General features: G+C 69.5%; 50 protein-coding genes, 4 pseudogenes and 1 riboswitch (1 of these 55 cut by a window edge). Of the genes and pseudogenes, 30 read left to right on the top strand and 24 right to left on the bottom strand.

Translation table 11 applies throughout. The annotated features are described in order from the left end of the window. The first annotated feature begins 22 nt into the window (after nt 1–22). From AC07CM_RS34840 to AC07CM_RS34810, 7 genes are read left to right on the top strand one after another with little or no spacing between them, the layout of a single operon-like run. The gene (locus AC07CM_RS34840) at nt 23–1,207 is read left to right on the top strand and encodes an acyl-CoA dehydrogenase family protein (RefSeq protein ID WP_478880475.1); all 1,185 of its coding nucleotides are present in this window, start codon (nt 23–25) and stop codon (nt 1,205–1,207) included. A 13-nt stretch (nt 1,208–1,220) separates the two neighbouring features. Further along, nucleotides 1,221–1,700: a MaoC family dehydratase gene (locus AC07CM_RS34835; RefSeq protein ID WP_478880474.1), complete on the top strand. Its 480-nt coding sequence runs from the start codon at nt 1,221–1,223 to the stop codon at nt 1,698–1,700. Then, nucleotides 1,693–2,541 (top strand): HpcH/HpaI aldolase/citrate lyase family protein, encoded by an 849-nt coding sequence (locus tag AC07CM_RS34830; protein ID WP_478880473.1) that lies wholly within the window; start codon nt 1,693–1,695, stop codon nt 2,539–2,541. Before AC07CM_RS34835 ends, AC07CM_RS34830 begins: the two co-directional genes overlap by 8 nt. After that, a complete protein-coding gene (locus AC07CM_RS34825; RefSeq protein ID WP_478880472.1) occupies nt 2,541–4,085 on the top strand; it encodes a carboxyl transferase domain-containing protein in 1,545 nt (514 codons plus the stop codon). The genes AC07CM_RS34830 and AC07CM_RS34825 overlap by 1 nt, the downstream gene beginning before the upstream one ends. Nucleotides 4,086–4,090: 5 nt before the next feature. Then, the gene (locus AC07CM_RS34820) at nt 4,091–6,013 is read left to right on the top strand and encodes an acetyl/propionyl/methylcrotonyl-CoA carboxylase subunit alpha (RefSeq protein WP_478880471.1); all 1,923 of its coding nucleotides are present in this window, start codon (nt 4,091–4,093) and stop codon (nt 6,011–6,013) included. A gap of 1 nt (nt 6,014) precedes the next feature. Next, complete coding sequence (locus AC07CM_RS34815) at nt 6,015–6,782, top strand: CoA transferase subunit A (RefSeq protein ID WP_478880470.1); 768 nt, start codon at nt 6,015–6,017, stop codon at nt 6,780–6,782. Further along, nucleotides 6,779–7,441, top strand: coding sequence for a 3-oxoacid CoA-transferase subunit B (locus AC07CM_RS34810; protein ID WP_478880469.1), 663 nt, complete (start codon nt 6,779–6,781; stop codon nt 7,439–7,441). The genes AC07CM_RS34815 and AC07CM_RS34810 overlap by 4 nt, the downstream gene beginning before the upstream one ends. Nucleotides 7,442–7,634: 193 nt before the next feature. On the opposite strand, the gene AC07CM_RS34805 is transcribed toward AC07CM_RS34810, so the two are convergent. After that, complete coding sequence (locus AC07CM_RS34805) at nt 7,635–8,645, bottom strand: NADP-dependent oxidoreductase (RefSeq protein WP_478880468.1); 1,011 nt, start codon at nt 8,643–8,645, stop codon at nt 7,635–7,637. A gap of 111 nt (nt 8,646–8,756) precedes the next feature. Here AC07CM_RS34805 and AC07CM_RS34800 point away from each other — a divergent pair, with 111 nt between their 5' ends. Together AC07CM_RS34800 and AC07CM_RS34795 are read left to right on the top strand one after the other, a co-directional pair. After that, nucleotides 8,757–9,374, top strand: a complete 618-nt coding sequence (locus AC07CM_RS34800) for a TetR/AcrR family transcriptional regulator (protein WP_478880467.1) — start codon at nt 8,757–8,759, stop codon at nt 9,372–9,374. A gap of 454 nt (nt 9,375–9,828) precedes the next feature. Continuing rightward, nucleotides 9,829–10,083 carry a hypothetical protein gene (locus AC07CM_RS34795; RefSeq protein WP_478880466.1) on the top strand — a complete coding sequence of 85 codons (255 nt, stop codon included), beginning with the start codon at nt 9,829–9,831 and terminating at the stop codon, nt 10,081–10,083. A gap of 122 nt (nt 10,084–10,205) precedes the next feature. On the opposite strand, the gene AC07CM_RS34790 is transcribed toward AC07CM_RS34795, so the two are convergent. The 7 genes from AC07CM_RS34790 to AC07CM_RS34760 form a co-directional block, all read right to left on the bottom strand. Continuing rightward, nucleotides 10,206–11,699, bottom strand: coding sequence for an ABC transporter substrate-binding protein (locus AC07CM_RS34790; protein WP_478880465.1), 1,494 nt, complete (start codon nt 11,697–11,699; stop codon nt 10,206–10,208). A 97-nt stretch (nt 11,700–11,796) separates the two neighbouring features. Then, nucleotides 11,797–12,624, bottom strand: coding sequence for an ATP-binding cassette domain-containing protein (locus AC07CM_RS34785; RefSeq protein ID WP_478880464.1), 828 nt, complete (start codon nt 12,622–12,624; stop codon nt 11,797–11,799). Next, nucleotides 12,608–14,554 carry a dipeptide/oligopeptide/nickel ABC transporter permease/ATP-binding protein gene (locus tag AC07CM_RS34780; RefSeq protein ID WP_478880463.1) on the bottom strand — a complete coding sequence of 649 codons (1,947 nt, stop codon included), beginning with the start codon at nt 14,552–14,554 and terminating at the stop codon, nt 12,608–12,610. The genes AC07CM_RS34785 and AC07CM_RS34780 overlap by 17 nt, the downstream gene beginning before the upstream one ends. Next, nucleotides 14,551–15,492: an ABC transporter permease gene (locus AC07CM_RS34775; protein ID WP_478880462.1), complete on the bottom strand. Its 942-nt coding sequence runs from the start codon at nt 15,490–15,492 to the stop codon at nt 14,551–14,553. The genes AC07CM_RS34780 and AC07CM_RS34775 overlap by 4 nt, the downstream gene beginning before the upstream one ends. A gap of 395 nt (nt 15,493–15,887) precedes the next feature. Further along, on the bottom strand, nt 15,888–18,044 hold the full coding sequence (locus tag AC07CM_RS34770; protein ID WP_478880483.1) for a DUF6351 family protein: 2,157 nt from the start codon (nt 18,042–18,044) through the stop codon (nt 15,888–15,890). Nucleotides 18,045–18,345: 301 nt separating this feature from the next. Further along, nucleotides 18,346–19,311, bottom strand: a complete 966-nt coding sequence (locus AC07CM_RS34765; RefSeq protein WP_478880461.1) for an alpha/beta fold hydrolase — start codon at nt 19,309–19,311, stop codon at nt 18,346–18,348. A 71-nt stretch (nt 19,312–19,382) separates the two neighbouring features. Then, nucleotides 19,383–19,562: a hypothetical protein gene (locus tag AC07CM_RS34760; RefSeq protein ID WP_478880460.1), complete on the bottom strand. Its 180-nt coding sequence runs from the start codon at nt 19,560–19,562 to the stop codon at nt 19,383–19,385. A gap of 631 nt (nt 19,563–20,193) precedes the next feature. Between AC07CM_RS34760 and AC07CM_RS34755 the strand changes: the two genes are divergently transcribed. Beyond that, entirely contained in the window at nt 20,194–22,575 is a 2,382-nt protein-coding gene (locus tag AC07CM_RS34755; RefSeq protein ID WP_478880459.1) for an ATP-binding SpoIIE family protein phosphatase, read from the top strand. Between the two features lie 312 nt (nt 22,576–22,887). Here AC07CM_RS34755 and AC07CM_RS34750 read toward each other — a convergent pair whose 3' ends face one another. Together AC07CM_RS34750 and AC07CM_RS34745 are read right to left on the bottom strand one after the other, a co-directional pair. After that, nucleotides 22,888–23,745, bottom strand: coding sequence for a class I SAM-dependent methyltransferase (locus AC07CM_RS34750; protein WP_478880458.1), 858 nt, complete (start codon nt 23,743–23,745; stop codon nt 22,888–22,890). A gap of 113 nt (nt 23,746–23,858) precedes the next feature. Beyond that, a complete protein-coding gene (locus tag AC07CM_RS34745) occupies nt 23,859–24,479 on the bottom strand; it encodes a helix-turn-helix domain-containing protein (protein WP_478880457.1) in 621 nt (206 codons plus the stop codon). Between the two features lie 87 nt (nt 24,480–24,566). Here AC07CM_RS34745 and AC07CM_RS34740 point away from each other — a divergent pair, with 87 nt between their 5' ends. The 3 genes from AC07CM_RS34740 (at nt 24,567) to AC07CM_RS34730 (ending at nt 27,302) form a co-directional block, all read left to right on the top strand. Further along, on the top strand, nt 24,567–25,580 hold the full coding sequence (locus AC07CM_RS34740; protein ID WP_478880456.1) for an NAD(P)/FAD-dependent oxidoreductase: 1,014 nt from the start codon (nt 24,567–24,569) through the stop codon (nt 25,578–25,580). 177 nt (nt 25,581–25,757) lie between these two features. Then, complete coding sequence (locus tag AC07CM_RS34735; RefSeq protein ID WP_478880455.1) at nt 25,758–26,231, top strand: carboxymuconolactone decarboxylase family protein; 474 nt, start codon at nt 25,758–25,760, stop codon at nt 26,229–26,231. A 147-nt stretch (nt 26,232–26,378) separates the two neighbouring features. After that, complete coding sequence (locus AC07CM_RS34730; RefSeq protein ID WP_478880454.1) at nt 26,379–27,302, top strand: RNA polymerase sigma-70 factor; 924 nt, start codon at nt 26,379–26,381, stop codon at nt 27,300–27,302. Between the two features lie 73 nt (nt 27,303–27,375). Here the strand turns inward: AC07CM_RS34730 and AC07CM_RS34725 are convergent, their stop codons facing one another. Both AC07CM_RS34725 and AC07CM_RS34720 read right to left on the bottom strand, forming a co-directional pair. After that, nucleotides 27,376–28,248, bottom strand: coding sequence for a hypothetical protein (locus AC07CM_RS34725; RefSeq protein ID WP_478880453.1), 873 nt, complete (start codon nt 28,246–28,248; stop codon nt 27,376–27,378). Further along, complete coding sequence (locus AC07CM_RS34720) at nt 28,245–29,888, bottom strand: serine/threonine-protein kinase (protein WP_478880452.1); 1,644 nt, start codon at nt 29,886–29,888, stop codon at nt 28,245–28,247. The genes AC07CM_RS34725 and AC07CM_RS34720 overlap by 4 nt, the downstream gene beginning before the upstream one ends. Before the next feature lie 414 nt (nt 29,889–30,302). Between AC07CM_RS34720 and AC07CM_RS34715 the strand changes: the two are divergent. The 4 genes and pseudogenes from AC07CM_RS34715 to AC07CM_RS34700 all read left to right on the top strand — a co-directional run. After that, nucleotides 30,303–30,857 (top strand): annotated as a pseudogene (locus AC07CM_RS34715) (response regulator transcription factor); the annotation flags it as partial. 57 nt (nt 30,858–30,914) lie between these two features. Continuing rightward, a complete protein-coding gene (locus AC07CM_RS34710) occupies nt 30,915–31,721 on the top strand; it encodes a sensor histidine kinase (RefSeq protein ID WP_478880482.1) in 807 nt (268 codons plus the stop codon). Then, nucleotides 31,685–31,942 carry a hypothetical protein gene (locus AC07CM_RS34705; RefSeq protein ID WP_478880451.1) on the top strand — a complete coding sequence of 86 codons (258 nt, stop codon included), beginning with the start codon at nt 31,685–31,687 and terminating at the stop codon, nt 31,940–31,942. Before AC07CM_RS34710 ends, AC07CM_RS34705 begins: the two co-directional genes overlap by 37 nt. Continuing rightward, nucleotides 31,942–32,139: a hypothetical protein gene (locus tag AC07CM_RS34700; RefSeq protein WP_478880450.1), complete on the top strand. Its 198-nt coding sequence runs from the start codon at nt 31,942–31,944 to the stop codon at nt 32,137–32,139. Before AC07CM_RS34705 ends, AC07CM_RS34700 begins: the two co-directional genes overlap by 1 nt. A gap of 109 nt (nt 32,140–32,248) precedes the next feature. Here AC07CM_RS34700 and AC07CM_RS34695 read toward each other — a convergent pair whose 3' ends face one another. Further along, complete coding sequence (locus tag AC07CM_RS34695; protein ID WP_478880449.1) at nt 32,249–33,082, bottom strand: PIG-L family deacetylase; 834 nt, start codon at nt 33,080–33,082, stop codon at nt 32,249–32,251. 328 nt (nt 33,083–33,410) lie between these two features. On the opposite strand from AC07CM_RS34695, the gene AC07CM_RS34690 reads away from it, so the two are divergent. Both AC07CM_RS34690 and AC07CM_RS34685 read left to right on the top strand, forming a co-directional pair. After that, nucleotides 33,411–34,007 carry a DinB family protein gene (locus tag AC07CM_RS34690; protein ID WP_478880448.1) on the top strand — a complete coding sequence of 199 codons (597 nt, stop codon included), beginning with the start codon at nt 33,411–33,413 and terminating at the stop codon, nt 34,005–34,007. Between the two features lie 327 nt (nt 34,008–34,334). Continuing rightward, on the top strand, nt 34,335–35,324 hold the full coding sequence (locus AC07CM_RS34685) for a hypothetical protein (RefSeq protein ID WP_478880447.1): 990 nt from the start codon (nt 34,335–34,337) through the stop codon (nt 35,322–35,324). Nucleotides 35,325–35,717: 393 nt separating this feature from the next. On the opposite strand, the gene AC07CM_RS34680 is transcribed toward AC07CM_RS34685, so the two are convergent. Both AC07CM_RS34680 and AC07CM_RS34675 read right to left on the bottom strand, forming a co-directional pair. After that, nucleotides 35,718–36,659 (bottom strand): aminoglycoside phosphotransferase family protein, encoded by a 942-nt coding sequence (locus tag AC07CM_RS34680; RefSeq protein WP_478880446.1) that lies wholly within the window; start codon nt 36,657–36,659, stop codon nt 35,718–35,720. Nucleotides 36,660–36,977: 318 nt separating this feature from the next. After that, nucleotides 36,978–38,396, bottom strand: coding sequence for a purine-cytosine permease family protein (locus AC07CM_RS34675; protein ID WP_478880445.1), 1,419 nt, complete (start codon nt 38,394–38,396; stop codon nt 36,978–36,980). Continuing rightward, a riboswitch (TPP riboswitch) is annotated at nt 38,386–38,481 on the bottom strand. It overlaps the preceding gene by 11 nt. A 165-nt stretch (nt 38,482–38,646) precedes the next feature. On the opposite strand from AC07CM_RS34675, the pseudogene AC07CM_RS34670 reads away from it, so the two are divergent. Beyond that, a pseudogene (locus AC07CM_RS34670) lies at nt 38,647–38,886 on the top strand (IS701 family transposase); the annotation flags it as partial. A 66-nt stretch (nt 38,887–38,952) separates the two neighbouring features. On the opposite strand, the gene AC07CM_RS34665 reads toward AC07CM_RS34670, so the two are convergent. After that, nucleotides 38,953–39,795: a hypothetical protein gene (locus tag AC07CM_RS34665; RefSeq protein ID WP_478880444.1), complete on the bottom strand. Its 843-nt coding sequence runs from the start codon at nt 39,793–39,795 to the stop codon at nt 38,953–38,955. A 368-nt stretch (nt 39,796–40,163) separates the two neighbouring features. Between AC07CM_RS34665 and AC07CM_RS34660 the strand changes: the two genes are divergently transcribed. Next, nucleotides 40,164–40,898, top strand: coding sequence for a dienelactone hydrolase family protein (locus AC07CM_RS34660; protein WP_478880443.1), 735 nt, complete (start codon nt 40,164–40,166; stop codon nt 40,896–40,898). A gap of 70 nt (nt 40,899–40,968) precedes the next feature. On the opposite strand, the pseudogene AC07CM_RS34655 reads toward AC07CM_RS34660, so the two are convergent. After that, a pseudogene (locus AC07CM_RS34655) lies at nt 40,969–41,584 on the bottom strand (transposase). A 130-nt stretch (nt 41,585–41,714) separates the two neighbouring features. Here AC07CM_RS34655 and AC07CM_RS34650 point away from each other — a divergent pair. The 4 genes from AC07CM_RS34650 (at nt 41,715) to phoU (ending at nt 45,656) form a co-directional block, all read left to right on the top strand. After that, a complete protein-coding gene (locus AC07CM_RS34650; RefSeq protein WP_478880442.1) occupies nt 41,715–42,419 on the top strand; it encodes a Clp protease N-terminal domain-containing protein in 705 nt (234 codons plus the stop codon). 301 nt (nt 42,420–42,720) lie between these two features. Then, a complete protein-coding gene (locus AC07CM_RS34645; RefSeq protein ID WP_478880441.1) occupies nt 42,721–43,074 on the top strand; it encodes a hypothetical protein in 354 nt (117 codons plus the stop codon). A 465-nt stretch (nt 43,075–43,539) separates the two neighbouring features. After that, entirely contained in the window at nt 43,540–44,757 is a 1,218-nt protein-coding gene (locus AC07CM_RS34640) for a PP2C family protein-serine/threonine phosphatase (protein ID WP_478880481.1), read from the top strand. A 224-nt stretch (nt 44,758–44,981) separates the two neighbouring features. Further along, nucleotides 44,982–45,656: a phosphate signaling complex protein PhoU gene (gene phoU / locus AC07CM_RS34635; protein ID WP_478880440.1), complete on the top strand. Its 675-nt coding sequence runs from the start codon at nt 44,982–44,984 to the stop codon at nt 45,654–45,656. A gap of 131 nt (nt 45,657–45,787) precedes the next feature. Here the strand turns inward: phoU and AC07CM_RS34630 are convergent, their stop codons facing one another. Next, a complete protein-coding gene (locus tag AC07CM_RS34630; protein ID WP_478880439.1) occupies nt 45,788–46,327 on the bottom strand; it encodes a DUF3995 domain-containing protein in 540 nt (179 codons plus the stop codon). A gap of 785 nt (nt 46,328–47,112) precedes the next feature. Between AC07CM_RS34630 and AC07CM_RS34625 the strand changes: the two genes are divergently transcribed. Further along, a complete protein-coding gene (locus AC07CM_RS34625; protein ID WP_478880438.1) occupies nt 47,113–47,628 on the top strand; it encodes an N-acetyltransferase family protein in 516 nt (171 codons plus the stop codon). Between the two features lie 358 nt (nt 47,629–47,986). Here AC07CM_RS34625 and AC07CM_RS34620 read toward each other — a convergent pair whose 3' ends face one another. Both AC07CM_RS34620 and AC07CM_RS34615 read right to left on the bottom strand, forming a co-directional pair. Further along, nucleotides 47,987–48,280, bottom strand: coding sequence for a hypothetical protein (locus AC07CM_RS34620; RefSeq protein WP_478880437.1), 294 nt, complete (start codon nt 48,278–48,280; stop codon nt 47,987–47,989). A 172-nt stretch (nt 48,281–48,452) separates the two neighbouring features. Next, a pseudogene (locus AC07CM_RS34615) lies at nt 48,453–48,701 on the bottom strand (LysR family transcriptional regulator); the annotation flags it as partial. Between the two features lie 138 nt (nt 48,702–48,839). Between AC07CM_RS34615 and AC07CM_RS34610 the strand changes: the two are divergent. After that, complete coding sequence (locus tag AC07CM_RS34610) at nt 48,840–50,105, top strand: PP2C family protein-serine/threonine phosphatase (RefSeq protein ID WP_478880436.1); 1,266 nt, start codon at nt 48,840–48,842, stop codon at nt 50,103–50,105. Nucleotides 50,106–50,466: 361 nt separating this feature from the next. Here the strand turns inward: AC07CM_RS34610 and AC07CM_RS34605 are convergent, their stop codons facing one another. After that, nucleotides 50,467–51,015 (bottom strand): TetR/AcrR family transcriptional regulator, encoded by a 549-nt coding sequence (locus AC07CM_RS34605; protein WP_478880435.1) that lies wholly within the window; start codon nt 51,013–51,015, stop codon nt 50,467–50,469. A 103-nt stretch (nt 51,016–51,118) separates the two neighbouring features. On the opposite strand from AC07CM_RS34605, the gene AC07CM_RS34600 reads away from it, so the two are divergent. From AC07CM_RS34600 to AC07CM_RS34590, 3 genes are all read left to right on the top strand, one after another. Continuing rightward, a complete protein-coding gene (locus tag AC07CM_RS34600) occupies nt 51,119–51,631 on the top strand; it encodes a carboxymuconolactone decarboxylase family protein (RefSeq protein WP_478880434.1) in 513 nt (170 codons plus the stop codon). Next, entirely contained in the window at nt 51,628–51,861 is a 234-nt protein-coding gene (locus tag AC07CM_RS34595; RefSeq protein ID WP_478880433.1) for a hypothetical protein, read from the top strand. Before AC07CM_RS34600 ends, AC07CM_RS34595 begins: the two co-directional genes overlap by 4 nt. Before the next feature lie 459 nt (nt 51,862–52,320). Continuing rightward, nucleotides 52,321–53,520 carry an RNA-guided endonuclease InsQ/TnpB family protein gene (locus AC07CM_RS34590; protein WP_478880432.1) on the top strand — a complete coding sequence of 400 codons (1,200 nt, stop codon included), beginning with the start codon at nt 52,321–52,323 and terminating at the stop codon, nt 53,518–53,520. Nucleotides 53,521–53,794: 274 nt separating this feature from the next. Here the strand turns inward: AC07CM_RS34590 and AC07CM_RS34585 are convergent, their stop codons facing one another. The 3 genes from AC07CM_RS34585 to AC07CM_RS34575 form a co-directional block, all read right to left on the bottom strand. Then, complete coding sequence (locus AC07CM_RS34585; RefSeq protein ID WP_478880431.1) at nt 53,795–54,190, bottom strand: gas vesicle structural protein GvpA; 396 nt, start codon at nt 54,188–54,190, stop codon at nt 53,795–53,797. Nucleotides 54,191–54,600: 410 nt separating this feature from the next. Beyond that, nucleotides 54,601–55,365: a hypothetical protein gene (locus AC07CM_RS34580; protein WP_478880430.1), complete on the bottom strand. Its 765-nt coding sequence runs from the start codon at nt 55,363–55,365 to the stop codon at nt 54,601–54,603. A 1-nt stretch (nt 55,366) separates the two neighbouring features. After that, nucleotides 55,367–55,983, bottom strand: partial view of a selenium-binding protein SBP56-related protein gene (locus tag AC07CM_RS34575; RefSeq protein WP_478880429.1) — the 3' end only. 811 nt of this gene lie beyond the right edge of the window; the window shows 617 of its 1,428 coding nt (coding positions 812–1,428); the start codon falls outside the window, past its right edge; it ends in the stop codon at nt 55,367–55,369.

The following is a 55,983-nucleotide window of genomic DNA, read 5'->3' as shown; positions in this document are numbered from 1 at the left end:
ATTCAGCCAGGAGTAGTCAACTATGAGCGCTTTCGCGCTGAGCGTCGAACACGAGGACTTCCGCAAGGTCGTACGTGACTTCGCGGAGAAGGAGATCGCACCGCACGTCGCCCACTGGGACAAGGACCACCACTTCCCCGTCGACGTGGTGCAGCAGATGGGCGAACTCGGGTTGATGGGCCTCACCGCCCCCGAGGAGTACGGCGGAAGCGGCGGCGACTTCACCTCGCTGTGCGTGGCGATCGAGGAAATCGGCCGCGTCGACCAGGCCATGGGGATCACGCTGGAGGCCGCGGTCGGGCTGGGAATCAACCCGATCCTCACCTACGGCAACGAGGAGCAGAAGCAGACCTGGCTGCCCGACCTGGTCGCCGGCCGCCGCCTGGCCGGCTTCGGCCTCACCGAGCCGGGTGCCGGATCGGACGCGGGCGCGACCCGTACCCGCGCCGAGTTCGACGGCGAGGAGTGGGTGGTCGACGGCGCGAAGCAGTTCATCACCAATTCCGGCTCGTCCATCACTTCGGTGGTGACGGTGACGGCCCGAACCGGCAAGCGCCCCGACGGCAAGGCCGAGATCTCGGCGATCATCGTGCCGTCCGGCACACCCGGATTCATCGTCGAGCCGGCATACGACAAACTCGGCTGGCACATCTCCGACACCCACCCGCTCACCTTCACCGACTGCCGGGTACCCGCGTCCCACCTGCTCGGCGAGCGGGGACGGGGCTACGCGCAGTTCCTCGCCACCCTCGACGACGGCCGGGTCGCGATCGCGGCCCTCGCCGTGGGCCTGACCCAGGCGTGCCTGGACGAGTGCCTGCGCTACGCCCAGGAGCGTCAGACGATGGGCGGAGCGATCGGGCGCAAGCAGGGCGTGGCCTTCCAGATCGCCGACCTGGAAACGATGGTGCAGGCCGCCCGCCTGCTCACCTACAAGGCCGCAGCCATGAAGGACGCCATGGACCGGCCGGGCGGCCCGAGCGTGGCCGAGTTCAAGCGCGCCGCGTCGGTGGCGAAGCTCTACGCCAGCGAGTCGGCGGTCACCGCGACGCGTATCGCCACGCAGATCTTCGGCGGTTACGGGTTCATGGAGGAGTACCCGGTGGCGCGGTTCTACCGCGACGCGAAGATCCTCGAAATCGGCGAGGGCACCTCCGAGGTGCAGCGCATGCTGATCGCCCGCGGCCTCGGCCTGCCGGTGGAATGAACGAGACCAAGTGATGAGTGAGAAGCGAATCCGCCAGCGGGGTCTGTGGTTCGAGGAGTTCGAGGTCGGTGTCGTATACGAGCACCGCCCCGGGCGCACCGCCACAGAGACCGACAACGTGGTGTTCACCACCCTGACGATGAACACCCAGCCCCTCCACCTCGATGCGTACGAGAGCGGTGACCAGCCGCCCTTCCACGCGCGGCTCGTCAACTCGATGTGGACGCTCTCCACCCTGGTAGGGCTCTCAGTGGCCCAGCTGACCCAGGGCACCATCGTGGCGAACCTGGGCTTTACCGAGGTGAAGTTCCCCGCCCCGGTGCGGCACGGCGACACCATCTACGCCGAGACGCTGATCGTGGACAAGCGGCCCTCCTCCAGCAGGCCGGGCGAGGGCGTGGTGACGATGGGCCACACCGCCCGGAACCAGCACGGCGAAGTCGTCGCGGTGGCCACCCGCAACACGCTGGTGAGGATGGCGCCGGATGCCTGAGAACCGCTGGGAGCCAGGACCGGCCTGGCTCTTCTGCCCCGCCGACCGACCCGAGCGGTACGCGAAGGCCGTGGCCGCCGCCGACGTAGTGATCCTCGATCTGGAGGACGCGATCGCCCCCGACCGCAAGGCGGCCGCGCGGGACGCGCTGCGCGGCCTGGTCGTCGACGGCTCCTTCGATCGCGACCGGACCGTCGTACGCGTCAACGCCGCCGATTCCCCCGAGCATCCGGCCGACCTGGCCCTCGCCGCCGAGCTGGCGCTTCCCCGGCTCATGCTGGCCAAGGCCGAACGCCCGGACACCGTCGCGGCACTGGACCACGAAGTCATCGTGCTGCTGGAGACGCCGCGCGGAGTGGCGTACGCCGTCGACCTGGCGACGCAGGCCAACGTGATCGGCGTGATGTGGGGCGCCGACGACCTGATCGCCGGGCTCGGGGGCTTCGCCAGCCGACGCGACGACGGCAGCTATCGCGACGTGGCCGTGCATGCCCGCTCACAGTCGTTGGTCGCCGCGAAGACGGCCGGCCGGCTCGCCCTCGACTCGGTGTACATGGACTTCCCCGACCTCGACGGGCTGCGCGCCGAAGCCGACGACGCGGTCGCCTGCGGCTTCGACGCCAAGGTGGCGATCCACCCCACCCAGACGGCAGCGATCCGCTCCGCGTACCGCCCCAGCCCGGAGCGGCTCGAGTGGGCGCAGCGTCTCCTGGCCCAGGTGGGCGGGGAACGCGGGGTCACCACCTTCGAGGGCCGGATGGTCGATGGCCCGATCTACGCACAGGCGGAGCGGATCGTCCGACTTGCCGCCCTGACCGACGACAAGAAAGGAGGCCGCTGATGGAGGACCTGCGCGACCTCACCGCCGAGTTGCGCGCACGACTGGCGCGTGTGCGGGTGGGCGGCAGCGAGGCGGCCCGTGCCAAGCACACGGCCCGCGGCAAGCTCCTGGTGCGCGACCGGATAGACCGGCTGCTCGACCCCGGCAGCCCGTTCCTCGAGCTCAGTCCCCTGGCGGCGTACGGGATGTACGGCACCGGCGATGACCCGTGGACGGTGCCCTCGGCCGGCATCGTGGCCGGCATCGGCCGGGTGCAGAACCGCGAGTGCCTGGTGATCGCCAACGACGCCACGGTAAAGGGCGGCTCCTACTACCCGATGACGGTGAAGAAGCACCTGCGCGCTCAGCAGGTCGCCGCGGACAACCTGCTGCCCTGCATCGCGCTGGTGGACAGCGGCGGAGCCAACCTGCCGCTGCAGGACGAAGTCTTCCCCGATCGTGAGCACTTCGGCCGGATCTTCTTCAACCAGGCCAACCTCTCGGCCCGCGGGGTGCCACAGGTCGCGGCGGTCATGGGCTCGTGCACCGCCGGCGGCGCCTACGTGCCGGCGATGTCGGACGAGACCGTGATCGTGCGCGACCAGGGAACGATCTTCCTCGGCGGTCCGCCCCTGGTGAAGGCGGCGACCGGCGAGGTCGTCACCGCCGAGGAGCTCGGTGGCGGCCTGGTGCACGCCACGAAGTCCGGTGTCGTCGACCACCTGGCCGACGACGACGAGCACGCCCTTGAGACCGTTCGCTCCATCGTCGCGACGTTCGAGCGGCCCGACGCCGGCTCGCTGCGCGCCGCGCCGGTGGAGGAACCGCTCGAGGATCCTCAGACGCTCTACGACGTCGTGCCCACCGATCCGCGCACGCCGTACGACGTGCGCGAGGTGATCCGGCGCATCGTCGACGGCTCGCGGCTGCAGGAGTTCAAGGCCCTTTACGGCGACACCCTGGTGTGCGGCTTCGCCCGCATCCATGGCTACCCGGTCGGCATCGTGGCCAACAACGGCATCCTGTTCAACGAGTCGGCACTCAAGGGCGCCCACTTCGTGGAGCTGTGCAACCAGCGCGGCATCCCGTTGCTCTTCCTGCAGAACATCACGGGCTTCATGGTCGGCAAGGACTACGAGAACCGTGGCATCGCCAAGGACGGCGCGAAGCTCGTCACCGCGGTGGCCTGCTCGGTGGTGCCGAAGTTCACGGTCGTCATCGGCGGCTCCTACGGCGCGGGCAACTACGGCATGTGCGGGCGCGCCTACGACCCGCGCTTCCTGTGGATGTGGCCCAACGCCCGCATCTCGGTGATGGGCGGGGAGCAGGCCGCGTCGGTGCTGGCCACCGTGCGCGGCTTCGACTCCCCGGAGAAGGAAGAGGCGTTCAAGGCCCCGATCCGGGCCGAGTACGAGCGCAAGAGCTCGGCCTACTACTCCACCGCCCGGCTGTGGGACGACGGCATCATCGATCCCGCCGACACCCGCCGTGTCCTCGGCATGGCACTCGCCACCGCCGCTCACGCCCCGATCCCCGCGCCGTCCTACGGCGTCTTCAGGATGTGATCACCATGTCGTCCACCCTGACATCGGTCCTGGTCGCCAACCGCGGTGAGATCGCGCTGCGGATCTTCCGCACCGCCCGCCGGCTCGGCCTGCGCACCATCGCGCTCTACACGGACACCGACGCCACGGCCCCGCATGTGCGGGCCGCCGACGAGGCGGTGCGGGTACCCAGCTACCTCGACATCGACGCCGTCGTGGCGGCCGCGGGCGCCACCGCTGCCGACGTGGTCCACCCCGGCTACGGCTTCCTGTCGGAGCGGGCCGCCTTCGCAACCGCGCTCGAGACCGCCGGGGTGCGGCTGGCCGGGCCCAGCGCCGCGGTCATGGAACGCATGGGTCGCAAGGACGCCGCCCGCGAAGTCGCGATGGCCGCCGGGGTACCCGTGGTGCCGTCGTACTCCCTCGACGACGACCCGACCGGCTTCGCCTTCCCGATACTGGTGAAGGCCGCCGCCGGCGGTGGCGGCAAGGGTATGCGAGTGGTCCGCTCCGCCGACGGGTTCGCCGAGGCCGTCGCGGCCGCCCGGCGCGAGGCCGCCGGCGCCTTCGGCGACGACACACTCCTGATCGAGAAGTACGTAGAGTCGGGCCGCCACCTCGAGGTGCAGGTGATGGGCGACACCCACGGCACCGTACTGCACCTGTGGGAGCGAGACTGCTCCACACAGCGGCGCCACCAGAAGGTGATCGAGGAGGCGCCGGCACCCACCATCCCCGCCGACACCCGGGCGCGCCTGACCGCGGCGGCGGTCGACCTGGCCCGCGAGGTCGGTTACGTGGGAGCCGGCACGGTCGAGTTCCTGCTCGACATCGCGACGGGGGAGTTCTACTTCCTGGAGATGAACACCCGCCTCCAGGTGGAGCACCCGGTCACCGAGGCGATCACCGGCCTCGACCTGGTCGAGCTGCAGCTGCTCGCCGCCGCCGGGGAGCCGTTGCCGCTGGCCCAGGGCGACGTCGTGAGCATCGGCCACGCGATCGAGGCGCGCATCTACGCCGAGGACGCCTTCGCCGGCTTCCTGCCCCAAGCCGGCCGGGCTTCCTTCGTCCAGTGGCCCGAGGAAATCGCCCGGGTCGACCAGGCGCTGGACTCGGGCCAGGTGGTGAGCACCGCCTACGACCCGATGCTGGCCAAGATCATCGCGCACGGCCCCGATCGTGAGACGGCGCGGCGCAAACTGGTCGCCGCACTCGACCGCACCGCCATCCTCGGACTGACCACCAACACCGGCTTCCTGCGGGCGCTGCTGGTCACCGACGAGTTCCGTGACGCGGTCATCGACACGGCCTGGCTCGACCACCACGAGGTGAAGGCCCCGCCGCAGGAGACGGCGCGTGTACTCGGGGCGTGGGTCGCAGCGCGCCGCCTGGCCGAAACCACCGGACCTTGGGCGAGCGACGGCTTCCGCAACGCCGCGGACGCCGCTGTGGCCCGCATACGGCTCGACGTGCCGGTGCCGGTCGACGTCGGGGCCGGCACCGTCGACGGCCGGCCGGTGCGCGAACTCGCCCGCACCGCCGATGACGGCATGGTGCGGATCGTGGCCGACCTGGGCGAGGGCGGAGTGACGGCGTACGTCGCTCGGCACGGCGCCGGTCTCGAGGTCGTCTGCCACGGCCAGCGGCACGTCCTCGTCCCACCCGACCGGGTGGCCGGTGGTGCCGTGGCCGCCGGTGACGGCACCGTGGCGGCACCGATGCCGGGCACCGTCATCGACGTGCGCGTCTCGGTGGCCGACCGGGTCGCCCAGGGCGACGTGTTGGGTGTCATGGAGGCGATGAAGATGGAGGTCAAACTGACGGCTCCGTGCGACGGCACGGTCAGCGTCGTCGGCGCGCGGACGGGGGATCAGGTGGCGCTGGGCGCACGGCTCTTCGAGATCGCCGGCACTTCGAGCGGCACCGCGACCCCTGAGACGGAGGGCTGAGATGGACAAGGTCAGGGCGTCAGCGGCCGAGGCGGTCGCCGACATCGCGCCGGGAAGCACGATCGCCTTCGGCGGCTTCGGGCTCTGCGGCATCCCGGCGGTGCTGATCCAGGCGCTCCTGGAGACCGGGGTCGGTGACATCGAGGCGGTCTCCAACAACGCCGGCGTCGACGGGTGGGGCCTCGGCCTGCTGCTCGGCGCCGGGCGACTGCGCAGAATCGTCGCCTCGTACGTAGGGGAGAACAAGGAGTTCGCCCGGCACTACCTCGCCGGTGAGCTGGAGGTCGAGCTCACCCCGCAGGGCACGCTTGCCGAGCGGCTCCGCGCAGGCGGCTCCGGCATCCCCGCCTTCTACACCGCCTCGGGCGTCGGGACCCAGGTCGCCGAAGGCGGCCTGCCATGGAAGTACGACCTCGACGGCAACGTGGAGATCGCGAGTCCCCCCAAGCCGACGGCTCTGTTCGACGGTGCCGACTACGTCCTCGAGCGGGCGATAACAGCCGACTACGCCCTGGTGAGGGCCTGGAAGGGCGACCGGCACGGCAATCTCGCCTACAAGGACTCCGCCCGCAACTTCAATCCGCTGGCGGCCATGTCCGGCGGCATCACCATCGCCGAGGTGGAGGAGCTGGTGGAGCCGGGCGAGATCGCCCCGCACCAGGTACATACCCCCGGCGTGTACGTCCACCGCGTAGTCGCTCTGAGCCCCGAACAGGCCGTGGAGAAGCGGATCGAGAAGCGGACGGTGCGAACGGAGGCTTTGGCATGAGCTGGAACCGGGAACAGATGGCCGCACGGGCCGCAGCCGAGCTGGCTGACGGCATGTACGTCAACCTCGGCATCGGACTGCCGACGCTGGTGCCCAACTACGTGCCGGCCGAGGTCGAACTGGTGCTGCAGAGCGAGAACGGCATCCTCGGCACGGGCCCGTACCCGAGCGAGGACGAGGTCGACCCGGACGTCATCAACGCGGGCAAGGAAACCGTGACTGTGCTGCGGGGGGCCTCCTTCTTCGACTCCGCGACCAGCTTCGGGATGATCCGCGGCGGGAAGATCGACGCGGCGATCCTGGGCGCGATGCAGGTCTCGGCCACGGGGGACATCGCGAACTGGATGATCCCCGGCAAGATGGTCAAGGGCATGGGCGGAGCCATGGACCTGGTCCACGGTGCCAAAAAGGTCATCGTGTTGATGGAACACGTGGCCAAGGACGGCTCTTACAAGATCGTCAACGACTGCTCGCTGCCCCTCACCGGCAAGGGAGTGGTCCAGCGGATCATCACGGACCTGGGCGTGTTCGACCTCGTCGACGGCAAAGTCCTCGTGGCCGAACTCGCCCCGGACGTAACCCTCGCCGAAGCACAGCGCGCGACAGAACCACCGCTGACGCCGGCACCGGAGAGGAACGCCGCGCCTACGGTGGCATGATCGCTCCGCAGTCCAGGACATGGCCCGCCCCCGTGCCGCCGGTTGCCGTTGGCACGGGCCTGTGCCGGCCTGATGCGTCCGCCGCCGCGTCTGGAGCGGCACGACATGGTGAACCTCGGTCACCGGCCGTCCGACCGCGATCGGCCGGCCGTTACCGGCGGCGCCCGCGTATGCGTAGGGGAGCGGCTCGTTCCTAGGCGACCGTGAGTACGATCTTGCCCTGTATGTGCCCGCGGGCGGCGCGTTCGTGCGCTGCTCGGGCATCCGCGAGCGCGAACGCGCTGTCGATCGCGACCCGCACCGTGCCCGCGTCGAGCAGGCGCCCCAGCTCGGCAAGCTGCGCGCCGTTCGAGCGGACCTGGGCGCTCGAGACCGTGACGCCCAGCTTCGCGTTCTCCTCTTCGTCGAAGTCCCCGGGCAGCACGGGGAACTGGGAGCCGCCGCGCTTGAGCGTGCGCAGGAACCGCTTGCTGTCGGGGCCGCCGACGGTGTCGAGAACGAGGTCGACGTCGTGCACGAGTTCCTCAGGGCGACTCTTGGTGTAGTCGATGAACTGGTCGGCGCCGAGGTCACGCAGGAACGATTCATGCGCGCCCGATGCCACCGCGATGACGTGTGCGCCCTTCCACTTCGCCAGCTGTAGCGCGAAGTGCCCCACGCCGCCCGCGGCACCGTTGACGAGCACCGTCGTGTCGGCGTCGAGTGCCGTCGGACGATGCCGTGCCTCCTGGAAGGGCGAGGGGTGATCGTGCCCGAGCTCGATCAGGAACTGCCAGGCGGTGAGGCCGGCCATGGGCGCCCCAGCGGCGTGCACGTGGTCGATGCCCGCCGGCTTGCGTGCGAGGTCCGACGCGGGCGCGGCGACGTACTCGGCGTATGTGCGCCCATGGAAGCTGGGAAAGCGCAGAAGACCGAAGACTTCGTCACCGGCGGAGAAGCCGTCCACGTCCGCGGCGACGGCCTCGACGACGCCCGACACGTCCGTTCCCGGAATCACGGGCAGACTGACCGTCGATTCCGGCTCGCCCGGCATGGTGGTCAGCCCGCCGCGCAGGTACCAGTCCGGAGGGTTGACGCCTGCCGCGTGGACGCGAACCAGCACCTCGCCAGGACCCGGCTCGGGAATCGGCACCTCGTCGTACCGGAGAACCTCAGGGCCGCCGTGCTCATGGAGCCGGACTGCCTTCATCGTGTGTGTCGGCATCGTTTTCTCCTGCCCGCGCCGCGGGATACGCTCATTCGGATCAGCGATCCACATAAATGGACCACTGATCCGAATATATGGACCACTGATCCGGATAGTCAAGAGGGACCGATGCGGGCCGACGCCAGGAAGAACCGTGACCACCTGCTCGCAGTAGCGGGCACCGCCATCACCGAGCAGGGCGTCGACGTGTCGATGCGCGACATCGCGCGCAGGGCCGATGTCGGGCTCGCGACCCTGCTGCGGCACTTCCCGACGCGCGAGGCGCTGCTCGACGCCCTGCTCCGCACGAGCTTCGACGAACTGACGGCAAAGGCGGGCGAGCTCGAGACGTCGAGCTCGCCCGAGGAGGCTCTCGTCACATGGCTACGCGACTGCGTCGCGTGGACGACCGAGTTCCGGGGCGTGACCGTGCTGATGGCAGCCGCCATCGAGGACACCGAATCCGCCCTCCACGCCTCGTGCGTCACCCTGCGCGCAGCCGGTGCGCGGCTCCTCACTCGCGCCCAGGCCGCAGACGTGGCACGCGGCGACATCGACGGCGCCGATCTTTTCGCGCTGATCGCCATGCTCGCCTGGCTCGGCGATCAACCCTCGCTCGCGCCCCGCGCCGACCGCCTCTTCGAGGTCGTCGCGAACGCGATCCTGACGAGCGGCGAGAGCGGCCATGCCCAGGGGGAACGCCGCCCTCGGACCCGTAGCCGACCGACCAACCCACGACGGCGGTGAACAGTGACTCTCGCCCGTCCAGTTGAAGCGGGCCGGGTCGGCGGCGGGGATCCCGGCGCCGATGCACGCGGTGACCTGCACGTCCTGAGGTGCCCAGGCGATCACGCCGCGTACCGCTCACCCATGAGACCGCTTCGGCAGCGAGAGGCCTCGGGTCAGCGCGCCGGCCGCCACATGGTGGTGACGATGTGGCCGGTGACGACGGTGATCGTGTCGCGGGCTGTGAAGCCGACGCTCTGGTAGCCGGCGATGTTCGCCGCCGGCGTTGACGACCTCGTGTTCGCCGCCGGCCGGACGGGCGTAGGACTCGCCCGCCCGCAGCTGCGAGGGGGTAACCGTGCGGGTCATTCGCGCCTTCGCGCCGCACCTCGCCTCGAACGGGGGGGCGATCGTGAACGTCCTGTCCGTGTTAGGGATCGGGGTCCTACTCCGTCGCCAAGGCCGCGGGTGGAACATGACCAACGGCGTGCGCGTGGAGCTCGCCGGTCAGAAGACTCTCGTCCAGGGCGTGCATCTCGGTCCCGCGGACACCGACGCGATGGCCGGGAGGGACGTCCTCAAGATCGATCCGGTCGATGTCGCACGAGCCGGCCTCGACGGCGTGCAGGCCGGGGCCATCGAAGTGCTGGTCGACGACACCAGTCGCTTCGTCAAGGCCGCGCTCGCGGACGACCCTGCGAAGCTCCACGGCCCGCTGCCCGGGAACTGACCCGCCCCGGCGCCGCCGGGTTGCGGCGCCGCGCGGAGAAGACCGACAGCAAGCCGACCGCCCCAAGGACAGCTGTAGCCGTCCTTGGGGCGGTTGCCTGTTCGGGAGACCTCAGAGAGCGCTCAGGACGCCGGTCGCCACTTCAGGACATCGATGGCGCCCGCGGAGCCGATGGTCCCCACATGGTCGATGCCCTTGGTGAAGATGTATGTGGGCGTTGCGGCGACCGGGACGAACCAGGCGTCGTCGACGACAGCCTTGTTGAGCCCGACCGCGGCGCTCCGCTGCCGGCTCCCCTGTGCCCGGGCCAGCGTCGTGAACGCGTTGGTCACCTCCTTGCCGCGGCTGGCGAACGGGTTCAGAGGAGACACCGGGGACGCGAAGTTCTGCAGCGCGTTGGTGAACATGTCCGTGCCGGTGTTGAACATCACGACAGGGAACTTCTTGCTCAGCATGTCCGCGATCAGCTTGTTGAGGTCGTTTCCGTCACTCTTGATATTGACCTTGACGCCGATGTGGGCGAACTGCTGGGCGAGGGCCTGGGCCACTGTGTCCATGTCGAGGAGGCTGGTCGACAGCACATTCATGGAGAAGCCGTGGGGATAGCCGGCCTCGGCGAGAAGCCGCTTGGCCTTGGCCGGGTCGTAGGGGTAGCGATCGTCCAGAGCCTTGTCGTATCCGTCGGTGCCGCGTGGGGCGATCTGCGAGGTCGCCTCGTAGGCCCCGCCGAGCGCCTTCGCTGTCGCCTTCCGGTCCACCGCGTAGTTGAGTGCCTGCCGCACCTTGAGGTTGCCCAGTGGCTTGTTGATCTGGCCGGCACGGTCGACCAGGAAGAGCGTCTGGTCGAACCCCGGCCCCTGGACGGCCTGGGCCCCAGCCGACCGGGCCTGCTGCGCGAGGGTTCCCGTGGCGTTCATGTCGACCTGGATCTGACTGCCGCGGAGCGTCTGGAGAGCCGTGTTCGGGTCGGGGAGAACCTTGACGACCACCTTGTCGTAGTGGACCGCGGCCTTGTTCCAGTAGTTCTTGTTCTTGACGAAGGTGTAGTGGTCGCCGTCGACCGTCTGAGCCGGGTCCATCGTGTAGGCGCCGGCACCGAACATCTGTGAGGAGAGCTTGCCGGGGGAGGCGAGGCCGGCCGGGCTGATGATGTCACCCCAGTTGGCCACCTGACTGAAGACGGTCGGCAGGATGGGATTGGGCTGGCTGAGGGAGACGGAGACGGTGCTGTCGCCCTTGGCTCGTACGGAAGTGATCCCCGCCATGTAGTGACTCAGCGGGCCGGGGTTCTTGAGGTAGTACGTCAGGGTGTCGGCGACCGACTTGGCCGTCACGGCCGTTCCGTCGGCGAACTCGGCGTTGCTCCTGATGGTCATCTCGAAGGCGGTGTTGCCGCTTCCCCTGTACCCCCACCTGGTTGCCAGGCCAGGGCTGTAGGAGCCGTCGGAGTTCATTCTGATCAAGGGCTCGTAGGCCAGCCACTGCACGATGTTCTGGCCGCCGTTGCCGTTCTTCCCGGGGTTGAGGCTCTGCGGCTTGGCGCCGATGCCGACGGTAAGGGTCCCGGTGGAAGCGGCGGCAACGTCTCCACCCTTACCGCAGCCCGCCAGAGCCATCGTCAGAACAGCGACGGCTGCTGCGGCAGAACGGAGTCCTCGTGCGCGGGCCTGGGCCGGCGCAGGGGTGTTATGGGGCATTTCTTCTCTCCTCTTATCAGGCCATGGTCCGCTGTGCCAGGCTGTGGCGCCGGGCCCGTGCCGCTGCCTGCGCGTCCGGGTCGGCCACCGGTGCCGAAGCGAGCAGGGTGCGTGTGTAGTCGTGGCGGGGCTGCGCGCACACGGCTTCGGTCTGTCCCGTCTCGACGATCCGGCCGCTCTTGAGTACGGCCATGCGGTGACAGAAGTGGCGTACGACCGCGAGGTCGTGCGTGATGAACAGGTAGGCCAGCCCGAGTCGGTCCTGCAGGTCGGCCAGCAGGTTGAGGACCTGGGCCTGCACGGACAGGTCCAGGGCGCTGACCGCTTCGTCGCAGATCACCAGGTCGGGCATGGGGAGCAGGGCCCGGGCGATCGCGATGCGCTGTCGCTGGCCACCCGAGAACGCGGCGGGGAACTTGTCCGCCGCGTCCAGGGAGAGCCCGACTTGCTCGAGCATCTCCAGGACTCGTCGTCGTACGTCCTGGCGGGTGAGCCCCGTGTGCGTGGCCAGGGTCTCTCCGACGGACTGGGCGATCGTGCGCTGGGGGTTGAGGGACGAGTACGGGTTCTGGAAGACCACCTGGATGCGCCGGCTCAGTCCTCGCCGGTCCCGGGCACTGAGCCGAGTGATGTCGGCACCGTCGAAAAGGACGCGACCGGAGGCCACCGGAACCTGTCCCAGCAGGGTCTTGCCCAGGGTGGTCTTGCCACTGCCGGACTCGCCGATCAGGCCGAGCGCCTCACCTGGTCGCACGTCCAAGCTCACGTCGTCGAGAGCTCGCTTGTGCCTCCTGCGCCGGCCGTACTCAACACTGAGCCGTTCGACTTCAACGAGCGCTGACATCAAGTGCCTCCACGGTCGGTTCAGGACGAAGGCAGCGATAAGCGCGTTCCTTCGATGTACGGGTCAAGCTGATGGGCTGGATCGTGCACTCGTCCTGGCGTCGCGGGCACCGAGCGGCGAAGTGACAGCTCGAAGGCCGGTCACCGGGAGTCGGCACGGTGCCGGGAATCGCGGGGAGCGTCTCGCGGAAGCGGGAAACGGACGGGGACGCGTCGAGCAGAGCACGCGAATACGGATGGCGCGGGCGCTGGAAGAACTCCCGCACCGGTCCTTCCTCGACCGTCTGACCGGCATACATGACGACGGCGCGGTCGCAGATGTCGGCGACCACACCCCAGTCGTGGGTGACGATGAGGATGGCCATGCCCCGCTGGTTCCGCAGGCTGAGGATGAGATCGAGGATTTCGGCCTGCACGCTGACGTCGAGAGCTGTCGTCGGCTCGTCGGCGACGAGCACCTGGGGGTTGCCGATGAGCGCCCGGGCGATCGCCACGCGCTGCGCCATGCCTCCGGACAGCTCATGCGGGTATGCCTTCATCACCCTGTCGACCTCGGGCAGTTGGACGAGTGTCAGCAGCTCCCGGATGTGCGCCACGGCTTGGCGTCGACCGCCGCTGGTGTGATGCCGCGAGAGTTCGACCAGCTGCGAGCCCACGGTGAACGCGGGATCGAGTCCGGCCACAGGCTCTTGTGGGATGTAGCCGATGGAACGCCCACGGAGCCGTGCCATGCCGCGTTCGGTGAGGTGGAGGGCGTCGCTGCCGGTCAGGGTGTACGCGTCGGCCGTCATCTCGACCCCGGGCGGCAGAAGCCGCATCAGAGAGAGAATGACCGTTGACTTGCCGCAGCCGGACTCGCCCACCAGACCGACGATCTCCCCGGGTTCGATGTCCAGGTCGAAACCTTCTACGAGCTCGCCGCCCGCGGCGTGGACGGTCAGGCCCTCGACACGCAGGACCGATGCCCTGCGGTCGTCCTTGGGAGCCGGCTCCGGCGCACCGCTGTGGACTTTGGTGGTCATCTGCCGCCATGAGCCGGCGGCCATGCGACTGCGGTCGGAGGCGGCATCGCGGGCGCTGTCACCGATGATGCCGAACGCAAGGGCTGTCAGCACGATGGTCAGGCCGCTGGGTACCAGCAACCAGGGCTGCTGGTAGATCGCCACCGAGGCGTCGGTGACCAGGCCGCCCCAGCTGGGGTTCGGCGGCTGCACACCCAGCCCCAGGTAGTTCAGGCCGCTCTCGACCAGCAGGGCCGACGCCGCCAGCAGCGCCGCCTGGATGAGAACGGGCCCGGTGACTCGCGGCAGGATGTGACGGCGGACCACCTGCGTCGGTGTGAGCCCTCCGATCAGCGCTGCCCGAACGTAGTCGTCCGACCGAACTGCCCTGGTGCAGGCGCGCACCACGCGAGCGAGTCCCGCGGATGCCAGTACGCCGAACGTGAGCATCGCGGCAGTTTCGTTGCGGCTGAAGATGGCCAGTACCACCAGCAGGGTGACGACCAGGGGGATGGCCATCACGATGTCGCAGCAACGCATGATGCAGCGGTCGACAAGGCCTCCCTTGTAGCCGGCGACGAGGCCGAACGCGACCCCCAGGGCTACGAAGACGCAGACGACCTCCGCGACGGCGAGCAGACTGGTGCGTCCCCCGTAGAGGATGCGGCTGAGGATGTCCCGGCCGAGTTGATCGGTGCCCAGCGGATGCCGGCCGGTGGGGCCCGAGTAACTGGCGGACAGATCCTGGGCGAGAGGGTCGTACGGAGCCACCCAGGTTGCTGCGGCAGAGCCGGCCGTGATGAGCGTCAGCCAGAGGGCGGCCAGGGCTGCTGCGGGCCGACTCACGATGCGGTGCCAGACACGGGGCGTGGGCGCGGTGTCCGACACGGGTGCCCCGACTGCGTCGGCGCGGGCAGCGGCATCTGTCATGAGTCTTCAGTCCTCGGGCTCAGCCACGCGGTGGCGATGTCGGTCAAGAGGTTCGATGCGATGACGATGAGCGTGTAGTAGATGACGGCTCCGACAAGGAGCGGCAGGTCGTGCTGGGTTGTCGCGGTGACAGTCAGCTGGCCCATCCCGGGCATGGCGAAGACCTGCTCGACGAGAATCGTGCCGCCGAGGAGGCCTATCATCACGATGCCCACGACCGTGACGACAGACGCTGCGGCGTTCTTCAAGCAGTGGCGCAGGATGACGCGGTGCCCGGGCAGTCCGTTGGCGCGCAGCGCCCGCACGTATTCCTGCCCCATGACGTCGACCACGGCGCCGCGGGTCTGCTTGGCGATCGTCGCTATGCCGCCCAGGCTGAGGGCACAGGTCGGCAATATCAGGGACCTCAGCCATGCGCCCGGGTCCCGGTCGAACGGTACGTAGCCGGTGGCGGGAAGCCAGGACAGCTTCACCGAGAAGACCAGCACCAGCAGAAGGCTGAGCCAGAACGTCGGGGTGCTCATTGCCACCAAGGCGACGCTGTCGGCCGCGCGAGCCGACCTGCCGCCTCTGAGCGCGGCCAGCAGACCGAGCAGTACACCGACGGTCGCGGCGATGGCTGTGGCGCCCAGGACCAGTGTGAGACTGACGGTGAGTCGAGAACCGAGAATCTCCCTCACATCACCGCCAGTGAACAGAGAGTTGCCCAGGTCACCGTGGACCGCGTTGCTCAGCCAGTGGCTGTACTGAGACCACAGCGGGCGGTCCAGGCCGAGCTGGGAACGCAGCTGGTTGTACGCGTCGGGATTCGTGTTCGTGCCGAGAATCACGCGGGCGGCATCCCCGGGCGCCAGCCAGGCCAATACGAAAGTCAGTGCCGAAACGATTCCCAATGACGGGATGGACCACAAAAAGCGTCGAAAAACTAGTCGAATCATATGGACGCTCCTATCGATCCAAGCCGCGTTTGCGTGGAGAGATGACAACACGCCGATAGGCCGTATTGAACGGAGAGGAATCACGTTTCCACGCCGGCACCATGGAGCCTTTGTCCATGGATCCGCTTCCCTGCCCGCGACAGAGGAGGGGGCGACTCGGTGCTACCGAGGGCCGCACGGGAACGGGCCGACCCCCAACTGCCCTGGCGGCAGGGGTGGTTGTGGTCTCGGTGGCCGGAAGGCGCTGCCGGACCGTGAGCGGGCCCGTAACCAGTCGACTGGTTACGGGCCCGCTCACAGCATCACTTGATCACCGATGGGCACGGCACACCGCTCGCTGAACACGGCTGATCGCCAAGTACGGGCAACTGCCGAACGAGTTCAGCCGGCCGTTGTCAGTGAAGCGTGGAGTGCGGCGGCATACCGAGGGGCCGGCCCCCAGGTGTGTCGGAGTACGTCAGCCACGGTCGCGTAGGCTGCTGCCCCTGGCCCGGCTCGGACATGTTGCACACACCTGTAGGGAATGCCGCTTGCAGGCGGGACCACTGCTGACTGGTGAAGGTCACGGGGTAGAGACGCCGGCCGAGCGGCCTCAGTTGGCATTTGAGGATGTCATCCGTGAGCGGGGCGCCCGCCTCGATTCGTGGGTCCGAGTGGTACGGGAAGAGGTTGCGGCACAGACTCATGTCGGTCGTCTTCTTGCCGGCGAGCCAACAGGCGTCCACGGCTGCCGACGGTTTGTGCAGGAAGGCCTTCCGGGCTTGCGGAAGGCCATGACGGTCGGCTTCGATTCCTGCGAGCCAGCGGTCCATCAGGATGAACGCTTTCCTGTTGGCCACTGGGTCGTTGAAGACAGGCGGCTGGCCGGTCCAGATGATGACGTTGCCGTGGCCACCGGCGTCGCGGTCGAGCCGCGCGCGGATGCTGTAACTGTGAACGTCGGTGTGGTTCGTGAGGGTGTCGCTGCCGCGCAGGTCGATTATGGGGACATCGGCGAGCTTGTGCGCGGACACGGCCCACCCGGAACGGTAGGCGTTGGCCAGGGTGCGGGAGGCGGCAACTGATCGCTGTGGTTGCCAGTTCCAGTCGAGGTCGTAGCTCCCGATGCGTGCGTTCAGGTCGACGAACTGTGCAGCGCTGATCCTCCCCGACCGGAGGTCCTTGAGACCGTACTGAACCCCCACGTTGTCGTAAGGGCTGCCGGCGAACCCATCTTTCGCGCGCCGGCCGAGGACGGACGCGTTGTAGTCCTGAAGAGTGCATCGTGTGCCGTGGGGACGCTCCACTCGGTCGTACACGAGATCCTGGGGCAGTCCACAGCCCGGGGCGTAGTCGGGATCAAAGGCGATCCTGTCGAAGCCGGGCTGTCCCAGTGTCTCGACGTTGCCGTCGTAGAAGGCGCTGCATGGTGTGGGCGAGACGTAGCCTTGCACAGCGTTGCGTTGTGAAATGTCAGCCCACAGGCCGGGCGCGGTGTTGAAGGCGCGATTCATCAGTGTGCAGTCCTGTGCCTCCTGCGTGACTTGCGCCAGGTCGGTGAAGCTGCACATCGGCAACAGTCCGTCCAGAAGACCGGGTCGGCCCGCTGCCAGCGTGAACAGTTGTATGGAGCCACCGGAGCACCCCTGTCCGATGGTGTATCGGATCGGACGGCCTGCTTCTTCGATGATGTGTTCTTTGAGCATCATCACCGTCTCTGCCGACACGGTGGGGTTGCACTGTTCGTTCAGGTAGTTGTTGCTGGAGGTGATGACGGCGAAGCCTTTCGACAGCGCGTAGTCCGCGTTACTGGTCCCCGTGACCACCCCCTGAACGGCGCCGTCACCGAGAACATTCGCTGGACTGCCTTGTACGTGCCGCGGTGCGCAGCCGCCGACGAACGGATACAAGACCTTGCCGTTGAAGGCGCGCAGGGCACGTGCCCCGTGCCGGGCAGGGTCGTAGAGTGCGGCGGTCTTGTAGATGCCGCGGTCCAGGGTGCCGGTCTCGACGCGGACGACGAAGGGGACGGACAAGCCCTGGTCCGTCGTTGTGTGCGCCAGATCGAGGGGAGGATGAAGAGGGTCGTACGGCTCGAACTGGCCGGTCACGGATGAGCGGTAGAAGAGGTCGGTACGGCCCGCCGCGTGGCAGTGCGCCGCGTCCGTGGGACGGCCGAGCCCGTTGGCCTCGGTCGCGCACTGCCATGGCAGAGTTTGCGGGCCTGCGATGATCGGTCCGGTGCTGGGGTAGTTGGTGACGGTGAGGACTGCGGTACGACTACCGGGCAGCGAGGCGGTCAGGGTGTTGGGGCCAGGTTTCAGTCCTCGCACAAGGCTGCGCACCACGCCGCCGGTCACTTCGTTGAATTGGCTGCTGATGTCTGTGCCGTTGCGTTCCACGCGCAAGCGCCCGCCGTGAGCCGGTGGAACAAGCACCTCCACAAGGGCGTCACCTCCATGGATGAGGTCGGCGCGATTTGAGACGGTCCTGATCTGGGGGCCCCAGTCCGATGCCGCGGCGGTTGCGTGAGCGATTCCGCCCACTGGCGCGGACCAACACACCAACGCCATCACGGTGGCGTGGACGAGGCTTCTGCGTGGGGACTGGAAGGAGTATGAGTGCGCGATCGCGCGCATGGGGAGTTCTCCTGTTCGCGGTGCCCGGGCGTCTTCGCGCCGGTGACTGCTCAGGGGGAGTCGGCTGCATGTACGGAGAGGCTGCGTTCACCTGCGCCGCTCCAAGTCCCACATCATCCGCACTCTGCAGGGGCATGCAGAGGTGAAGGATGTCCACCAAGCTGTTCGCTTCATAGAGGGAAGCTCCAAGATGCCTGGCCGGGGTGAGCCATGCGCCGAGGCCGAGAAAGACCTCTCACCGGGAAGCCGTGAGCAAGTCCCCGAAGTCGAGGAGAGCCTCGTTGAAGGCTTTCGGCTGCTCGATGTTGGCGCCGTGGCCGGCGGCCGCGATGACGATCGACGAGCCCCGCGGCGCCAGAGATGCCGCAGCGGCAGCGTGCGACGACGGCCAGACCTCGCTTTCGGCTCCCGCCGCGAAGAGCACCGGCACATCGGTAGCCGCGATCACGGGCCGCCAATCGGCTTTCGCGTGATCATTGAGAAGGGCGATCTCGCCCGGAGTGAGCGTGCGCTCGCCGTCCTTCATCGCCCTGAGAAGGCGCACCAGTCGCATGCCACGACGCCACAGTGGGGTGCCGTGGCCGGTCTCGGGGATGCGCTCCGCGAAGTACGTCTCGACGTTCGACTCGTCGTAGCCGTAGAAGCCGTGGGCCCAGTCGGCGGTGTTCAGCATTTTCGGGGTCTGGTCGACGACGACGATCCCCGCGATGCGGTCGGCGCCGTACTGGGAGACGTACGACCAGATCGTGTTGCCGCCCATCGAGCCGCCGACGGCCAAGACGTCGCGCAGATCGAAGGCGTCCAGGAAGTTCCGCACATCCTGTCCGCGGCGCGCCATGTCGACCCCCGACTCGGGCCGGTCAGCCTTCCCGTGGCCGCGGAGGTCGACCGAGAGTACCCGGTACCCCGCTGCCGCGAGCGGACCGACTTGGTAGAGCCAGCTCGTCGCGGACGCCTTGAAGCCGGCGAGCAGGAGGACAGGCCGCCCAGAGGGATCGCCCGCCTCCGTGTAGTGGAGACGGATGCCGTCGTCTGCGGCGATGGAGGCCATGAGTTTCATTCTCCGTTCGGGAAGGTCTTGCCAGGGTTGAAAGTCTTTGCGGATCCAGCGTGCGCCGACCGCACGGTGAAGGTTGATCACGACAGGGCCCGGCTCTTGGGCTGTGCCCCGGAATTTGAAATGTGAAAGGGAGGGTGGCACGGGCACAAGGCATGCAGCCGGTGCCCCAGCACGACCGGGGCCGCGCATTCCTGGCCGGGGATCGAGAGCTGTCAGGAAAGGACCTTGCCGGGATTGAGCACGCTGTACGGGTCCAGGGCCTTCTTCACCGGGTGGTGCATCGCCATCACCTCCGCCTGATCGTGGCTCAGGCTCTCGACGCTCTCCGGAGCGGTGAGCACCCGATCCACCGGGATGTGCTGGAGGATCGCGCGTACGACCGGGGCGCTCATGGTCGGTCCTCTCGACGGTTGGACGGGCTCGTCCCGGGGCCCGGCGGGTGCGCGTGGTTCCGCGTGCCTGCGTCCGTCGCTGTACCTGTGCGGCGGTCGGCGAGCGGGGGGAGCACAGCTCGCCACGATGGAAACACGGTGCGCCGAGGAACCGAACGGAGAGATCATCCATGTTCGGCGACCCCTGTCGGAGAGATGCTCCTTTCTCCTGGTGGCGGCGGTGTGCTGAGGGTCGAGGGCGATGCTGGAACCGATCCGGACCAGCGCGTGGATGTCGTCAGCTCGTCCGGTGTGGGCTTGGCTCTCCCGCAGGGCTTGGGCGAGCACCTCCGTAGAGTGCGTGGCACCGGACCTGGGTACCCCGTCTTCCATGGCCCGTAGCGCTCCGGCCGGCCCGAGGAGGGACCCTGGCCACCACGCCGAGGTCGTCCCGACGAGGTGCGACGGCCACCGCGCAGCGGGCCTCGACATCGCATGTGGGGAGAAGGTGGGCGGCGTGCTGTCCATCGCCGGTATTCCCGGTCCTCACAGGTGAGGACCACCCCTACCGAAGTGGGTCGATGCCATGGGCAGCTCGGCCGCGCCGGTCCCCCCGGAAAGGGTCACGCGGCCTTTTCCCGGGGATGGGACCGTGATCGCTCTTGTGGACGCGGAAGGCATGATTGTCGGCTGCGCGGGGGAGACGGGCGCCGTCCTTGGTTGTCCGGTCAGGGAAGTGCTGGGCCAGCCGGTGGCACGCTTTCTCGCCGAGGGCGAGGATGTCGACCGGCTGGGAACGGCGGCGGAGCCGGCCGGGGTCCGGCAGGGCTGGATGGGGATCGCCGCGGGACGCCGCGGGGACGACCGCCCCTGCCGCCTGGGTGTCTTTGCCTGGCCGCTGTCCGGTGACGGCAAGGCTGCGCGCCTGATCGCGCTGGTCGAGGTCGGTCAGCGATCGTGGTGGGAGGCGAGTCTTCCCGCGCTGCAGCGTTTTTTCAACGATGCCCCGATAGGTATATCGGTGACCGATCCTCAGCTGCGGAACGTGTGGATCAATAGTGCTCTGGAGCGGATCATCGGCATCCCGGCGGCGCGCCGGGCCGGGAAACGGCTCTCAGAGCTCAGTGAGTTCCCCAAGAGCCTCTCGCTGTCGGTAGAGGACAGTATGCGTTCCGTGATCGAGTCGGGGAACCCGGTACTGGACTACGAGTACCTCCTGAGGTCACCTGCTCACCCTTATCGCGACCGCGCCTACTCGGCGTCGTTCTTCCGTCTGGAGGACGCTTTCGAACAAACGCTGGGGCTCTGCATGGTGATCGTGGACGTCAACGACAGGTGGCGGGCCCGCGAACATCTTGCCCTGCTCAACGAGGCGGGGGAGCACACGGGCACGTTGGATGTCGCGGACGCGGCGCAGGCGCTGGCCGAGATCGGGGTGCCGCGGCTCGCCGACCGTGCCGTGGTCGATCTGCTGGAGGTGGTGCCGGAGGCGGGGCGGCCGTTCCTGCCCCCATCCGGCGATCCTCTCGTCCTGCGGAGGGTCGGCCTGCGGTCCGCCTCCGACTGCGGTCTCGGCCCAGTTGCTCCCACGGGCACGCTGCAGGGTCACGGCCCGGCATCCCCGTACAGAAGGTGCCTGGTCGACAACGCCACGTACACAGGCCCGGGCGTGGGTGCGGAGTCCGGAGCCTGGAGAGCGGTGAGTGCTTCCCGCCCCGCGCACGACGATGCGCTCGCACCGTCGGTGATCGTGGTACCGATCAGCGTGCCGCATCGCCCACTGGGCGTCGCCACCTTCGTGAGGCGGCCCGAGGAGCCCTTCGATCACGATGACCTGGTGACGTGCGAAGCGGTGGTGCGCCGCGCCGCGGTCAATATCGACAATGCGCTGCGTTTCGCGCACGAGCGCACCACAGCGCTCGCATTGCAGCGTGAGCTCCTTCCTCGACGTCTCACCGTGGACCCGACCGTCGAGGTCGCCTCTTGTTACGTCCCCGCCGAATCCAGCAACGGCGTAGGCGGCGACTGGTTCGACGTCATCCCGCTTTCGGGGGCTCGGTCGGCGCTCGTCGTGGGAGACGTCGTGGGCCACGGAGTCCATGCCGCGGCTTCCATGGGGCGCTACCGCACGGCGGTACGAACCCTGGCCAATCTGGACTTGCCGCCCGACGAAGTGCTCGCCCACCTGGATGACCTGATCATCGGCTTGGAGCCCGGGTCCGCGACCGAGGAAACTCAGGAATCGGCCGGAATCGGGGCAACCTGCCTCGTCGCGATCTATGATCCCGTCGGCCGCTCCTGCTCGATAGCCAGGGCCGGGCATCCGCCACTGGCGATCGCGGCGCCGGACGGCTCGGTCCGCTTCCCCGATCTGCCGGCGGGGCCTCCGCTCGGTCTCGGCGGTCTGCCGTTCACCTCGGCAGAGGTCGGGGTCGAGGACGGCAGTGTGCTGGCGCTGTTCACCGACGGTCTCATCGAGACACGTGAACGGGACGCCACGGCTGGTCTGCACAAGCTGGCATTGGTACTGAGCCGGCACCGGCAGTCGCTGGACGCGCTGGGGGAGAGGGCCCTGACGACACTCGTCGACGGTTCCCCAGAGGATGATGTCGCACTGCTCCTTGCCCGGGTCCACGGGCTCGGACCGGACAGCGTCTTCACTTGGTGTCTGCCCTCCGATCCCGAGGCGGTGGCTCTCGCCCGGTCGGCCGTCGTCGATTGCCTGCGGGCACGACGGCTGGAGTCGCTGGAGTTCGAGGTGAAACTCACCGTGAGCGAACTGGTCACCAACGCAATCCGGTACGGCTCGGGACCCGACCTGAGCCTGCGCCTCATCTGGAAGGACGCCGGGGTGATCTGTGAGGTCTCCGACGCTGCCAACACGTCCCCACGTCTGCGTCACGCTCGCACGACCGATGAGGGTGGGCGCGGGTTGCTCCTTGTCGCTCAGCTCGCCCACCGTTGGGGCACTCGGTTCAAGCAGGACGGGAAGACTGTGTGGGCGGAGCTGGGGGTTCCCGCCGCGTCCGGGTGAGGGCAACACGGCGCCTTTGCCGGCGGCGGGGGCGCTGCACCGGCCATCTGGCTCACACCGCACCGTGCGCTCCGCCGCCCGCGACAACCGGGCCCGCATCCTGAGCGCCGCCTTGGCTTTGCCGTTCGCTCCGGCGATCTCCTTGCGGCGGGCCTGGCGCCAGGCTTCGTACTGGGCGGGAACGCCGATCGCGGCGGAGCTGTCGACCGGCGCCTTGGAGGTGTGGGGTGCAGCCACGAGGCGGTCGCTGCCCGGCGGGCAACCGACGCGCTGATCTCGAGAGCGTCGGCTGCCCGCCCGACGGCGGTTCGGTCAGGCGGCGCGGCGCGCGGCCCACACGGTGCGTTCGGTGCGTACCGCGAGGTCGGCGCGGCGCAGGATGCTGTGCGGGCCGGTGGTGTCGAGCAGTTGGTCGAGTGCGGCTAGGTCCTCCGGTGTGAGCGTGTGGGCGATGTTGTGGCGCAGGCGCTGCAGGCTGCCCAGTGCGTACGTGCCGACCGCCGTGTCGCGGGAGGCTTCCACGTTGACGGTGATGGTGCGTTCGCCTTCGACGGTGAACCCGGCCTTGGTCAGCATCGGCCCCCAGTCGGCTCCGCGGTGGGACACGTGCCCGGCGTGCAGGCGGTCGCCGGCCTGTTGGCAGCGGTCCTCCAGGCCGGGCCGGTCCTCCGGGGCGTTCGGGGGCAGGAAGCGGGGGAAGCCGGCCAGTTCGACGACCGCGAACAGCCCTGCGGGGGCGAGGAGTTCGTGGACGCGGCGCAGAGCTCGGTCGGGGTGGGCCATGTGGTGCATCGAGGCCGAGGCCCACGCCAGGTCCGGGGTGCCGAGGTCGGGCCAGTCGGCCTCGTCGAGATCGGCCTGCACCGTGCGCACGCGCGCCTGAACGCCCCGGTCGCATGCCTTCTCGCGCAGCCGCTGAAGGTGCCCGGCCGAGGCGTCGACGGCAGTGACGTGCGCCTCGGGGAAGCGGTCGAGAAGGGTGAAGGTGCCGGCTCCCGTGCCACAGCCCAGATCCACGATCTGGGCGGGGGGCGCCTGGAGGGGCAGCCAGTCGGTGACGGCGGCGTGGTGCTGGGCCAGGACCTCCGCGTCCAGGTCGAGGATTTCGGCCTGGCCGTCGTCGTGCAGGTGGTGGCCGTCGTGGGCGGCGTGCGGGTGTGCGTGGGTCATACCGTCACGCTAGGACGACCTTGCTCGTTCGGCACGACTTCTTCCCATATACGCAAGACGATGGCGTCTTTGGCTGCCGTAGACGCAAAGCGACTCAGACTGCCGACAGGCGGTCACGCGCCAGGAGTGCCCGGTGCGGAGCCGTCGTCGGTGCGCTTGTCGGCCCCGTCGCGCTGATGGCCGCGGCGGGCGTCGCGGTCGAAGATCCCCAGGATCTCGCAGGGCCCGCCCTCGGCGCCGATGGCGTGCGGCAGCATCGTGGGGAACTCGGCGGCCTGGTTGGTCTCGATCCGAAAGCGCCGGTGGCCCAGCATGAGGATCGCGGTGCCGGACAGAACGACGAGCCATTCCCGGCCCGGATGCGCGCGCATCCGGGCCGGATTGGCCGGTGGCGGCTCGGTCATCCGCTGACGCACGACGCTCATGCCGGGATCGCCCTTCACGGGCCAGCGCATCAGCCCGTGCGCGCCGTCGATCACCGGGCTGGTCACGACGTCGTCCGCGGCCGTCTCCACCAGCTGGTCCAGCGATGTGCCCAGGGCGCGGGCGAGCGTGACGAGCTGGTCCAACGCGAGGCGCCGCTGGCCGTTCTCGATGCGGGAAAGCGTGGACTGGCTGACGTTGGCCCGGCCGGCCAGTTCCTCCAGAGACCAGCCCTGCGCCACCCGCAGGGCACGGATGCGCTTGCGTACGAGGCTGTCCAGCTCCCCATTGTCTTGCGTCATAGGCAACATCCTATGCCCTCAGTGCAAAGCGGGGTTAGCTTGCCGAGCAGAGGCCCGGAACAGCCGGGGCCCACGCCCCCAGGGAAGGCGGATGCCATGACTGTCACGACGGCCGCGTACGTGAGCGACACACTGCCGAGCGGCACGGTCGACGCCGTGGTGATCGGCGGCGGCGCCGCAGGTCTCAACGGCGCACTGATGCTCGCCCGCTCCCGCCGCATGGTCGTCGTCATCGACAGCGGCACCCCGCGCAACGCCCCCGCCGAGGTGATGCACGGCTTCATCGGCCTGGACGGCACCCCGCCCGCCGAGCTCCTCGCCAAGGGCCGGGAGCAGGTACGCCACTACGGCGGCCTGGTCGTCTTCGGTGAAGTCGCCACCGCCGCCCCCGCCTCCAAGTCCGCAGACGGCGATCTGCGCTTCACCCTCACCCTGACCGACGGCCGCACCCTGACGGCCCGTCGCGTGCTGGTGGCCACGGGCCTGCACGACGAGCTGCCCGCCGTGCCCGGCCTGACCGAACACTGGGGGCACAGCGTGGTGCACTGCCCGTACTGCCACGGCTGGGAAGTGCGCGACGAGCCCATCGGCATTCTCGCCACCGGCCCGGCCTCCGTCCACCACGCGTGGCTGTTCCGCCAACTCACCGACGACCTCGTCTACTTCACCCGCGGCACCGTCCTGGACGAGGAGACCCGAGCGCGGTTCGCCGCCCGTGGCATCCGAGTCATCGACACTCCGGTCGCCGAGGTCGTCGACGCCGACGGCGGCGGCATCGCGGGCGTACGGCTGGCCGACGGCCGGGTCGTCGCCCGGCGCGTCCTGGCAGTGGCCACCCGGATGCTGGCCCGCACCGAGGGGCTCGCGGGGCTGGGCCTGCCCATGGAGGACCTGCCCGACAATATGGGCCGCCGCTTCGTCTCGGGCATGGCCGGCACCACCGACGTCCCGGGCGTCTGGGTGGCCGGCAACGCCACCGACCTGACCGCCCAGGTCGGCGCCTCCGCCGCAGCCGGCGCCCTGGCCGGGGCCCACATCAACGCCCACCTGGCAACCGCCGACACCGACGCCGCCCTCGCCACGGCCGAGAACGCAACCACCACCGCCTGACACCCGCGGCCGCATCCGGGCACTGCGCGACCGCGTGACGCGGCGCGCACGCCGAGAGAGTGACATCTCCGAACATCCGAGTTCGGGGAGACGTGGATCACGCGCGTCCGTGTCACAGGGTGTGGGGCTGTCTCGTCTCGGGGGGTGTAGCCACCGACGAGCACGGAGGAGAACGCAATGGACGCGCGACTCAACTACTTCGCCAGCCCGACCGCCGCCCAGGCCCTCAAGTACCTCATGTCGGCGGGCAGGACGCTCAAGGAGGGGCCGCTGTCGGCTGCGACACAGGAGCTCGTGGCGCTGCGCGTGAGCCAGATCAACGGCTGCGCAGTCTGCATCGACATGCATACCAAGGAGGCTGCCGCAGCCGGTGAGACTTCGGTGCGGCTGAACCTGGTGGCGGCGTGGCGGGAGGCCACGGTCTTCACCGGGGCCGAGCGTGCCGCGCTGGAGCTTGCGGAGCAGGGGACCCGGGTCGCGGACGTGCCCGGCGGGGTCAGCGACGAGGTCTGGGCACGTGCCGCGAAGCATTACGACGAGGAGCAGCTCACCGCCCTGGTGGTCCTGGTCTCCTTCATGAACACGGCGAACCGGCTGAACATCATCGCCCGGCAGCCGGCCGGCGATTACGAGGTCGGCCAGTTCCACTGAACGGCCATTGAGGGCACGCCGGAGGCCCGCTGTCGCAGGCCCCCGGCGAGGGTGCGTTGCACAGCCCAGCCGACGGACCGCAAGATCACCAGAACGTGCCCGTGCCGGGAAATACGGCTGGGTGAGAAGACCTCAGGAGGATGCGGCGTGAACAAGGTCGAGGAGTTCCAGGAGCTGCGGCCTCTGCTGTTCTCGATCGCCTACCGGATTCTGGGCAGCGTGAGCGAGGCCGAGGACGCGGTGCAGGAGACCTGGCTGCGCTTCGACGGCTCGACGACCCTTCCCACGTCCGTCAAGGCGTTTCTGTCCGCCACGGTGACGCGGATCTCGATCGACGTGCTGCGGTCCGCGCGGGTGCGGCGGGAGGAGTACATGGGCACGTGGTTGCCCGAGCCACTGCTGAGCGATCCGTATCAGGATCCGGCGCGCTCGGCGGAGCTTGCCGACTCGGTGTCGATGGCGGCGCTGCTGCTTCTGGAGCGGCTCAGCCCGCTGGAGCGGTCGGTGTTCGTGCTGCGGGAGGTGTTCGGCTTCGGGTTCGACGACGTCGCCTCGGCGGTGGGGCGTTCGGAGGCGGCCTGCCGGCAGCTGCTGGTACGGGCACGGCGGCACATGGAGGCCGGGCGGCCGCGGTTCGAAGCGGATCGTCAGGAGCAGCAGGAGCTGGCGACACGGTTCTTCGACGCCCTGCGCGAAGGCGATGTCGCCGGCCTGCGGGATCTACTGGCCGCCGACGTTCAGATGGTCGGGGACGGCGGCGGCAAGGCCCCGCAGCTGGCCAGGGCCGTCGTCGGCTCCGAGAACGTGGCCCGGCTGCTGGCCTCCGTCTACCCGCTGCTGGCCCGGATCGACGTGACGTTCGAGCCGCACGAGGTCAACGGCCAGCCCGGCGCGATCTTCCGCGACCGGGACGGCAAGGTCCTCCATGCTCTGGCCCTCGACGTGTTCGACGGGCAGATCCAGCACATCCGCTCGGTGATCAACCCTGACAAGCTCGGCCACCTCGGACCGGTTGCCGACGCCTGGGCCGTCGACAGCGAGGTGAAACAGACCCGCCGGCAGATGAGGTGAGCCCAGGACCGGCGTGGCCGGCTCGTTCGCCTGTCCGGCGACGTGGACTCCACTGGTCGTCACGCCCAGCTGGTCAGGGGCAGTCGTACGTGAGGTGGGTGGCCACCGTGCGGTGGGTGGGAGTGAGGATGCGCAGTTCGGCTCGTGCCCTGTAGTGGCCCTTGCCCCGGAAGGTCCACAGGAGGTGCAGCCGTGCCTGCCGCTGACCTCGGGCCACCGTTTCCCGCAGGACCGCCGAGGCGGTGCCGTCGCTTCGGCGCCAGCGGTAGGAGAGCGTGCCCGCCCGGCCGTTCGTGGTGACCAGGCCGACGATGTCCGCGGTGCCGTCGCAGCCGACGGTCGTCGGCCGGACGGCGCCCGCCACCGCGCGCACCCCGACTGCCGGTTGCAGGTGCTGCCAGGCCAGGAACGCGATGACGCAGACCAGTACCAGCGCGGGCAGCGCGTGTCTGCGCAGGCGCCGACGCGAGGGCGCGGGGGCCGCTGGCCCCGTGGGCAGCGTCCTCTCGGTGCGGTGCACGACGGCGGCCGTCACTCCCGGGCCGAAACGCAGCACGGTGCCTTCGACACGATCAGGTTGCGTCGATGATGTGGTCGGCGTGATCTGTGTGCCGGGCGGCGCGGGCAGGGTGTCGGTGTCGTCGGGCTCGGGCCGCTGAATCCAGTGGCTGGCCAGCACGGTGGCGCTGTACTCGGCGTCGTTCGGGCCGGCTTCGCGGACCGGGGGGTGTTGGGTGGTTGGCGCGAGGTGGAGGGTGGGGGCCTTCTCGTCGCTGGGGTCCAGTACGCGGGTGGGCTCGTCGGTGGGGTCCAGTTCGGGGGTGGGTTCGTCGGTGGGCTCGTCGCTGGGGTCGAGTTCGTGGGTGGGCTCGTCGGTGGGGTCGAGCACACGGGTGGGCTCGGAGTCGTCGGCAGGTGCCGGGGTGCGGTCGTTCTGAGTGGTCATCGGAGGTCACACTGCCTGGTCAGAAGCTGCTGCGAGGCGCCGCCGTCGGCGGCGGCCGGGGTCGTCGTGGCCTGCACCACCCAGTAGCACCCCTTGTTCTGGAAGGTGTGCTCGACGGGGAGCGAGTACTGGGTGGCGCCGCTGCGTTCGAAGGTCTGGGGCGCACCGTCCGGGGTGCGGAGCGCTCCTGCGGAATCGCTGGTGAACCACGAGACGGTGATGGAGACCGGCCCGGTGCCGTCCGTGGTGATGTCGACGGTTGCCGTGGCGGTGGACGGACCCGTCTGCCGGAAGGCCGAGACCGCGACGTCCTTGACCGCGGGAGGGGCCGGCGCGGTGGGGGAGGCGCTGGTCGGTGTCGCGTCGGTGGTCGCCCCGCCGGGCGTCGTCTCCCCGGACGGAGTCGTGGTGACGGACATCGAAGGCTCGCCGGTGCCGGTGGTGTCCGGAGACGGTGCGCCCGAAGGCGACAGGCTGGGGGAGACAGTGGCGGTCGGGGACGGGGAGGCGTGGGCCGACGAGGTCGGTGCGGTGGGACCCCGCGACGTCACGCCGGGCTGGGCGCTGGTGGTGGCGAGGGCCTCAGCCGTCTGCTGCGGATCCGCTGCCCGGCCGTGCTGGGCGGCGTAGGTAAGGAGGATGCCCAGGAGCACGACCGCCGCCGACACCAGCATCCCCGCCCGGCCGGGGAGCCACGACCGAGCCGGGCCGTGGCCCGCTCCCTGGGCCAGGACCGTGCGTGCGGTGTCCGTCATGGTCCGCGGGGCTTTGCGTGCCGAGGGCAACAGCAGCGGCAGCAGTGCGACCAGCGCGGCGAGCCGTCCCCGGCCGCGTTCCTCCCAGTCGGGCCCATAGGCGGCGCCGGCCGCCGCCTCCAGTTCCGAGACGAACGCCTCGGCGTGCGTGGGCCGCTCCTCCGGGTCCTTGGCCAGGCCGCGCCGCACCAGTGCGCGCACCGGCTCGGGGACCTCGTCGGTGGGGATGGGCGCATCGACGTGCCGCAGCGCGAGTTCGGCGATGTTGTCACCCGAGTACGGCTTGTGGCCCGTCAGGCACTCGAAGAACGTGGCCGTGGCCGCGTACACGTCGGCCGCGGGAGAGGCCGGCGCGCCGGTCCACTGTTCCGGGGCCATGTAGGAGGGGGTTCCCGCGACGCCGACACTGGTGCCGGTGTCCACCGCGATCCCGAAGTCGACGAGCTTGGACGAGCCGTCCGGCACGACCAGGACGTTCTCCGGCTTGTAGTCGCGGTGGACGACGCCCATGCGGTGCGCGTCTGCCAGGCCGAGCAGGGAACCCTTGAGGATCACGAGCGCGGCTTCGGGATCCAGCGGACCCTCCCTGGCCAGCAGGGCCCGCAAGGAGACGCCGTCCACCAGCTCCATCACGATGGCGGCGCCGTCCGGGCTCTCGACGTACTCGTACAACCCGGCGACGTACGGGCTTTCCAGCCCGCCGAGCAGCCGCGCCTCGGCCCTGAACTCGTGCACGAATCCCGGCCGGGTGCGCAGTGACTCGCTGAGGTATTTCACCGCGACCGGAAGGCCGGTCCCCTCGTGCACGGCCAGTACGACCCGTCCGCTCGCCCCGGATCCGAGCTCCAGCGACTCGGTGTATCCGGGCACCGCCCATGCGTTCATTCCGTCCCCCCAGATCCGCTGTGCCGACCGACATCCCACTCGTTCCGGCGCTTCCGGCACGCGTTGAGAGACATATTTTCGGCCACTGCGGTTGCGGTGCGACGCCGCGGACATCACGGGTTGACCACTCCTGGCAGGGGGCAGACCGCGAAACGCAGCGGTCTTTCCGGCGGCCGGTGGACCGCCGGTGGCGGGCCCTGTGGACCGTCGCCAGCCACGGGCAGATCGCGCTGAACGTACGTGATCCGGCCAACGAGGGGACACTCCACCGAGGTCGCCGACGGAAGGGAGCCGGGCCTTACGCTGACCGGGCACTGACGGCGGACGTGGGAGGCTCCTACGCTGGCCGGGCGCTGACGGCGGACGTGGATCCCCTGGCCGGCCGGGCGCTGACGGCGAGCGAGGGAGGCGCGCATGGGCGGGACGGCCCCCCCCGGGACGGTCCTGGTCGTGGACGACGACGCGGCCATCTGGCGGTCACTGGAGCGCGGGCTGCGGCTGAGCGGTTTCGCGGTCCGCACCGCGCCCGACGGGCTCGGCGCGCTCGCTGCCGTCGCGGACGGCCCGCCCGACGTGCTCGTACTGGGCGTGTCGATGCCCGGGATGAGCGGCATCGAGGTGTGCGCGCGGTTGCGGGCCGACGGCCGGGATCTGCCGGTGCTCATGCTCTCCGCGCCAGACGAGACCGCCGACCGGATAGCCGGCCTGCAGGCCGGCGGCGACGACTACCTGGTCAAGCCGTTCGCCCTGCAGGAACCTGTGCTGCGGCTGCGCGCGCTGCTGCGGCGCCGGCCGCCCGCCGCCCAAGAACAGGCGGTGCGGGTGGCGGACCTGCTGATCGACCCGGCCGCCCGCACCGTACGGCGTGGCGGATGCCCACTGGACCTCACCCGGCGCGAGTTCGAGCTGCTGGAGGTACTGGCCCGCGACGCCGGGCTCGTCCTCACCCGTGACCAGCTCCTGGACCGCACGGAGGTCGTCGCCGATCTGCGCGGCGAATACGGGCGGCTGCTGGGCCTGCTGGTGATGCTGCGCGACCTCGGGCGCGGGGACCTGGTGGAGGCGGAGGCGTTCCGCACCGCCGACCTGACGGAGATCGCGGAGGCGGCCGTCGCCGAGGCCCGGCGCCGTGTGCCCGGTGCGGTGATCGTGCTGGACGCCCCGGCGGGGGTCACCGTGCGGGGCTGGGAACCGGGACTGCGGCTGCTGCTCGACAACTTGCTGGCCAACGCCGTGGCGCACGGAGCCGACGCGGGAGGGCGGGTGAACGTGACGGTGGGTCTGCGGCGCGTGGGGGAGTGGATCGTGCTCACGGTGGACGACGGCGGACCGGGAGTGCCGGAGCAGGACCGGGAGCGGATCTTCGAACGGTTCCGGCGCGGCCCGGCCGGCGCCGGCTCCGGGCTCGGCCTCACGCTGGTGGCCCAGCAGACCGCACTGCACCGGGGCGCCGTGACGGTCGGCGGCGCACCGGGCGGCACGGGGGCACGCTTCGAGGTGCGGCTGCCGGCCGGGGAGGGAGAACTGCCCGACCGCCGCGGCTGGTTGATCGGACAAACGGTACATACCGGTCACAAGGTTTCCCCAAAGAGGACTCCTAACCTGCCGCGGGACGGGCGGACGAGTGGTCCGCCCGGGAACGGAGGCATGCGATGGACATCCGGCGAAGGCGGCGCAACCTGCTGGCTGGGCTCGCCACGGCAGCGCTGCTGGCGGGCGCCACGGGCACGGCCACGGCCGACAGTTCCCCCACACCGGGACCGACCGGCGACGGGGCCAAGGCGCTGTGCAAGCGGGTGCCGAGGATCGACCGGCGCATCGACCGGGCGCTGAAGCGGCTGGACGCCGGGGCAGGCACCCGGGGTTCGGTGGCCCGGCTGGAACGGCGCGTGGCCAACGCAGAGAAGGCGGGCCACACCGAGATCGCCACGTTCCTCCAGGACCGGCTGAAGACCCGCAAGGCGCTGGTGCCCACCCTCAAGCAGCGGCAGAAGGACCTCGACCAGGTCAGGACGTGGTGCCGGGACAACGACGGCGGCAGGGAGGCAAGTTGATGCGCGCACGGACCGCGGTGGTGCCGATGGTCCTGCTGGCCGCCCTGGCCGTCGGCTGCTCCGGTCACGACGCGGCGTCGCCGCAGGCCCCGGCGGCCACGCCCTCGGGCTACTCGCAGATGGAGCAGAAGGTGAACGCGGCCGAGTCGGCCGCCTCCGCGGCCGAGCGGGACGCAGCCTCGAACGCGGACCGCTGACCCGAGGGGGGAGGCGGCGCAACGCGGCCGGGCAGGCCCCCCGAGGGCACTGCCCGGCCGCTGTCGTGTCCGCGATCGCGGCCCAGCTGAACCGAGTAAGGCGGGCGGGTCAGCGCAGTCCGGCGAAGAGGTCGTTCTCGGGCACGGTCGCGCCGGTGGTGTCCTGGACACGTACGAAGGTCTCGACGCCCATCAGCTCGGTGAACCTTTTCTGGCCCATCTTGAGGAAGAAGATGTTCTCGCCCTGGCTGGCGTGCGCGGCCAGTGCATCGAACTTCTGACCGCCGAAGGCGCTGGTGTCCACCCAGGTGGTGATCTCCTCGTCGGGGAGCCCGATCTCCACCATCGCGGCGGCCTCGGCGGGATCCGGCTCCTCCCAGTCCGCACCGAACTCGCGCATGACCTCCCCGAACCGCTGCATCATCGAGCGGGGCGCCGTCGTCCAGTACACCTTCGGTGTCGGCTCGGTCATCGCCAGTGCCGCCATCGTGATGCGGTTGGCCTGGATGTGGTCGGGGTGGCCGTAGAAGCCGTTCTCGTCGTAGGTGACGACCACATCAGGTTGGTAACGGCGAAAGAGTTCCGCAAGTCGGGCAGCGCCCTCTTCCACGGGTGTCCGCCAGAAGGATCCAGGGGCGTCGTTGGTCGGCCAGCCCATCATTCCGGAGTCGGCGTAGTCCAGCATTTCCAGATGACTGACCTTCAAGATCTCGCAGCTCTCCTCGAGTTCCTGACGCCGCATCAAGACGACAGCTGCCGGATCGTGCCCGGGATCGCCCGGCTTGACACCCCCGGGTCCGTCACCGCAACCGCCGTCGGTACACGTCACGAGGACCGTGCGGATGCCCTCCGCCGCGTACCGTGCGAGGACACCTCCCGTTCCAGTGGCCTCATCGTCGGGGTGGGCGTGCACAGCCATGAGCGTCAAGGGTCGGTCAGTCATGAATGAGTCCTCCTGCGTGAAAAAGCGTCGGTCCGAGTCTGCGGCACGAGCACAAGTGGTCGCCCCGATATCGGGCGACCGGGCACATGGCGGATCCGAGGTCCCGGATCGCGCCGGAGCGGACGATCTTGTGACCTCTCTCGTCCCGGCCCGCGCGGCGCCGGTCCCTCGGCTGGTGCAACAGTGCTGGCCGGATCGGCTGTTCCCGCGGCGCACGGAAACAGCGCTGTGCTTGGCATTCGCTTCCCTGTACATCGCCGGCAAGATCGATGTCAGTGACTGTTGATGTCACCTCCGGCTGTCAGTGCCAGGTGGAAAACTGCCCGGCATGACCGAACCGAACCCGAAGGCAGACCTTCTCCGATACCTGCAAGAGGCGCGTGATGCCCTGGTCTGGAAGCTCGATGGGCTCTCGGAGTATGACATCCGCCGTCCGCTGACCCCCACGGGCACGAACCTGTTGGGGCTGGTCAAGCATGTCTCCGGCGTGGAGCTGGCGTACTTCGGCGACACGTTCGGACGGCCGTTCTTCAACGCGGAGCCGCCGTCCTGGTGGTATACCGAGGAGTCGGAACCCAACTCGGACATGTGGGCCACCGTAGACGAATCACGGGAACAGATCGTCGGACTGTATCGCGAGGCGTGGGAGCACTCCGACAGCACGATCGCGATGCTGACGCTCGACGCGATCGGTCACGTCCCGTGGTGGCCGGAGGAACGCCGAGAGGTGACGTTGCACCACATCCTGGTGCGTGTGGTCTCCGACACCCAGCGGCATGCCGGCCACGCCGACATCGTGCGAGAGCTCATCGACGGATCCGTCGGATACCTGCAGGGCAAGGACAACATGCCACCAGGGGATCAGGCTTGGTGGGAGGGCCACCGGAGCCGACTGGAGCGCGTGGCGCGGGAGGTCAACGGCTGATCTCGCCCTGCTGCCGACCCCGTCGGCTCCGGGGTCGGCCACGCGCGGGGCGTTCAGTCGGCTGCGGTCTGCTCGGCCAGGGCTTCGGTGCGGGCGAGTTTACGGGGGTATGCCCGATTTCCGGCTGCTGATCGTCACCTGCGCTGAGTTCGGGATGCTCGGGCACCTGCACGCGACTCGGGCCGCAAACGTCGTCGTACGCATGTGGCGTGGTCCGCAGGGCGGAGGGGCCAGTTGGACCAGCGGGGGAGCGGGGTGCGCCTGGGGGCTGATGCCGAGGGGTGTGCGGGCGCCGGAGCATGGGGATCCCCAGCGGAGGGAGACGTGGTGGAGCGTTGGGACCGGACCGGGCGTGCGGCGGCGTACGGGGCGGCGGCGGCCCTCGTCCCGTATTTGGTGATCAAGGTGTCGTGGGTGGTCGGTTCGTCACTGGGGCTGCTGCCGGTCGGACGGGGGTTCAGCCTGGGCGGGTGGCTGGTGCTCAACATCGTCACGATCGGTATGGCTGCGGCCGGGATCACGCTGGGGCTGGCGCTGGTACGGCCGTGGGGGATGCGGATCCCCGGCCGGCTGGTGGGATTCTCCGCCTGGGTCGGGTCGGGGTTCTTGGTGTCGATCCTGCCGTTCGTCGTCGTCGGCGCGCTGGTGAACTCCAGGACGGGGAGTTCGGGGGGCTCAGGGAGCTCGCGGGGCGAAGCGTCGATGCCGGGCTGGGAAGCGGTGCTGCTCCAGTGCAGCTTCGTGGGAACCGGGATCGCACTGGCCATCGCGCTTCCCGCCTATGTGTGGCGGCGCTGGCCCCACGCGCTGCGCCGGCCGCAGCGACCCCGTACCCGCCCCTCCTCGGGACCGCTGTGGCCCGCTGTAACCGGTGCCGTGACCGGCCTGGCCTGGCTCTACTGGGCGGCCGGTGGCACCCTGGGCATCGCGCACCGCGATGAGCGGCCGGCCGGCTGGCATGTGCTGGTCGGGGTCAGCGCGTGTTGGGCCCTCGCCGCGTCCGCCGCCGTACTGGCTCTCGTCCGGCGCCGGTCGACCCGGCTGCCGTATCCGCTCCTGCTCGCGTCGGCGTGGCTGGGATCGGGCTCGATGTTCGCGTGGAGCGGCTGGAGGCTGCCGGCGACGGTGTACGTGGCGCTGGTGCACCCGAGCGACGTCGGCTACCCGGAGAACGTCGCGGTCGCCGTGACGCTGCACGTCACGGCCGTGCTGACGGGGGCACGGATCATACGGACACTGGTACCCGGCGGCGGTAGGCGGGTGAGCGTGCCCGACAACGTCCAGCAGTCCGCCGAGCGGGTGGGCCGTCCCCGGTGAGCATGGCTGTCAGGAGGGCCTTTCAGCACAAGCGCCTGACGCTCCCGTGGCAACGCCACGTCCGAGGCGCTGCCCGAGGCGACCCATGTCATCGACCGCGTGAAGCTCCTCGAAGGGAGCCTGAAGGCCACCGATCGGGCCGCGGCCAGGAGGACCTGACCGCCGAGCGGACGGAGAGGCCGCAGCGGCGGCGGAAAGCGGGACCCGCAGAAGCTGAGCGGGCTACGCGCGGAGCTGCACCAACGGGCAACCGGGCAGGAGGTGCCGGGCCGGTCGAAGACGAGCCGGTCGGGGATCGGCGCGGACCGGCAGTGAGCTGGTGCACCCCTCTCCCTCTCGGTTGTCCTGCGTCAGTGAAGGTTGAGCAGTGTCACCGAAGTTGAGTGATGCAGGTCATCTCTTTGGCGCTGGGGAACTGGGGCGATGGATCGTCGTGGTGAGGCGTCGCAGCGCGGCGTGGGCGGGTGGGCCCCAGGTGCGCTTGCCACCCGGACGGCCATGGACGCCTGCCTCTCCGATGGAGATGCAGGCGAGGGCTTTCAACACCGCCCAGCCGCGGGCGCGGCGTCGGGTCGCCGTGTCCGCGGCCGGCTGATAGGCCTCGTAGAAGCGGTCGACGGACCCCTCCGGCAGCAGTATCCACGCGGCTGCGAGATCGCAGGCCGGGTCGCCCGCGAAAAGGTCGCCGAAGTCGATCACGCCGCAGAAGGTGCCGTCCGCGGTGAGGACGTTGGCCGGGTGCAGGTCGCCGTGGAGCCACAGCGCCGGGCCCGCCCACTCGGGCGCGGTGACGGCGTCTTCCCAGACCGTGCGGACGGCGTCCGGGTCAGGGATCAGCCCTGACTCGGTGGCCCAGGTCAGGATCTGGGCGAATCCCTCGGCCTGGTCGGTCAGCGGTCCGCCACGGTCGCGGCCGCTGGGCGCCCCGTCGGGGGCAGGTCGGTGAAGAGCGGTCAGGAACGCTGCCAGGGTGTCGGCCGCCTCCGTGGCGCGGGTGGCGGGGGCACGGTCTGCGGGCGTGCCCGGCACCCAGGTGGTGACGATCCAAGGCCGCGGGAACCGCTCGGAGGGCTCGCCGAGGCGCTGGGGGACGGGGACCGGCAGGGGAAGACACGGGGCGAGGGTGGGCAGCCAGGCGTGCTCCTTGCGTAGCAGCGCGTCCGCGGACCGCGTCGCCCAGGGCAGCCGGACGGCGAGGTCGTCGCCGAGCCGCCACAATTGATTGTCCCAGCCACGCGCACCGAGCCGCACCGGGCGATCGGCCAGGTCGGGGTGCTGCTCGCGCAGCAGCTGCCGGACCAACGCTGCGGTGATCTCGATCTCGCTGTGGGTCACGCGGAGCCACGATAGTGGACGGTGATCCGCCGTTTGCGACGCCGGGAATTCAGTGCCGCTTCCCGCTGCGGCCCAGCTCAGCGCCCTCGTGCCCTGCTCGTGCGGACACAGGCTTGGGGCGGCGAATGAGGGGGGAGACGCCGTGGCGTCGGCCGTTTCACTGCTGACAGTGGCACTGACTCGATCCAGGCTCGGGCCGGAATCGTGGGCGGGACCTGACAGGAGCAGGCTGCTCGGGAACAACGCGCCATTCGTCGGACCTCGACCCCCGTACGGCAGGGCAGTGAGCGAGGTGGCCACCTTTGGCCGGTCAAGCGGTCATTGCTTCACCGGAGACGGCGCCTGTCGCCGCGCCCGCAACGGCGTGTAGACGAGCAGGGCCGCGAGGAACGCCACGGGGTAGGCGAGGTCGGCGCCGTGCAGGGCCCGGGCGACCGGGCCCACGAACAGGGTGGTGCTCATGAACGGCACCGAAGCGGCGAAACCGACGATGAACGCCGTGAGAGCCGGCCACCACGGCTGCGGGTCGGCCTCCTCCGTCTTCAGATCGATCGGACGGCCGCCGCGCGCCCGCGTGCGGGCCACCCAGTCGACGATCACGATCGCGACGAACGCGGGGATCCAGTAGCCGACGAACAGCAGCACGTTCTGGAAGCGGGCGGTGGTGTCGGCGGCGTGCATCCACAGCACGAGCGGGAAGCCGAGCACCGCGGCGAGCGCGGCGGCGACCGGCCGTGGCAGCCGCACGCCGACGGTCTGCAGCGCCAGCGACCCGCTGTAGTCGTTCATGGCGTTGCTGCACAGCGCCGCGAGAGCGACGGCGAGGAGTCCGAACGCGCCGAGCGCGCCCCCGCCGAGAAGCCGGTCCACACCGCGGGCGGTCTGGTCGGTGAACTGCGCCGCGCCCCACAGGCCGAGTGCCTGTACCGCGACGAAGGACACGCCGACGCCGAGCAGGGTGCACCAGAACATGCGTGGACGGGACGCCGTCCGTGGCAGGTAGCGGCTGAAGTCGCTGGCGTACGGGGCCCACGAGAGGGCGAGACTCAAAGCGATGGTGCAGGTCAGCACGAACGCGCCCGCCCGGTCGGCGCCCTGCACGGTCGCGGCCGTCGCGGGCTGGGTGCCGTGCACGAGCTTCACCGCCAACGCGACGAACGAGGCGGCGAGCGCGAAGGTCATCACCGTCTGCAGGCGGTGGATCGCCTCGTATCCGATCACGCCCAGCACCCCCTGGGCCGCCAGCATCACCAGGACACCCAACCAGAAAGGCCAGCCGAACAGTTGGGCCAGCGCGTCCCCGCCGAACAGACCGATCAGTGCGTCCCAGGCGATGGACGACAGCCACTGCAGGGCGCCCGGCAGGGCGACGACCCGTCCGAAGGCCAACCTCGCCAGCGGCAGTTGGCCCGCCCCGGTCTGGCTGCCCCAGGTCCCCAGGTAGGCCGTGGGCACCGCACCGAGCAGGGTGCCGAGCACCACGGCGAGCAGCGCCGTGGCGAAGTCCAGTCCGAGGGCCGCCCCGACGGTGCCGGTGAACACACCGGTCATCGTCAGGTTGGGGGCGAACCACACGGTGAACAGCCGCCGGGGGCTGCCGTAGCGAGCGTCCTCGGGCACCGGCGTGATGCCGCGCGCCTCCACCCGCAGATCCCCGGGCGCCGTCGGCATCCGGCCGTCGAAGACGCGCCGCGCCTCGGCGACAGCCGTCTCTTCATGGGCATACGGCAACGACATACGACATCCCTCCGCCAGTCCTAACTGGTTCAGGTTCAACGGGTGTGATCTCAGCCCTCGTGCGAGGGCACCCCGTGTCCAGGTACGCCGGCCAGAATAGCCCGGACCGGTGACCGGTTCCGGCCGGGGCGCATGGAGGGTGTGCGGAACCGTGCGTCCGTGAACCCGGCACGGCCGTGGCGGCCCGTCCGAGAGCCGGCCGACCTCGCCCCACGCGACGGCGGCTCCACGGCCCGCGCTCGGCGGCTTCAGGCCGGCAAGCGGCAGATGGACCGTCGAGGAGACCTTCCAGTCCGGCAGAGGCCTGGCCGCCTTGGAAGAACACCAGGTCAGACGGTGGAGGCCCTGGCACCGCTGGGGCACCCTCGCGATGCTCGCCCATGCCTTCCTCACCGCCGTCCGCGCCGACGAACACGCCGGCAACCCGAAAACGGACGGACTGAGACCCCTCACCTGCAACGAGATCAAGAGCCTGTCCATCGCGCTCGTCTGGGTCTGGCGGGCGGCTGCCGCGTCTTGCGCTCGCGGGACGCACGGTGCTGCGTCGGCGCGCCCGCTAGCCGAGCTTGCGCAGCACCTCGGCGATGTTGGCCCGGTACGTCCGCAGTGCCCGCAGCCCGGCCGCGTAGCGGTCCTGGTGCCGCGTGATGTCCACGGCCTGCTTCTGCGCCCGTACCGCGTGCCAGAGCTCGGCCGTGTGGTGGCGGCGCTTGCACGTGACGTCCGCGACGGCGGTGGCCCGCTCCCGCCGCGTATGCCGGGTGTTGCCGTCACCGTCCCGCTTCCAGGCGTCGTCGGTGTACGCCGCGCCGGGATCGGGGTAGCGGGTGAATCCCTGTTCTGCCACACATCGGGACCACACGTCCCAGGCCGCACGGAGGCGCGGGTCGCGCTTGACCGCCTTGTCGATCTCGATCGCCCGTGTGCCTGCGTAGAGCCAGTCCCGCCTGAGGTCGATGCCGCGCATCAGCCGCCGAGTGGCTTCAGCGTTGCAGGCGGGCATGTCCGCATACTCGGCGTAGGTCATCCGGCGGCCCTTCGGCTTGAGGGCAAGGGACTTCGCCGGGTCCCAGCCGTAACCCCAGCGGCGGGCGGTGGCGAGATCCAGGGCGCCGTAGTCGGTGCTCACCGCGGTGGCGACGACGGGGTCGCTGGGGTAGCGGGGGTCGAGCGGGAAGTCCGGGTGGCCGTGCTCCGCCATGCACCGACGGACCAGCAATGCCGATGCCCGCTGCGATCGTTGATGGTCCCGCGGCGTGTAGTCGTAGCGGTCGGCCGGAAGGGGGCCGAGGTCCGACGCCGTGCGGATGACCTGCGGGCGTTCTGGACCGGAGGCGCAGACCGCCGCCAGCAACGCCACCCCCGCCACGGCACCCAGCCGCGACCCCCGCCTCGTCATGCGACAGGATGCTAGCGGGCGGCGTGCGGCGGCCGGCTGTAGCCCCTGGCGGCTCATCCCCGCACGCCGAGACTCCAAGCCACAGCTGCGAAGGGCCGTGCTCCGGCGGGAAACTCCACGCATCCTTCGCGGGGCTCGCACTCAGTCGCGGTCCACCCGCAGGCGCGGCCAGGCCGTTCGGTGGACTAGGTTGTGGGGATGACTACCGGGACGGCATCGCGCCACACACGGATCGGTGACCCGGTGCTCTTCTGAGCGCCGAACGGGCCAGTGAGGGCCCGCTGTTCGATCAAGGATCTTGCGCTGCTGCGCGGGCTCCGCCTTCGTCGTGTTGATCACAGGACACATCAACCACGACAGGAGAGTTCATGCCCACCAAGATGCTGCAGATTCCCACCGCGGACGGCCAGGCCGATGCCTTCGCCGCCTTCCCCGACGACGGCGAGCGGCACCCAGGGGTGCTGATGTACGCGGACGGCTTCGGCATCCGGCCCGTGCTGCGGGAGATGGCCCGCGAACTGGCCGGCCACGGGTACTACGTGCTCGTCCCCAACTTCTTCTACCGGCACGGCCCGGCACCTGTGGTCGAACTTCCCGAGCACATCGGAGAAGAGGCCCGGACCGCGGTCATGGGTCGGCTGATGCCCCTGATTGAGACACATACCATCGAACGGACCCTGCGCGACGCCGACGCCTACGTCAGATTCCTCACCACCCAGCCCGAGGCCAGCGCCGGACCCGTCGCGGTGACCGGCTACTGCATAGGAGGCCTCCTGGCAGTGCGCACCGCCGCGGCCCACCCCGGCGAGGTGGCCGCCGTCGCCGGATTCCATGCCCCCGTGGGCGCCGCCGGGCCCGACAGCCTGCGCCGCCTCACCGCCCAGGTCCACTTCGGCCACGCCGAAACCGACCTGACGCCCGAGGTCCTCGGCGAACTCAACCAGGCTCTGGACGCCGCGGGTGTCGACTACACCTCTGAGATCTACCCCGACACCGTCCACGGCTTCACCATGGCCGACACCGACGCTTTCAACCCCGCCGCACTGCAGCTTCACTGGGACCACCTGCTCCTCCTCCTCGGCCGCACTCTGGCCAAGTGCTGAGGCTCCGGCCCGGAGACCGAATCTGAAGTGCACGGCTCCGCAGTCCTGGGGCGTGTTGCGAGAGTGCTGGTCACAGCCACTCATTGATGGCCGCGACCGGCACGGTTGATTCGTAGCGGACGGCAAGCTTGTCGTCTCTCGTGACGACCGCGCGGTGGCGTTTGAGACGATTGATCCCGCACCCCACCGCGTGGCGCTCTTTGCGGTCGGCCGGGTCGAACCTCGGCGGACGCCCACCGCGAGAACCACGCTCATCGCGGTTGGCGATCTGATCGCGTTTCTCCGGGATGGTGCAGCGAATCCCGCCTCGGTGCAAGTAACCGCGGTTCGCTCGGGAGCCGTACGCCTTGTCGGCGCGGACCTTGTCCGGCCGGGTGCGCGGCCGTCCTGACCCAAGCTGTGCGGGTGGGCGCGGGCGATGGTGGAGTCCACCGAGACGTCCCAGGTGATCAGACCTTTCGCGTCGGACCGGGCCTGGAGCTGTTCGAGGATCCGGTGCCAGGTGCCGTCGCGCTGCCAGCGGCGGAAAGGTCCGTACACCGCCCCCACGGCTTATAGCGCTCGGGCAGGTCCCCCCACGGTATGCCGGTCCCAGTGCGGAACCGTATCCCGTTGATCAGCTGCCGTTTGGTGTGCACTGGCGGGCGCCCAGACTTGATGCCCTTCGGCAACAGCGGCTCCAGCAGCGCCCACTGAGCCTCGGTCAGATCTCCCCGAGCGGCGAGACGTGATCATCGCACGAAGCGACGGGAGCGCACCCGAATGAGCGTCAATTACAAGTTGACGGCGAGCCCATCGTCAACTTACGATTGACGCATGAGCCCACTCGACATCAACCTCGCCGACCTGATCGCCCGTCTCGATGAGGAACTTCCCGACGCCAACGAACTGGCCCGCATCAGCGAGGCGCGACTTCGTGCCCAGACGCTGTCCGACCTCGGTGACCAGCTCATCGACCACTACGTCAGCAAGGCCAAGCAGACCGGTGCGTCGTGGACCGAGATCGGCGACGCCATCGGGGTGTCCAAACAGGCCGCCCAGCAACGCCACACGCCCGCCCCGTTCGAGCGGTTCACCAACCTGAACCGACACAGCATCGTGCTGGCGCAGGAGGCCGCCCGAACGCACAAGCACGACTTCATCGGCACCGAACACATGCTGCTCGGCCTGCTCGGTGAACCGCGGGGCCTGGCGTACGAGGTACTGGTGGCGAAGACCGAGTCGGAGCAACGCATCCGCGACGCGATCGAGGAAGCGATGCCGCCGGCCGGGGAGAAGGCGCTGCGGGGGCACATCGCGTTCCGGCCGGAGACCAAGGAGGTCATCGAGCAGGCACGCCGCGCGTCGACCGACCTCGGCCACGACTGGGTCGGCACGGAACACTCGCTGCTGGGCCTGATCCGCGTCGAGGACAGCGCGGCCGCGCAGATCCTGCGCAACCTCGGCTTCACGTCGGAGGAGCTGCACGAGACGGTCAAGACCGAGATCGGCAAACGGCCCGCCTTGCGCGACGAGCAGTAGCGAAACGGTCAGTCGCCGCGGAGGACGGGAAACCCCGGGTCTCGACCTGCCCCTCCCGGCCATTCCGACCAGATTCGGAAGACCGGACCCAGTGCTGTGTCCGCATGGGTTCGCCGGGTTGGGCGTGCACTCACTCCTCGCCGAGCAGGCGCTGACGACGTATGCAGATCGGCCCAGGGTGACACCTTAGCGATCCATACTCTGTGTCGGCAGCTTCCGGGAGGGCACGTCCATGCGGCACAGCGGTGGGAGTACACGAGCAGTCAGCAGAGCAGCGGCCGCTGTTGTTGTCGCTGTCCTCGTGAGCAGTTGTTCGTCGGACGATCCGGCTCAGGCCAAGGAGTGGCAACGGGATTACTGCAGCAAGCTGGGGTCCTGGCAGGACGCCAGGCACGCCGCGGCAACCAGCGTGGCTGATGCCGGTGCCGGTGCCGGGCAGAGTGACCAGTCGCCCGAGTTCGACGACGCCGAAACAGCAGGGCATGCGGTCATCGACGCCTCGAAAAGGCTTGACCGGGAAGGCCTTGAACATGGTGGCAGCCGCATCCTCGATGACACCGTCAACGCGGTCGGCGGTGACATCGGGGCCGAGGGTCGCGCAGTGTCTTACTGCGACAGCTCAGGCTTCGAGACCTTGGTCAGTTCGGCCGGGTAGGCCATTTTCTGCGGATCACCTTGTGGACACGCCGCCGAACCGCACCTGACCGACGCCGCCCGCGCCGCGCCAAGGCGGTAGTGCAGCGCCAGGAGCCGGGCGAGGCCGTGCGCCGCACGGGCAGCCACGGCCGTGTGACCCTCTTGGCGGACGCCCCCGCTCAGGGCTGGAGGGGGGACCCGGCGGTGGGGTGGGTTCGCGCAGTGCGGGAGATGGGCCAGGAGTACCCCCGCGCCGGTGGAGGTGCTCAGGATGCGCGTTTACGTCGTGGTCGGTGGTCATGGCCGGTCGGGCAAGGGCGAGATGCCATGGACGTAGCCCTTGGCGGCGTACCGCGAGGAGGCCTGCGCACGAGGTGTGCCCGGTCGAGCTCGGCTGACCGCCCTGGCCGCCGCTCTCGCCCTGGTTGCGGTCTTGCCTGACGTGAGAGAGGGCGGGATCGGTGTGAGACTGGGCACGGAAGGGGTGATCCCCGTGTCGGACCCACCGCACGCGGACTCCGGTCCCGACACCGCCATCGACGAGAATCGGCTGGAGGAGCTGATCATCGAGGCGCAGACGGCCCTGCCGGTCGAACTGCCCGTCCTGGCGAATCGGTGCGCCTCGGCCCTTGGCCTGGACACCGCCCTGATCTACCTCGTCGACCTGCAACAACGGCTGCTCATCCCACTCGAGGAGACTTTGAAGCCGCTGCCGGTGGACCGCTCGTCGGCCGGCTGGGCGTACCGCACGGTCTCCCCGCGAGTGGCCGAGGCCGACGACGGCTTGATGGTCTGGATGCCTCTGGTCGACGGTGCCGAGCGGCTGGGCGTGCTGGCGGTGCGGACCGCCTCGCTCGACGGGATACGGATGCGGCGCAGCCGGATGCTGGCCCATTTGTTCGCCATGCTGATCACCTCCAAGCGCGCCTACAGCGACTGGCTCGCCGCCCGCACCCGCACCGCGACCATGCAGTTGCCCGCCGAGATGCTGCGGGCCTTCCTGCCGCCCCGCACCATCGGCAGCAGCAGGTGCGTCTCGACCGCAGTGATGGAACCGGCGTACGACGTCGCCGGCGACGCCTTCGATCACTCGGTCATCAAGAACATCCTCCACACCACGATCCTCGACGCCATGGGCCATGATCTGACCGCCGGCCTGACCACATCCGTCGCCATGGCGGCGGCGCGGAACGCCCGCCGCGGCGGTGGCGACCCGGCCCACGTCGTCGGTTCCGTCGACCAGGCGCTCGCCCGGTGGCTGCCCGAGCAGTTCTGCACCGGCGTGCTGTGTCGGCTCGATGCCGAGACCGGAGTGCTGCGCTGGGTCAATTGTGGTCACCCCCCACCACTGCTGATCCGTGCCGACCGGGTGCTCACCGGGGCCTTGGACAGCCCCCCGCAGCCGCCGATCGGCCTGGCCGGCCCACTCGCCCCGGTAGCCCGACGGGTCCACGAGACCACACTGGAACCGGGCGATTGTGTCCTGCTCTACACCGATGGTGTCGTGGAGGCTCGCGACGCAGACGGTGCGGAATTCGGCCTCGACCGGTTCACCGACTTCATCATCCGCTCCAACGCCGCCGGCGAGCGCCCGGCCGAGGTGCTGCGGCTGCTCATCCACGCCATTCTCGACTACCAGCGCAACCAGCTGCGGGATGACGTGACGATCCTGCTCTTCGAATGGCGCCCGCAGCATCGGTGACATGCCGAGCCTCGCTGGGCTCGTGCGCCGCGTTCACCCGGGTCGTCCGGCAGCGGCCGCCTCGACTACCCCGCCGCGGTCATCGCGCCGAGCCGCACACCCATAGGCACCGTCGTCGTCACCGGTAGGCGCGCGACAGTGGGCGAGGAGGGGTCCCCGGCCCAGCTGTGCGAGTCTGGCAGCAGGCGACGACGGACGTGCCCACACCTGCAGGAGGGAACGCGATGCGGGAGGCGTATCACGAGGAACTGGCCTCGATCAGTGCCGGTCTGGTGGAGATGGCCCGGCTGGTGGGTTCCGCGATCGGCCGGGCCACCACCGCTCTCCTGGATGCCGACCTGCCGCTTGCCGAGAGCGTCATCTCGGCCGACGCCAAGGTCGACGACCTGCAGCGGGAGCTCGAGGACCGGGCCATCGCCCTGCTGGCCCGGCAGCAGCCGGTCGCCACCGACCTGCGGATCGTCGTCACGTCCCTGCGGATGAGCGCGGATCTGGAGCGTTCCGGTGACCTGGCGCAGCATGTGGCCAAGCTGGCCAGGCTGCGGTACCCCGAGCGTGCCGTTCCGGGCGATCTGCACCGCACGATCCTGGAGATGGGCCAGCTCGCGCAGCGCTTGATGGCCCAGGCCGCCGAAGTGATCACCACGCAGGAGGTCGATGCGGCGCTGCAGCTGGAACAGGATGACGACCGCATGGACGAGCTGCATCGCATGATCTTCCAGCACCTGATGGACGACCGTTGGAAGCACGGTGTGGCGACCGCCGTGGACGTCACGCTGGTCGGCCGCTACTACGAACGCTTCGCCGACCATGCCGTCTCGGTCGCACGGCGAGTGGTCTACCTGGTCACCGGTGAGCGCGCGGACGAGTTCATGCCCGACACACCTCTCACGCCCTGAATCCGGGTTGGCGCAGCGTCAAGTTCCTCCTCCAGTACGCCGCAACGGGTGGCAGCTGATGCTCCAGGGAGAGGCCCCAGGGCCGCTCCGGACTTTGCCGGCTTCCTCGACCACCAGTTACGTGCCAACGTTCAACCGATGCCGGTATCCGTCGAGGTCACGGACAGGACCAGGGCACCGATCGCGCCCACGACTCCATGGAGTCGCAACTTGCGTCGATCATCACGTGGGCGGACGTACAGCGCGGTGGCCCCGGCGAAGGCCAGACCACCGACGATGAACCACGGCCCCCAGAGGTAGAGGTACCAACCAGTCAGCCCAGCCAGATCTGGCTCCACAGAGACGGCCCCGGCCTCGACCAGCACACCGTGGACGACGAAGAGGCCACCGTGCCAAGTGAGCAGGGTGGCCGCACCAGCGCCGCAGATCACTAGGAGCCGGCTGATTCGCGACCCCCCTTGTCGTGTCGGGCCGACGCCGACCAGTGCCCCGAAGAGCTTCAGAACGCCGGTTACCGTGAGGACGGTCAGGAACCATGGCACTCCGTCGCGAGCGAGCCTCACCAACGACGGCGACACCGTCGACTGCGCGCCGAAGGTGCTGCCCGTCGCCCAGACGAAACTCGGTACCGCGAACGGGACCCCCAAGCCCCAGCGACGTATCCAGGCCACTTGCTCAGGCGGAGACCGGATACCCGGCGCGGGACGGGACGCACTGCTCGCTCCAAGGAACGCGTGATCGACATGACTCGACCATGGTCCGGACCGCGATGAGGTGCGTCATCCGCACGGAGGATCCGCCTCCACCAGCAGAGCTACCTCTTGGCGCCCCAGCTGCAAGCGGTACGACATGCCCGGGTCAGCCCCGGGTCATTTCCGACCCGCGCGGGCAGGATTCCCCAGGGGATGCGGAACGCGTCCCACACAGCCTCGAACGGCTGACCAGACCACCGGCGGCCGCCCCGCCTCGATGCGACGCAGTACCGGGGGGGAGAGACGGTCCAGGTCGGGGCCGGGCTGGACCTGTCGCTCTGCCGGGTGCCCCGGCGCCGATGGCGGGCACGATGCCGTGGGCGCGGCGCTGGTTGCGGTAGACGTCGTGGTCGTAGCCAACCCCAGTAGCGGGTTGAGTGGTGCACACCTACTGCGAAGATGGGTCGCTTACGCGAAGTGCGGACGTTCATCGGCCTGTCCTGGTGGCGAGGGTCGGGCGGTCTTCCGCGTAAATCCTTGAGCGATGACGGCAGCTGTGTTCAGCATCGACGCGGCGGGGGGCCACGACACCCCAATGTTTTCGTCTCGCTATGTGATCGCGCGCATGCACAGCGCAATCGACGTGACGTAAAGTCCTCTTGAGCCGACTTCGAGGCGGCAAAAGACTGCTGCGGTAGCCAGCCCGCGCCTGCGTCTTGGGAACCCCGGCGCGGCAGTCACGATCGCAATTGAGGAGAACGTCGATGCCCGACGCCGGCCGTCGAGACGCCGCCCACTCGATCACGCTGACCGACGGCACCGCCACCCGGACCCGGGAGGCGGCACCCGTCGACCTGGTGCCGGTCCAGGAACTGCACCGCCGTTGCTCACTGGGCAGCCGAGCCCTGCGATACCACGCGGGCAAGTCCGGGCTCTCACCTGCCGAATGGCGTCATCTGTCCAGGCCAGACCGCGGCACCACGTTGGTGACCACTCCGGCCGAGCGCACGGACCACATCATCGCCATGACCAACGTCATGCGCACCGATCAGCAAGGGGTGGGGGAACTCGCGATCCTGGTCGAGGACGCGTGGCAGGCCAGGGGGCTTGGCACCGCTCTGGCCGAACATGCGGCGACCGTCGCCCGCCGCGAGGGACACCACACGCTGGCCGCTGCGGTGGCGGCGAGCAACAAGCCGATGCTCCATGTGCTGGAGAAACTGGATGCGACGCCAATCGACGCCACCGGTCCCGTACTCGACCTGCGCATCCTGCTGTAGGTCCGGCTTCCGAGATCACCGGGTCATCGAGCATGGCGGGGTGCTTCGTCCCAACTCGCCGCTCACCAGCGAGAGTCACTCGCTACCGGGATCAGTCGCAGTGCTCCGCCCTTCGGAGCGGTGATGAAGCGAGTCTTGTCAGCGGGTGCCGTCAGGCGGATCCGGTCATGGTCGGACCCTTGAAGTTGAGATGCCGTACAGCCGAGTGGGTCGCCACGGGTGATTGCGTCGCTCTTCAAGGATCGCCGGCATGCACGGTCGCGATGGTCGAAGTGCCCCGCGCCTACCAGATCCGATGCCGGTCGGCGGCCGGGGGACAAGCGGATGCGAAAGAGGATCGGGGGGCACGCTCGCTGTATCACTCTGCATCGATATCGGGCTGGATCTCCACGGTGCAGGCCGCGTCCTCAGGGCCGTGGCCCTCCTCGTCCTTCCAGACGATCACGCGCACGTGCTGTTCGACGATGCCGTGCCTCTTCCATTCGGTCACCAGGTCCGTGACGACAAGGGCGGCGACGTACTCGGCGTTCTCCCGCGGGTCGTCGGTGGTGATCGTCCCCCGCCACCGCTCGGGGCGGCTGCCGTAGGGCCGCCATCCCTGCGAGCCGTGCGGCTCGTCGATTCGATACGCCCAGTCCGTCTCGACGCTCATGGCACCGATCCTGTCACTGCCAGGAGCACCTTGCGCTCCTTCGGATCGACACCCGGCGGGCTCTGCTCCCGCGGCTGCCTACGACTGTCTCGTCGCCCGCAGGCCAGGCCGGCCGGGTGGGGATGACGAAGCGGTCCGCCCGTCCCTCCGGCGGCTGGCGGGGCGATCCTGTGTCCGCTGGACGACGCCGTTCGTCCGGTTCCGGATGGCGTAGGGCCAAGTCGGCGAGGACACCGGGCAGCAGACCGCGAGCTGCCGACGCGACGGCGGCGGTGGTGAACCGTTCGGCCGGTATCCCGCGCCGGTGCTCCGGCTCGGTCTCCGCCTGCTCCACGACGGCCGGCGACTCCCGTGCTGCGGCGACGAGTGGACGCGCCTCGGTGGTCAGCCGGACACCGCGCTCGAGAAGCACGGTCCATGTTCCTGGCAGCGCCGCCGCCTAGAGACGCACTTGCTCTCGCTGAGCCCGCTGCTTCCCGGGCAGCCGACCCCCTCGGGATACCGCATGAGACCGGGATACACCAAGGCGTCCACCACGTGTGAGCGTGAGGATAGGGGTATGGAGCTGAAACCGGAGGCGGCTGGCACCATGCGGTCGCGCTTTCGCTCATCTCCTCGGCTGGGAGCGTTGTGCCAAGCGGTCAGGCGCGGGCGTCCGGGCCAAGGTCCGCACCCGATGCGCAGCGGGATCCTCTTCTCGCTCGCGCGGTGTGTGCCGTTCGCGATCGCTGTGGCCGTGCTGGTCATAGAGTTCACCCCTGCCCACCACATCTACACCGGCCCCCTACTCGTGGCGACGCCGGCGCTGGCCGCGGTGACCATGGGCCCGAAGGGCACGGTCTCGGCGACGGCTCTCGCGCTGGCGATCAGCGTGACCACCGCGACCTATAACCAGGCATGGGGCAGTCACCAGGTCTACACCAACTTTCTGGCACTTGCACTGGTGTCCGTGGCCGGCCTCATCACCAGCAACGCCGTGCAGGCGCGCCGTCAGAGCGAGCTCGACCAGGTCCGCCGGGTCGCCGTGGCAGCACAGGACGTCATTCTGCGGCCGGTCCCCGCACGCCTGGGGGCGCTGCGGGCCGCCAGCCTCAGCCTGGCGGCCGAGGAGGGGGCACAGATCGGTGGTGATCTGTACGCTGCCGTGCAGACGCCCCACGGCGTCCGGCTGATCGTCGGCGATGTCCGAGGCAAGGGACTGAATGCCATACACGCGGTCGCAGTGGCGCTAGGCGCCTTCCGGGAAGCCGCGCACCACGAGAGCGAGCTGGCGGAAGTCATGAATCGCTGCGCGGACGCCCTTCAGCGGGAGGCCGCCGTGCCGGGCGCCTTCGACCAGGAAGCTCTCATGGAGGGCTTCACCACGGCGCTCATCGCCCAGGTACCAACGGACGAACCCGTGGTGCAACTGGTCAACCGCGGCCACCCCCCACCGCTGCTGTTGCACCAAGGCAGGGCCCAGGCCCTCATGCCCGGCTGCCCCCTGCCGCCGCTCGGCCTGGAAGACCTCATGACCGGCCCTCCCGCCAAGCCCGAGAGCCACCCGTTCGCCCCCGGCGACCGCCTGCTGCTCTACACCGACGGCGTCATCGAAGCCCGCAACCGCGACAACGACTTCTTCAACCTCCCCGGGGCCATGGAGCAGATACGCGCCAGTACCTCCCCTCCGGTGTTCCTGGGACAACTGCACCTGCAACTGCACCACCACACCCATGGCCGTCTGACGGACGACGTAGCGATGATCCTCATCGACCGGCTCGAAGCCGGAGGCGGATCCGATCGCGATCCTGGAGCCGAGCGTGCGGACGGCGCCGGTCGCGCGTGATGTCGGACCTGCGGGGACGGGCGCGTGGTGCCGTGTCACAGCCGACCGGGTACGCCGACGGCCTCGGGCGTGTGACCAAAGCGGATCTTGATCGTGTCGGCCCCGCTGCGGTCGCCCGCCGCGGTTCGACCCGGAGGACTGCAAGGCTCGGCACACAGTCGAGTGCGGCCGCAACGCCTCAAAGGGCACCGCGCCGTGGCCACGAGATATCACGGGCTCGCGGTCCGCTGCGAGGCAACCGTCTTCGCAGCGGCCACCTCCGAGTGGCTGTGACCAGCACACTCGATACACGCCTGGCGTTGACGGGTCGACCGGCTCGCCGGACCCGCCCAGCACGTCTCCTTTCCGGCAGTTGCTGGGGTCATGCTGCGTCGCCCAGCATGGCTGCTGCGACCGCGCGTGCCTCCGCTGCGGGAGCCGTCGTCCGCTCCCGCAGCGCGGTGACGATCGCTCCGTCCATCAGCAGAACGAACCGTCGTGCGAGTGCCTCGGCATCCGCGTGACCACCCTTGGCGAGCAGGCCCGCAACGTAGACGGTGACACGCTCCTTGTGCTCGGCGGCGATCCGGTAGGTCGAGCTGCCGGTGTCGGCGGTCTCAGCCATGGTGTTGATGAAGGCACAGCCGCGGAAATCCGCCCCGGCGAAGCGCTCGGCCAGTGCGCGGAAGACGTCCAGGGGTTGTCCGCCGAGAGCGTCCACCCGTTCGGCCAGCCAGGCGCGCCAGGCCTGGTCGCGTCGCTGCAGGACGGCCACGACCAGGTCGTCCTTGCTGGCGAAGTGCCGGTAGAAGGAGGCCCGGCCGACTCCGGACTCGGCCAGGATGCGTTCGACGCCGACCGCGCGGATGCCCTCGGCGTAGAAGAGTTCCTCGGCGGCGTCGAGGAGACGCTCGCGTGCATGAGTGGCCATGAGCCCAGGCTATCCCGATCTTGACGATGACGGAACCGATCAGTACCGTCTTGAATCCAGGAAACGGAACCGATCGGTACCATCTGGAGGACTCGTGCCACGCATGCCACAGCTCACCGACGACCCCTCGGGGCTTCTCGACCAGACCCGCCGCCGGCTCGGCCGACTGCCCAATCTGTACGCGGCGATGGCCAACGGCCCGGCGGCACTCGCCGGGTACCTGGCCTTGCGCGATCACCTCGGACGCGGCGTCCTGACCGCCCGCCTCCGCGAGCAGCTGGCGCTGCTGGCCGCACAGGAGAACCACTGCACGTACTGCGTCAGTGCCCATACACTCCGGGGCCGCAGGCTCGGCCTGACCGACGAGGAACTGGCCCGCACCCGCGAGGCCGCCGACGACACCGACCCGCACGCCGACGCGGTGCTGCAGATCGCCCGCGAGGTCATGCGTACCGGGGGCCGCATCGAGGACACCATGCTGGCCGACGCCCGCCGGGCCGGGGTGACGGACGCCGAGCTGGCCGAGATCGTCGCCCACATCGCACTCAACACCCTGTCCAACTACTTCAACCACCTTGCCCAGCCGGACCTGGACTTCCCGGAGGTGTCCGCGTGAACCGCGAGTGGCGCAAGGGCTCGATCGAGCTCGTGTCCGGGTACACCATCACCGACGCCGACGGCCATCCCGTCGGCCGCGCCAAGGGCATCGACTTCGCGGTCGAGGGCGGCTTCATCAACCTCCGGCTCCCTGGCGTCCCCCACACTCAGTTGGTCTCGGCTCCGGCCGTACGCCTGATCACTTGCGAATCCCGGCCTCCGCATCCAGGCCCTCAGCCCACACGGTAGTGCGGTCACCGGGAACCGCTGCCGGGTTGGTGGTCAGGCTGTCAGGGTGAGCGGGCATCCGCCCTACTCACTGCTTCTGTGTACTGGTCATGGCCACGAGAAGGGGACCCATGCCTGCTTGCCCGGAGCGTCGTCGGTGCTCCGGGCTCTCACCAGGTCGGCGATGAGGTTGGTGAAGGTGAGTCGACCCGTCGAGGCCAGGGCCGGGCTCAGCGTCGCCGACCGTCTTCCCGTGGGCTGCTGCGCCCTCGGTCTCGAGGGTCGGCTTCCCCGGGCTGAGTGGTGAGGAGCCGAGGTGGCGGATAACGGCTCCTTCGGGATCGTCCGTGTGGGGGCACCGGAATGCAGTCGTAGGCGACGTGGCGGCCGGCGCGGATATCGGGGTTTGGATCCCAGCGTGGTGACATGCCCCAAGCGTCGTAGGATCTTGGAAGCTTGATCAGGAAGGGGGTGGGCTGGATGATCCGTGCGTACAAGTTCCTCATCAGGCCCACCGTGGGCCAGCAGGGCGCGCTCGCCGAGATGCTGCGCGATCACTGTTCGCTCTACAACGCAGCCTTGCAGGAACGCCGCGACGCCTACCGGCACACCTCGAAGACCACCGTCCGGTACGGGCAGCAGTCCGCCCAGCTCAAGGACATCCGCGCCTTCGACCCCGAGCGTCAGGGCCGCTGGTCCTTCTCATCCCAGCAGGCCACCTTGCGCCGCCTGGACAAGGCGTTCGCCGCGTTCTTCCGTCGCGTCAAGGCTGGTGAAAAGCCCGGCTATCCCCGCTTCCGGTCGAACAAGCGGTTCGACACCGTGGAATTCCCCAAGGACGGCGACGGCTGCCGCTGGGACAGCACACCGCACGACCCCGTCACCCGCGTACGCCTGCAAGGCGTCGGACACGTCAAGGTCCACCAGCACCGCCCCGTCGTCGGCAAGGTCAAGACGCTCGCCGTCAAGCGCGAAGGGCGCCGCTGGTACGTCATCCTCACCGCCGACCAGGCCGCACCCGAACCGCTCCCCGCGACCGGCAGCGTGGTCGGCATCGACCTCGGGATAGCCAACTTCCTCGCCGATTCAGGCGGCGAGTTCGTACCCAACCCCCGCCACGGCCGCAAAGCCGCCGCGAAACTCGAAGCTGCACAGCAGGCCCTCGCCCGGTGCAAGCGCGGTTCCAAGCGCCGCCGCAAGGCCGTGGAGAGGGTTGCCCGGATGCATCGAAAGGTCCGGCGTCAGCGCCTGGACCACGCGCACAAGACCGCGCTCGACCTCGTCCGCGAACACGACGTCATCGCGCACGAAGACCTCAAGATCCGTAACATGAGCAAGACCCCCGCGCCCAAGCCGGACCCCGAACAGCCGGGCAGCTTCCTGCCCAACGGGGCCGCCGCGAAGGCCGGACTCAACCGAAGCATTGCCGATGCCGGATGGGGGGTGTTCCTCGCAATCCTGGCCGCCAAGGCGGAAGGTGCCGGACGGGAAGTGATCGTCGTGGACCCCCGCAACACCTCCCGCAGGTGCCCTGCATGCGGGCACACCGCCAGGGAGAACCGGCCCACACAGGAAAGGTTCCACTGCGTCTCGTGCGGCCACAACGCGCACGCGGACACAGTCGGCGCTCTAAACGTTCTACGGGCCGGGCTGGTCCGTCGCGACGCCGACCCGGCATAGCGAGAAGCCCCCTCATTTATGAGGGGGAGGAGTCACTCCTTCCACGGCAGCGGGTGGGGTGGGTGGGTGGGTCGGGTCGCCTACCTCGCCGCGCCGCTGGTGTACTCGGCTTCGTGCCCTTGGCTCAGCCGATGGCTCGCCGGCCGAGGATCGATGATCTGCCTGCTTGTGTCGCTGCGATGGATGGGGACGCAGGACGAGTAGTACGGGTGACCTGTCCACGGGCCAGAACCGGGCACGGCGGTGCTCGCAGCGCAGCGCTCGAGGAAGTGCCTCATTCCTCCCCGCGCGCGGCCCGGTCGCCCTGACGCTCCCGGCCCTCGTCCCGTGCCTGGTGGAAGGCATCGGCGATCGTCTCCGCCGCGCCGGACAGTGCTCCCTTGGTCTTGCCTCGGGCGCCGGACTCGGTGAGCTGTCCGGTGAGTTCCGTGAGCCCGGCCGGCTTGCGTGGTCCCGCTTCCAGGTCGAGGCGGTTACACGCCTCGGCGAAGCGAAGGTAGGTGTCGACGCTGGCGACCACGATCCGTATGTCGATCTTGAGAATCTCGATACCGACCAGTGAGACCCGCACGAACGCGTCGATCACCAGCCCGCGGTCGAGAATGAGCTCCAAAACATCGTAGAGGCCGCTGGAACCGCCCCCTCTGCCCTGCTGTGTTGCCACGGTCATCGCGACCAACCCCTGGATACCCGGCTTCGCTCGGTCCGCGTCACGGAGGCGTCCCTGTTCTTCGCTGCGACGCGGCACTTCCGCGTGCGGGTAGCCCCTACTACCTATGTGCAAACCCCAGTGATGGTGGCCCAGCAGCGGGACCGCCTCGCGAAGGCTGTTGGTTCGCAACGGTCCGCAACGTGGAGCTGGAAGGCATGGCCGTCCTGTGCGTCGTTGAGCAGCGTTCAGCCGCGCAGATGGCCCAGCTCCCGGGTGTCGAGGCTTCGGGGTGGGTAGCCGCGGCCGAGCTCGAGAAACGGTGGCGTACGCAAAAGCGCGTCACGCTCGGGCCCCGGCCGCATCGGGGCCATCGCCAAGGCCATTCTGGTTCTCAACAGGGCCTGGCGACGCACTCCGTTGAGAAGACCTCAGCGGTTGTCCGCCTCGACAAGCAGGACGAGCGCCGCGGTGAGGACCGCGGCGAGAGTCATCGCCGTCGGGACCGCGAGGACCCGCCGGGCCGCGGGCCGCTGCTGATGGGCGAGGACGAGCGCCACCCGCGCCGCCTGCGCGAGTACGCCGGCGATGAGGGCGGGCAGCAGCGGCATGAGGCCGTCCGGGATGGGCAAAGCGCTCGTCACGAAGGCTCCCGCGACCGGGCTCAAGCAGGCCAGTCCGATCCATGGAGCCACGCGTCGCCTCGGTTGCCCCCCAAGCAGAGCGGCCAGCGCCAGGCCTTCGCCGGCCGCGTGCACCAGGAGCGCCGCCAGCACGGCGACCGACGCGGTCAGCGCCAGAGTCGCCCCTTCCAGGAAGCGGTGCAGGGCGAGCCCCGATACGGCGCCGATGCCTCCCGAACGACCCAGCTCGCATGGGCAGCCGGTACGGACCACGGCGCCCATCGCCCCGTACGTGGCGAGCGCGGCAAGTGGAACTGTCCACTGCGGCACGCCGGTCTCGTGCGCCTCGTTCCATGCGTCGGGCAGAAGGTGGAGGACCCCGATGGTCAGCAGAATCCCTGACGCGGCGGCCAGCAAGTACGCCGATCGGCCGGATCCGCGCCGCGCCAGCCAGGCACCCACCGTGGTGGCGACAGCCACCAGCACCACGGCCACCAGCGTTTCGGTGGAGGGCAGCTGCCACCCGGCCCCGTCGTCGGTGTGTGCGCCTGCTGCGCAGAGCACGGAGAGCATGTCACCGGCGGTAGCAGTACGAATCCGAGGAGGCGTCGCCGCCCTGGAGGCGCGTCTGATGCACGCGCAACCCGGAGAGCTCCGTGCCGTGCGGGAAGAAGCCGCTGTCGACCACGAGCCCGCCGTGTGCGGTGTCGGCGTCGAGCTTGACCATCCACGGGTCGATGCCCGCCGGGTAGAACTGTTCGTCCCAGGCGGCATACAAGGAGTTCGTCAGGTATACGCGCTGCCCGTCGCGGCTGAGCTCGACCATCTGTGCTCCGCCGGTCAGCGGAGTGTCGGGTTCGGCGGGGTGCGGCTGCCGGCTGACGATGCCGCCAAGACGCACGGACGCGGTCTGCCTGGGATGGAACGGGTCGCTCACGTCGTACTGGAGCAGGTCACCGGTTCCCCACGCGGATACGTACAGCCACTGGTCGTCCACCGACAGGTCGATGTCGGTGATCAACGGCGGCACGGCGCCGAACGGCTGCAGCGCCGGAGGCAGGTCCTCGCTCTGTGCGGGCTCGGCCGGGACAGTGATCACCTTGTGGATCACGAAGTCGTCGCCCTCCTGGTTCCACAACCACACCGATGCCGACAGGTCCTCCACGTTGACCACGGTGTCCGTGAACCCCC

It is taken from the genome of Streptomyces sp. NPDC044061 (assembly GCF_056434305.1).
This window is presented reverse-complemented; position numbering and strand designations above follow the sequence as displayed.

Excerpts from the sequence above, each read along its gene's own strand:
- AC07CM_RS34605 (WP_478880435.1), bottom strand. The coding sequence starts at position 51,015 with ATGGCCACTCATGCACGCGAGCGTCTCCTCGACGCCGCCGAGGAACTC.
- phoU (WP_478880440.1), top strand. The coding sequence starts at position 44,982 with ATGCGGGAGGCGTATCACGAGGAACTGGCCTCGATCAGTGCCGGTCTG.
- AC07CM_RS34590 (WP_478880432.1), top strand. The coding sequence starts at position 52,321 with ATGATCCGTGCGTACAAGTTCCTCATCAGGCCCACCGTGGGCCAGCAG.
- AC07CM_RS34675 (WP_478880445.1), bottom strand. The coding sequence starts at position 38,396 with ATGTCGTTGCCGTATGCCCATGAAGAGACGGCTGTCGCCGAGGCGCGG.
- AC07CM_RS34770 (WP_478880483.1), bottom strand. The coding sequence starts at position 18,044 with ATGGCGTTGGTGTGTTGGTCCGCGCCAGTGGGCGGAATCGCTCACGCA.
- AC07CM_RS34745 (WP_478880457.1), bottom strand. The coding sequence starts at position 24,479 with ATGTTGCCTATGACGCAAGACAATGGGGAGCTGGACAGCCTCGTACGC.
- AC07CM_RS34710 (WP_478880482.1), top strand. The coding sequence starts at position 30,915 with ATGCTGCGCGACCTCGGGCGCGGGGACCTGGTGGAGGCGGAGGCGTTC.
- AC07CM_RS34750 (WP_478880458.1), bottom strand. The coding sequence starts at position 23,745 with ATGACCCACGCACACCCGCACGCCGCCCACGACGGCCACCACCTGCAC.
- AC07CM_RS34725 (WP_478880453.1), bottom strand. The coding sequence starts at position 28,248 with ATGACCACTCAGAACGACCGCACCCCGGCACCTGCCGACGACTCCGAG.
- AC07CM_RS34620 (WP_478880437.1), bottom strand. The coding sequence starts at position 48,280 with ATGAGCGTCGAGACGGACTGGGCGTATCGAATCGACGAGCCGCACGGC.
- AC07CM_RS34840 (WP_478880475.1), top strand. The coding sequence starts at position 23 with ATGAGCGCTTTCGCGCTGAGCGTCGAACACGAGGACTTCCGCAAGGTC.
- AC07CM_RS34600 (WP_478880434.1), top strand. The coding sequence starts at position 51,119 with ATGCCACAGCTCACCGACGACCCCTCGGGGCTTCTCGACCAGACCCGC.
- AC07CM_RS34775 (WP_478880462.1), bottom strand. The coding sequence starts at position 15,492 with ATGATTCGACTAGTTTTTCGACGCTTTTTGTGGTCCATCCCGTCATTG.
- AC07CM_RS34695 (WP_478880449.1), bottom strand. The coding sequence starts at position 33,082 with ATGACTGACCGACCCTTGACGCTCATGGCTGTGCACGCCCACCCCGAC.
- AC07CM_RS34665 (WP_478880444.1), bottom strand. The coding sequence starts at position 39,795 with ATGACGAGGCGGGGGTCGCGGCTGGGTGCCGTGGCGGGGGTGGCGTTG.
- AC07CM_RS34805 (WP_478880468.1), bottom strand. The coding sequence starts at position 8,645 with ATGCCGACACACACGATGAAGGCAGTCCGGCTCCATGAGCACGGCGGC.
- AC07CM_RS34785 (WP_478880464.1), bottom strand. The coding sequence starts at position 12,624 with ATGTCAGCGCTCGTTGAAGTCGAACGGCTCAGTGTTGAGTACGGCCGG.
- AC07CM_RS34720 (WP_478880452.1), bottom strand. The coding sequence starts at position 29,888 with ATGAACGCATGGGCGGTGCCCGGATACACCGAGTCGCTGGAGCTCGGA.
- AC07CM_RS34735 (WP_478880455.1), top strand. The coding sequence starts at position 25,758 with ATGGACGCGCGACTCAACTACTTCGCCAGCCCGACCGCCGCCCAGGCC.
- AC07CM_RS34700 (WP_478880450.1), top strand. The coding sequence starts at position 31,942 with ATGCGCGCACGGACCGCGGTGGTGCCGATGGTCCTGCTGGCCGCCCTG.
- AC07CM_RS34795 (WP_478880466.1), top strand. The coding sequence starts at position 9,829 with ATGACCAACGGCGTGCGCGTGGAGCTCGCCGGTCAGAAGACTCTCGTC.
- AC07CM_RS34820 (WP_478880471.1), top strand. The coding sequence starts at position 4,091 with ATGTCGTCCACCCTGACATCGGTCCTGGTCGCCAACCGCGGTGAGATC.
- AC07CM_RS34610 (WP_478880436.1), top strand. The coding sequence starts at position 48,840 with ATGGAGCTGAAACCGGAGGCGGCTGGCACCATGCGGTCGCGCTTTCGC.
- AC07CM_RS34740 (WP_478880456.1), top strand. The coding sequence starts at position 24,567 with ATGACTGTCACGACGGCCGCGTACGTGAGCGACACACTGCCGAGCGGC.
- AC07CM_RS34800 (WP_478880467.1), top strand. The coding sequence starts at position 8,757 with ATGCGGGCCGACGCCAGGAAGAACCGTGACCACCTGCTCGCAGTAGCG.
- AC07CM_RS34790 (WP_478880465.1), bottom strand. The coding sequence starts at position 11,699 with ATGGCTCTGGCGGGCTGCGGTAAGGGTGGAGACGTTGCCGCCGCTTCC.
- AC07CM_RS34830 (WP_478880473.1), top strand. The coding sequence starts at position 1,693 with ATGCCTGAGAACCGCTGGGAGCCAGGACCGGCCTGGCTCTTCTGCCCC.
- AC07CM_RS34690 (WP_478880448.1), top strand. The coding sequence starts at position 33,411 with ATGACCGAACCGAACCCGAAGGCAGACCTTCTCCGATACCTGCAAGAG.
- AC07CM_RS34760 (WP_478880460.1), bottom strand. The coding sequence starts at position 19,562 with ATGAGCGCCCCGGTCGTACGCGCGATCCTCCAGCACATCCCGGTGGAT.
- AC07CM_RS34585 (WP_478880431.1), bottom strand. The coding sequence starts at position 54,190 with ATGACCGTGGCAACACAGCAGGGCAGAGGGGGCGGTTCCAGCGGCCTC.
- AC07CM_RS34650 (WP_478880442.1), top strand. The coding sequence starts at position 41,715 with ATGAGCCCACTCGACATCAACCTCGCCGACCTGATCGCCCGTCTCGAT.
- AC07CM_RS34815 (WP_478880470.1), top strand. The coding sequence starts at position 6,015 with ATGGACAAGGTCAGGGCGTCAGCGGCCGAGGCGGTCGCCGACATCGCG.
- AC07CM_RS34580 (WP_478880430.1), bottom strand. The coding sequence starts at position 55,365 with ATGCTCTCCGTGCTCTGCGCAGCAGGCGCACACACCGACGACGGGGCC.
- AC07CM_RS34780 (WP_478880463.1), bottom strand. The coding sequence starts at position 14,554 with ATGACAGATGCCGCTGCCCGCGCCGACGCAGTCGGGGCACCCGTGTCG.
- AC07CM_RS34825 (WP_478880472.1), top strand. The coding sequence starts at position 2,541 with ATGGAGGACCTGCGCGACCTCACCGCCGAGTTGCGCGCACGACTGGCG.
- AC07CM_RS34835 (WP_478880474.1), top strand. The coding sequence starts at position 1,221 with ATGAGTGAGAAGCGAATCCGCCAGCGGGGTCTGTGGTTCGAGGAGTTC.
- AC07CM_RS34625 (WP_478880438.1), top strand. The coding sequence starts at position 47,113 with ATGCCCGACGCCGGCCGTCGAGACGCCGCCCACTCGATCACGCTGACC.
- AC07CM_RS34660 (WP_478880443.1), top strand. The coding sequence starts at position 40,164 with ATGCCCACCAAGATGCTGCAGATTCCCACCGCGGACGGCCAGGCCGAT.
- AC07CM_RS34810 (WP_478880469.1), top strand. The coding sequence starts at position 6,779 with ATGAGCTGGAACCGGGAACAGATGGCCGCACGGGCCGCAGCCGAGCTG.